55 protein-coding genes (1 of these 55 running past the window's edge) are annotated in these 56,792 nt (G+C 58.8%); 10 read left to right on the plus strand and 45 right to left on the minus strand.

The window, feature by feature from the left end:
• On the plus strand, positions 1–3,646 hold a 3,646-nt coding region (locus tag Q3C01_RS31905), incomplete at its 5' end, for a TIGR02680 family protein (protein WP_458149238.1).
• Entirely contained in the window at positions 3,643–4,860 is a 1,218-nt protein-coding gene (locus tag Q3C01_RS31910; RefSeq protein ID WP_458149239.1) for a TIGR02679 family protein, read from the plus strand. The genes Q3C01_RS31905 and Q3C01_RS31910, both read left to right, overlap by 4 nt.
• 353 nt (positions 4,861–5,213) lie before the next feature.
• On the opposite strand, the gene Q3C01_RS31915 is transcribed toward Q3C01_RS31910, so the two are convergent.
• Positions 5,214–5,699, minus strand: a complete 486-nt coding sequence (locus tag Q3C01_RS31915; RefSeq protein ID WP_458149240.1) for a hypothetical protein — start codon at positions 5,697–5,699, stop codon at positions 5,214–5,216.
• A 196-nt stretch (positions 5,700–5,895) separates the two neighbouring features.
• Between Q3C01_RS31915 and Q3C01_RS31920 the strand changes: the two genes are divergently transcribed.
• Positions 5,896–6,285 carry a hypothetical protein gene (locus Q3C01_RS31920; protein WP_458149241.1) on the plus strand — a complete coding sequence of 130 codons (390 nt, stop codon included), beginning with the start codon at positions 5,896–5,898 and terminating at the stop codon, positions 6,283–6,285.
• A 582-nt stretch (positions 6,286–6,867) separates the two neighbouring features.
• Here the strand turns inward: Q3C01_RS31920 and Q3C01_RS31925 are convergent.
• The 9 genes from Q3C01_RS31925 to Q3C01_RS31965 all read right to left on the minus strand — a co-directional run bounded on the left by Q3C01_RS31925 (position 6,868) and on the right by Q3C01_RS31965 (position 14,241).
• Positions 6,868–7,683, minus strand: coding sequence for a class I SAM-dependent methyltransferase (locus tag Q3C01_RS31925; RefSeq protein WP_458149242.1), 816 nt, complete (start codon positions 7,681–7,683; stop codon positions 6,868–6,870).
• Positions 7,684–7,861: 178 nt separating this feature from the next.
• Complete coding sequence (locus Q3C01_RS31930) at positions 7,862–8,158, minus strand: ferredoxin family protein (RefSeq protein ID WP_458149243.1); 297 nt, start codon at positions 8,156–8,158, stop codon at positions 7,862–7,864.
• A 38-nt stretch (positions 8,159–8,196) separates the two neighbouring features.
• Positions 8,197–9,504, minus strand: coding sequence for an FAD-dependent oxidoreductase (locus Q3C01_RS31935; protein ID WP_458149244.1), 1,308 nt, complete (start codon positions 9,502–9,504; stop codon positions 8,197–8,199).
• On the minus strand, positions 9,501–10,628 hold the full coding sequence (locus Q3C01_RS31940; protein ID WP_458149245.1) for an electron transfer flavoprotein subunit alpha/FixB family protein: 1,128 nt from the start codon (positions 10,626–10,628) through the stop codon (positions 9,501–9,503). Before Q3C01_RS31940 ends, Q3C01_RS31935 begins: the two co-directional genes overlap by 4 nt.
• Positions 10,629–10,649: 21 nt before the next feature.
• The gene (locus Q3C01_RS31945) at positions 10,650–10,910 is read right to left on the minus strand and encodes a hypothetical protein (protein WP_458149246.1); all 261 of its coding nucleotides are present in this window, start codon (positions 10,908–10,910) and stop codon (positions 10,650–10,652) included.
• A 360-nt stretch (positions 10,911–11,270) separates the two neighbouring features.
• Positions 11,271–11,597, minus strand: a complete 327-nt coding sequence (nifW, locus tag Q3C01_RS31950; protein ID WP_458149247.1) for a nitrogenase stabilizing/protective protein NifW — start codon at positions 11,595–11,597, stop codon at positions 11,271–11,273.
• A 136-nt stretch (positions 11,598–11,733) separates the two neighbouring features.
• Complete coding sequence (gene nifV, locus Q3C01_RS31955; RefSeq protein WP_458149248.1) at positions 11,734–12,912, minus strand: homocitrate synthase; 1,179 nt, start codon at positions 12,910–12,912, stop codon at positions 11,734–11,736.
• A 137-nt stretch (positions 12,913–13,049) separates the two neighbouring features.
• Positions 13,050–13,445: a Fur family transcriptional regulator gene (locus Q3C01_RS31960; protein WP_458149249.1), complete on the minus strand. Its 396-nt coding sequence runs from the start codon at positions 13,443–13,445 to the stop codon at positions 13,050–13,052.
• Positions 13,446–13,548: 103 nt separating this feature from the next.
• Entirely contained in the window at positions 13,549–14,241 is a 693-nt protein-coding gene (locus Q3C01_RS31965) for a nitrogen fixation protein NifQ (RefSeq protein ID WP_458149288.1), read from the minus strand.
• Between the two features lie 451 nt (positions 14,242–14,692).
• On the opposite strand from Q3C01_RS31965, the gene Q3C01_RS31970 reads away from it, so the two are divergent.
• On the plus strand, positions 14,693–14,947 hold the full coding sequence (locus Q3C01_RS31970; protein WP_458149250.1) for a hypothetical protein: 255 nt from the start codon (positions 14,693–14,695) through the stop codon (positions 14,945–14,947).
• A gap of 137 nt (positions 14,948–15,084) precedes the next feature.
• A complete protein-coding gene (locus Q3C01_RS31975) occupies positions 15,085–15,504 on the plus strand; it encodes an ArsC/Spx/MgsR family protein (RefSeq protein ID WP_458149251.1) in 420 nt (139 codons plus the stop codon).
• A 428-nt stretch (positions 15,505–15,932) separates the two neighbouring features.
• Here Q3C01_RS31975 and Q3C01_RS31980 read toward each other — a convergent pair whose 3' ends face one another.
• Together Q3C01_RS31980 and Q3C01_RS31985 are read right to left on the minus strand one after the other, a co-directional pair.
• Positions 15,933–16,856: a nucleotidyl transferase AbiEii/AbiGii toxin family protein gene (locus tag Q3C01_RS31980; protein WP_458149252.1), complete on the minus strand. Its 924-nt coding sequence runs from the start codon at positions 16,854–16,856 to the stop codon at positions 15,933–15,935.
• A complete protein-coding gene (locus Q3C01_RS31985) occupies positions 16,853–17,467 on the minus strand; it encodes a type IV toxin-antitoxin system AbiEi family antitoxin domain-containing protein (RefSeq protein ID WP_458149253.1) in 615 nt (204 codons plus the stop codon). Before Q3C01_RS31985 ends, Q3C01_RS31980 begins: the two co-directional genes overlap by 4 nt.
• An 89-nt stretch (positions 17,468–17,556) precedes the next feature.
• Here Q3C01_RS31985 and Q3C01_RS31990 point away from each other — a divergent pair, with 89 nt between their 5' ends.
• Entirely contained in the window at positions 17,557–21,615 is a 4,059-nt protein-coding gene (locus tag Q3C01_RS31990) for a helix-turn-helix domain-containing protein (protein ID WP_458149289.1), read from the plus strand.
• 342 nt (positions 21,616–21,957) lie between these two features.
• On the opposite strand, the gene Q3C01_RS31995 is transcribed toward Q3C01_RS31990, so the two are convergent.
• From Q3C01_RS31995 to Q3C01_RS32070, 16 genes are all read right to left on the minus strand, one after another.
• A complete protein-coding gene (locus Q3C01_RS31995; protein ID WP_458149290.1) occupies positions 21,958–22,308 on the minus strand; it encodes a (2Fe-2S) ferredoxin domain-containing protein in 351 nt (116 codons plus the stop codon).
• A 327-nt stretch (positions 22,309–22,635) separates the two neighbouring features.
• Positions 22,636–22,824: a hypothetical protein gene (locus Q3C01_RS32000; protein WP_458149254.1), complete on the minus strand. Its 189-nt coding sequence runs from the start codon at positions 22,822–22,824 to the stop codon at positions 22,636–22,638.
• Positions 22,825–23,041: 217 nt separating this feature from the next.
• Positions 23,042–24,253 carry a DegT/DnrJ/EryC1/StrS family aminotransferase gene (locus Q3C01_RS32005; RefSeq protein WP_458149255.1) on the minus strand — a complete coding sequence of 404 codons (1,212 nt, stop codon included), beginning with the start codon at positions 24,251–24,253 and terminating at the stop codon, positions 23,042–23,044.
• Positions 24,250–24,519: a hypothetical protein gene (locus tag Q3C01_RS32010; RefSeq protein ID WP_458149256.1), complete on the minus strand. Its 270-nt coding sequence runs from the start codon at positions 24,517–24,519 to the stop codon at positions 24,250–24,252. The genes Q3C01_RS32005 and Q3C01_RS32010 overlap by 4 nt, the downstream gene beginning before the upstream one ends.
• A gap of 11 nt (positions 24,520–24,530) precedes the next feature.
• Entirely contained in the window at positions 24,531–24,884 is a 354-nt protein-coding gene (locus Q3C01_RS32015) for a DUF3024 domain-containing protein (RefSeq protein WP_458149257.1), read from the minus strand.
• Positions 24,885–24,896: 12 nt separating this feature from the next.
• Positions 24,897–25,136 carry a nitrogen fixation protein NifZ gene (locus Q3C01_RS32020; protein WP_458149258.1) on the minus strand — a complete coding sequence of 80 codons (240 nt, stop codon included), beginning with the start codon at positions 25,134–25,136 and terminating at the stop codon, positions 24,897–24,899.
• Positions 25,129–25,449, minus strand: coding sequence for a nitrogen fixation protein NifZ (locus Q3C01_RS32025; RefSeq protein WP_458149259.1), 321 nt, complete (start codon positions 25,447–25,449; stop codon positions 25,129–25,131). Before Q3C01_RS32025 ends, Q3C01_RS32020 begins: the two co-directional genes overlap by 8 nt.
• 26 nt (positions 25,450–25,475) lie before the next feature.
• A complete protein-coding gene (locus Q3C01_RS32030) occupies positions 25,476–26,219 on the minus strand; it encodes a 4Fe4S-binding leucine-rich repeat protein (protein WP_458149291.1) in 744 nt (247 codons plus the stop codon).
• Entirely contained in the window at positions 26,212–26,742 is a 531-nt protein-coding gene (locus Q3C01_RS32035; protein ID WP_458149260.1) for a tetratricopeptide repeat protein, read from the minus strand. The genes Q3C01_RS32030 and Q3C01_RS32035 overlap by 8 nt, the downstream gene beginning before the upstream one ends.
• Before the next feature lie 342 nt (positions 26,743–27,084).
• Positions 27,085–27,309, minus strand: coding sequence for a 4Fe-4S binding protein (locus Q3C01_RS32040; RefSeq protein WP_458149261.1), 225 nt, complete (start codon positions 27,307–27,309; stop codon positions 27,085–27,087).
• Between the two features lie 12 nt (positions 27,310–27,321).
• The gene (nifB, locus tag Q3C01_RS32045) at positions 27,322–28,878 is read right to left on the minus strand and encodes a nitrogenase cofactor biosynthesis protein NifB (RefSeq protein WP_458149262.1); all 1,557 of its coding nucleotides are present in this window, start codon (positions 28,876–28,878) and stop codon (positions 27,322–27,324) included.
• A gap of 310 nt (positions 28,879–29,188) precedes the next feature.
• Positions 29,189–30,055: an SIR2 family NAD-dependent protein deacylase gene (locus Q3C01_RS32050; protein ID WP_458149263.1), complete on the minus strand. Its 867-nt coding sequence runs from the start codon at positions 30,053–30,055 to the stop codon at positions 29,189–29,191.
• Positions 30,052–30,276 carry a putative nitrogen fixation protein NifT gene (gene nifT / locus Q3C01_RS32055; protein ID WP_458149264.1) on the minus strand — a complete coding sequence of 75 codons (225 nt, stop codon included), beginning with the start codon at positions 30,274–30,276 and terminating at the stop codon, positions 30,052–30,054. The genes Q3C01_RS32050 and nifT overlap by 4 nt, the downstream gene beginning before the upstream one ends.
• Entirely contained in the window at positions 30,273–31,469 is a 1,197-nt protein-coding gene (gene nifS / locus Q3C01_RS32060) for a cysteine desulfurase NifS (RefSeq protein ID WP_458149265.1), read from the minus strand. The genes nifT and nifS overlap by 4 nt, the downstream gene beginning before the upstream one ends.
• Positions 31,470–31,481: 12 nt before the next feature.
• Positions 31,482–31,775 (minus strand): NifU family protein, encoded by a 294-nt coding sequence (locus Q3C01_RS32065; protein WP_458149266.1) that lies wholly within the window; start codon positions 31,773–31,775, stop codon positions 31,482–31,484.
• Between the two features lie 41 nt (positions 31,776–31,816).
• Positions 31,817–32,137 carry a HesB/IscA family protein gene (locus Q3C01_RS32070; RefSeq protein ID WP_458149292.1) on the minus strand — a complete coding sequence of 107 codons (321 nt, stop codon included), beginning with the start codon at positions 32,135–32,137 and terminating at the stop codon, positions 31,817–31,819.
• A 333-nt stretch (positions 32,138–32,470) separates the two neighbouring features.
• On the opposite strand from Q3C01_RS32070, the gene Q3C01_RS32075 reads away from it, so the two are divergent.
• Positions 32,471–33,061, plus strand: a complete 591-nt coding sequence (locus Q3C01_RS32075; RefSeq protein ID WP_458149267.1) for a hypothetical protein — start codon at positions 32,471–32,473, stop codon at positions 33,059–33,061.
• Between the two features lie 469 nt (positions 33,062–33,530).
• Complete coding sequence (locus Q3C01_RS32080; protein WP_458149268.1) at positions 33,531–33,845, plus strand: hypothetical protein; 315 nt, start codon at positions 33,531–33,533, stop codon at positions 33,843–33,845.
• 267 nt (positions 33,846–34,112) lie between these two features.
• Here Q3C01_RS32080 and fdxB read toward each other — a convergent pair whose 3' ends face one another.
• From fdxB to nifH, 9 genes are all read right to left on the minus strand, one after another.
• Positions 34,113–34,397: a ferredoxin III, nif-specific gene (gene fdxB, locus Q3C01_RS32085; protein WP_458149269.1), complete on the minus strand. Its 285-nt coding sequence runs from the start codon at positions 34,395–34,397 to the stop codon at positions 34,113–34,115.
• A 2-nt stretch (positions 34,398–34,399) separates the two neighbouring features.
• Entirely contained in the window at positions 34,400–34,609 is a 210-nt protein-coding gene (locus Q3C01_RS32090; protein ID WP_458149270.1) for a CCE_0567 family metalloprotein, read from the minus strand.
• A gap of 8 nt (positions 34,610–34,617) precedes the next feature.
• Complete coding sequence (locus tag Q3C01_RS32095; protein ID WP_458149271.1) at positions 34,618–35,088, minus strand: NifX-associated nitrogen fixation protein; 471 nt, start codon at positions 35,086–35,088, stop codon at positions 34,618–34,620.
• 11 nt (positions 35,089–35,099) lie between these two features.
• On the minus strand, positions 35,100–35,495 hold the full coding sequence (gene nifX / locus Q3C01_RS32100; RefSeq protein WP_458149272.1) for a nitrogen fixation protein NifX: 396 nt from the start codon (positions 35,493–35,495) through the stop codon (positions 35,100–35,102).
• 22 nt (positions 35,496–35,517) lie between these two features.
• Positions 35,518–36,900, minus strand: coding sequence for a nitrogenase iron-molybdenum cofactor biosynthesis protein NifN (nifN, locus tag Q3C01_RS32105; protein ID WP_458149273.1), 1,383 nt, complete (start codon positions 36,898–36,900; stop codon positions 35,518–35,520).
• A 23-nt stretch (positions 36,901–36,923) separates the two neighbouring features.
• Entirely contained in the window at positions 36,924–38,582 is a 1,659-nt protein-coding gene (nifE, locus tag Q3C01_RS32110) for a nitrogenase iron-molybdenum cofactor biosynthesis protein NifE (RefSeq protein ID WP_458149274.1), read from the minus strand.
• Between the two features lie 114 nt (positions 38,583–38,696).
• Complete coding sequence (gene nifK, locus Q3C01_RS32115; protein WP_458149293.1) at positions 38,697–40,256, minus strand: nitrogenase molybdenum-iron protein subunit beta; 1,560 nt, start codon at positions 40,254–40,256, stop codon at positions 38,697–38,699.
• A 47-nt stretch (positions 40,257–40,303) separates the two neighbouring features.
• Positions 40,304–41,806, minus strand: a complete 1,503-nt coding sequence (nifD, locus tag Q3C01_RS32120; RefSeq protein WP_458149275.1) for a nitrogenase molybdenum-iron protein alpha chain — start codon at positions 41,804–41,806, stop codon at positions 40,304–40,306.
• A gap of 72 nt (positions 41,807–41,878) precedes the next feature.
• On the minus strand, positions 41,879–42,769 hold the full coding sequence (gene nifH / locus Q3C01_RS32125; RefSeq protein WP_458149276.1) for a nitrogenase iron protein: 891 nt from the start codon (positions 42,767–42,769) through the stop codon (positions 41,879–41,881).
• A 376-nt stretch (positions 42,770–43,145) separates the two neighbouring features.
• Here nifH and Q3C01_RS32130 point away from each other — a divergent pair, with 376 nt between their 5' ends.
• Complete coding sequence (locus tag Q3C01_RS32130; protein ID WP_458149277.1) at positions 43,146–43,583, plus strand: response regulator; 438 nt, start codon at positions 43,146–43,148, stop codon at positions 43,581–43,583.
• 503 nt (positions 43,584–44,086) lie between these two features.
• Here Q3C01_RS32130 and Q3C01_RS32135 read toward each other — a convergent pair.
• The 4 genes from Q3C01_RS32135 to Q3C01_RS32150 all read right to left on the minus strand — a co-directional run bounded on the left by Q3C01_RS32135 (position 44,087) and on the right by Q3C01_RS32150 (position 49,171).
• Positions 44,087–44,281, minus strand: a complete 195-nt coding sequence (locus Q3C01_RS32135; RefSeq protein WP_458149278.1) for a 4Fe-4S binding protein — start codon at positions 44,279–44,281, stop codon at positions 44,087–44,089.
• Positions 44,282–44,702: 421 nt separating this feature from the next.
• Entirely contained in the window at positions 44,703–45,539 is an 837-nt protein-coding gene (locus tag Q3C01_RS32140) for an SDR family NAD(P)-dependent oxidoreductase (protein WP_458149279.1), read from the minus strand.
• 1,868 nt (positions 45,540–47,407) lie between these two features.
• Complete coding sequence (gene queD / locus Q3C01_RS32145) at positions 47,408–47,764, minus strand: 6-carboxytetrahydropterin synthase QueD (RefSeq protein WP_458149280.1); 357 nt, start codon at positions 47,762–47,764, stop codon at positions 47,408–47,410.
• 93 nt (positions 47,765–47,857) lie between these two features.
• Positions 47,858–49,171 (minus strand): LLM class flavin-dependent oxidoreductase, encoded by a 1,314-nt coding sequence (locus Q3C01_RS32150; protein ID WP_458149281.1) that lies wholly within the window; start codon positions 49,169–49,171, stop codon positions 47,858–47,860.
• Positions 49,172–49,540: 369 nt separating this feature from the next.
• Between Q3C01_RS32150 and Q3C01_RS32155 the strand changes: the two genes are divergently transcribed.
• Complete coding sequence (locus Q3C01_RS32155) at positions 49,541–50,737, plus strand: pectinesterase family protein (RefSeq protein WP_458149282.1); 1,197 nt, start codon at positions 49,541–49,543, stop codon at positions 50,735–50,737.
• A 283-nt stretch (positions 50,738–51,020) separates the two neighbouring features.
• Here the strand turns inward: Q3C01_RS32155 and Q3C01_RS32160 are convergent, their stop codons facing one another.
• The 4 genes from Q3C01_RS32160 to Q3C01_RS32175 form a co-directional block, all read right to left on the minus strand.
• Entirely contained in the window at positions 51,021–52,295 is a 1,275-nt protein-coding gene (locus tag Q3C01_RS32160; protein WP_458149283.1) for a glycoside hydrolase family 28 protein, read from the minus strand.
• A gap of 94 nt (positions 52,296–52,389) precedes the next feature.
• Positions 52,390–52,548, minus strand: coding sequence for a hypothetical protein (locus Q3C01_RS32165; protein ID WP_458149284.1), 159 nt, complete (start codon positions 52,546–52,548; stop codon positions 52,390–52,392).
• A gap of 65 nt (positions 52,549–52,613) precedes the next feature.
• Positions 52,614–54,440 (minus strand): glutamine--fructose-6-phosphate transaminase (isomerizing), encoded by a 1,827-nt coding sequence (glmS, locus tag Q3C01_RS32170; protein ID WP_458149285.1) that lies wholly within the window; start codon positions 54,438–54,440, stop codon positions 52,614–52,616.
• Positions 54,441–56,264: 1,824 nt separating this feature from the next.
• Positions 56,265–56,792 carry the end of a trifunctional serine/threonine-protein kinase/ATP-binding protein/sensor histidine kinase gene (locus Q3C01_RS32175; protein WP_458149286.1) on the minus strand. 5,046 nt of this gene lie beyond the right edge of the window, so 528 of the gene's 5,574 nt are visible here — the last part of the coding sequence; its start codon lies beyond the right edge, outside the window; its stop codon occupies positions 56,265–56,267.

Consider the following 56,792-nt stretch of genomic DNA (forward strand, 5'->3'; position numbering starts at 1 on the left):
GCTTCGGCGAACTCAGCTGAAGGATGAGCTCGCTGACAAAGGCGGACACTTCTTCGACCGCGCCGACGACTACCGCCGTGCCGTGGATCAAAGACTTTTTCAACTCGGCGAGGAACGTTACCGCATCCTGGTCGACACCCTCATTCAGCTTCGCCATCCGCAGCTTACAAAGACCCCCGACGAGACGCGTCTTTCCAACGCCCTGACTGCCGCCCTACCGCCGGTCGCGGCCGAAATGATCGACACCATCGCGGAAGCCATGAGCCGCCTTGAAGAGGATCGCAGCCAGCTCAAATCCTATGAATTGGCCCACGCCGCCATCGGAAAATTTGAACGAACCTATCGCCGCTACGCAGGCGCGCGGGTTCGCACGTTTGCGCGCGAGGTCCGTGCCGCGAGAACCAAGTTCGAAGAAGCAAGCGCGGAGGTAAACATAGCCGCCGCGCAATTGGCCTCTGCCCTTGATGAATCGACAGCGGCTGAAACCGCCAACATCACTGCGAAACGCGAGGCCGAAGCCGCGGACGCGGCATACAAGGGCATCCTTCAGCATCCCGACGGCCTGAAGGCGGCAGATCTTGCGACCAAACGGCACCTGGCGGATGAGGCTGAGGAGCGGCTGACTGCATCCGAGAAACGTTCCGCAACGGCGGCTGCAGATCTGAAGACAGAGTCCGAACGCCAGCAAACGGCAGGGGCCGACCTTGACCGTGCGACGGAGACCCTTGCCGTCAATCGACATAAGGCGCTCGATCTCGCTAGATCCGTCGGCATGGTCGCGCAGTTTGAGCATGCGAAGTCCTACTCCGTTTGGCCGAACGAACTTGTGCGCGATGGGCAAACCTCTCTGCAATCCGAGCGTGGTAATCTGCTGACCGCGATCAGGGGTCGCAGAAGTAGCATTGATGCGGTTGTCGAGTTGCTCCGCGACGTCGACAACAAGATTTCAGCAATGGCGAGCGCGGAGCGCGACGAGAATGTGGCACGTGGTCTCCTTGACGAAGCCCGCAAGACTCTCGCTGCCGCCGAGAATGCGCTGACCGATGAGATCGACGCTCTCGGCGCGGCGTGGCGCCGCCATCTCGGGGGCTGCGGACATCTCATGGCAATAGCGACCGAGGACGTCGTGGATGCCCTCGTCGAATGGGCTCACTCGCTCGAGGGCGAAAACCCGGCCGCGCACGAGCTCATCGCCAAGTGCCGTCATGCATACAAGCGGCTGACGGAGGCGCTGGCCGAGCTGAAACATCAGGAGGCTGCGGTAGGCGCGGAACTGGAATCGGTGACAAAGCAGATCGCGGATCTGCAGACCGGATCATTTGAGCGTCCTCCCATCCCGCACACACGCAAGGCTGATCGCGACAGCCGCCCGGGCCAAGCCTTGTGGCAGGCTGTTGACTTTTTATCAGAAGCTGACGATGGCGTTCGGGCCGGCCTCGAAGCCGCACTTGAGGCATCCGGACTCCTGGACGCGTGGATCCTTCCCGACGGCAGGATGTTCATCGGCGAGACCGAGCACGATGTGTCGCTTGTTTCGAGGCCCTTGGTCACCGGCAGGACCCTCGCCGACTGGCTTGTTCACTGCGGCGATCCGTCGGTCCAGGATGCCGTCGAGACTTTTCTGTGCGCAGTCTCCTGCACCGACACCGACGACGGCGCCGAGATGTGGGTATCGCCGGCCGGCCACTTCCGCCTCGGCGCACTCTCGGGCACATGGGAGAAATCCCGCGCCACGTACATTGGTCATTCCGCCCGGGAGAGAGCCAGACTGAAAAGGATCCAAGAGCTCGAAGCCATCGCGGCTGGTCTCGGCGAGCAACTTGCCGGTCTCGAAACCGCGATTACGAGCAATGCCGCCACGACCGAGGCCATCGAACAGGTCGAGAGGACCTGCCCGCCGGACACCAATCTCCGCAAGTCGCACGACAGCGTGCGCTCAGCGACCAACGATCTGCACCGGGCAACTGAAAACGTCAGAACGAGGGCAAACGATACCGCGGTCGCACGACAGGCTCTGAGCGCGTGCAGGAAGTCCGCCGAGCAAGCGGCGCTCGACACCGATCTTCCGTGCGACAAGCGAGCTCTCGAACATGCCCGCAACACTTGCGATACCCTCAGCGACGCCCATCTCGTCGTCGTCGAACATTGCTCGAATTCCATCCGCGCTGCGCAAAGCCTTCAAGACACCAACGAGCGTGTGGAAACCGCCCGTAGCCGCCATCACGCCTCAGCAGAAGACGTCAAGGCCGCGGCGATATCTGCGACATCCGCGCGCGCCGTATACGACGCTCTCAAGGAAAGCGTGGGAGCGTCTTCCGAACAGTGGGAACGCCGCCTCATTGGTGCGCAAAAGCGGCTCGACGACGCCAAGGCCGACGTGGAGAGCACGGACGATCGCCGGCTCTCGGCGGTGGCCATCCATACCCAGGCCGTCGGTGCACACGAAACTGCGACCCGAGCATTGGCGACGCGTGTAGAGGAACGGCAGCGAGCGGCAAGCAATCTGCAAACGCTCGCAGCAACAGGCCTGATGGCCGCCGGCGCCCCCAACGTACCGTTCCCTGACATCGGCCGCACATGGACGGTCGACGAGACGCGGGGGCTTGCCGCAGACCTGAATCAGGCGCTTAGCGACATCCGCGACAACGAGTGGGACGGCCTGCAGTCCAAGATCTATAGCGAATTCGTCGATCTCCAGAATGCACTCGCTCAACTAGGATACGTCCCCTACAGTAACAATGTCGACGGATTCGGTCTGGTGGTCACCATCGCAGTCCAGAACAAGACCGGACTGTCTCCTGCCGAGGTCCTCGCCCAGATCGACACTGAGATCACGCAGCGCCGGACCCTTCTCACCGAAAGCGAGACGAAGATTCTGGAGGACCACCTCCAGTCGGAGATGTCCGTCCAAATCCGCAATCTCATTCAGGACGCCGAACAGTACGTCGAAAGGGTCAACGCAGAAATCGAGAAACGTCCGACCTCAACGGGCACCTATTTCCGCCTGCGGTGGATCCCGCTTACTGAAGCGCAAGGTGCCCCTGCCGATCTGGAGGACGCCCGCAAGCGTCTCCTCAAGACGAACGCGGATCTTTGGACCGAAAATGACAGGCAGGCGATCGGGGCCATGCTACAGCGACGCATCGAGGAAGAACGGCTGAAGGCCGAAGAGTCTGGCGGCAGCAGTCTGCGCGAGCAGCTTTCCGCTGCCCTCGACTATCGCCAGTGGCACCGCTTCGTTGTTGAGCGCAACGCAATGGGCAAGTGGATTTCTATTTCCCAGCCCGCCTCCGGCGGCGAACGTGCGTTGGGGCTCACGATACCCATGTTCGCTGCAGTCGCAAGCTTCTACGGTGACGAGCACAGCACCCGGCCGCGCCTCGTCCTGTTGGATGAAGCGTTCGCCGGCATCGACGACGGCGTTCGGGCACACTGCATGGGCCTGATCCACGAGTTCGATCTGGATTTCGTTATCACGAGCGAGCGCGAATGGGCCTGCTATAAGACGCTTCCGGGCGTCGCGATCTGCCAAATCCAGAGACACGACAAGTTCGACGCCATTCACGTCTCCCGCTGGCGATGGGACGGAAAGACGCGCTCAAAGATGGAAGAGCCGGCGCGGCTGATGCTAAACCGTAGCGCATGACATCAACTATAGACGAACGCCTGGTCCGGCTTCTCGGCCGTGCCGAGCTTTCCGATTTGCGCGCGCGGCTGCGCCGGCGCTACGAGCTCGGACCGGCCGACGGTAAGCTCGCAACGATCCAGGTGGGCAAGCTGAACGAAACGGAACGCGCCGCACTCGCGTCCATGGTCGGCCGCGGAGGCGGCGTGGCGGCCTCAATCTCCATCGACGTCAGCGCAGTCGACCGAGCGCTATCCGATGCCGGTATCGCACCATCTCTTCGAACTGCGCTCGAACTTCTTGACGGTCCGATCATCCACCGCGAAACCGAATTGAACAGGATTCGCGACAGTTGGGCGGCCGTTCTGGCCGGCTGCTCGCATGCCGATCTGATCGCCTATTTGGCCTCGCCGCTCAACTTTGGCGTCCTGAAACGCTTATCAGGCAATCAACCGGATTCCGCGTCCCTTATCTGCAAACAAACCGAAGACATCCTCAGACGGCTTCCCGCTGCGGGAGTGGCGCGCGCCCAAATCGCGGCGGAGCATCTCGGAGACGCTCACGGACTCGACAGCGCCCGCCCGGTCGCCACTCTCACGCTGGCCGTCCTTCGAAGCCGCTCTTCAACCGACACAGGCGATGACCGCGATACATGGGCAGCGGTAGGTGTCCTGGTAAACGAACTCGCTAGGCCCGCCTTGTTCTTGAACGTGCCGTGCAGCGGATTGGCAGTCTCACCCGGAGAACCACAATACGCGTCGCTTCGGCTTCTGACGCGGCGGCCGCCGGACTGGGCGGTGGCGAGCAGACCCATTTTGGTGTGCGAGAATCCGAATCTCGTCGCTATCCTGGCCGACCAGCTCAGGACCGCTTGCCCTCCGGTCGTTTGCGTCGACGGCCACCTCGGGGCGGCTCAGCGGACCATTCTAAAACAGCTCAAAGAATCCGGGGCAGACCTGCGATACCATGGCGACTACGATTGGCCAGGAATTTCGATCGCCAACTACGTAATTGCGAAATACGGCGCCGTACCGTGGCTTTTCTCAGCGGCAGACTACGTTGCCGCCGCCAAAAGCGCTCCTCACCCCGCAATACCGCTCAACGGACGGCCCGTCATTGCCTCATGGGATGCTGACCTCACCACGGCCATGATGACGACCGGAATCAAGATCGAGGAGGAGGCCATCGCCGAGCGGATCGTCGACCTTTTGGGCAAAGAATCGCGACACGCCTGACTACATCCGAGAACACACTCCTGTCCGGACGATCGACCGCGTTACGTCGACGATGAAGCAGATCTCGTCGGTTCTGCACCGAGTTAAGCCACGACGTAGCCCATCGCATCGTCGCGCGCCGATTGATCGCTGTTTGCAAGAAAGGACCGTTTGAGAAATCAGCTGCTCAAACGGTTTTGCTAGCTAAGCCATTGAAATGGTGGGCGCACCAGGGCTCGAACCTGGGACCAGCTGATTAAGAGTTAGCTGATCCCGAACCTTCAAAGCCGGAACGTTTTAGCTAATATCGGAGACAAGTCAGCGATCTCTTGCTACTTGCAAGTGGACAACGACGACTTCGGTTGACGACCAGTTCAGTCCGTAAACTCTAGCTTGAATCGTCCCAATCCGGTCGGCGTGGCCGTGAATTTGACGGTCTTTTCTGTGAGATCGGCCAAGTTACCCGATGCAAACTTAAACGACGTCTTACCGTACGCTTCGACGCTAACAGCTGTGTCGCCGTCCATGACAATGTAGCCGATGCCATCCAAGAGCTGCTCAGCCGCAAAGCCAACGGGCGAGCGGTGAAGACCAAAAGAGGCCAGGTAGGTTCCCTCCTCGTTATCACACTCAACGACAGATATTGCTGTGACTATGGCGTCCTTGAATAACCCATCTACGCCACGACAAGTATATTGGAAGCTGACGATGTCGTGTTCATTCCGATCGCCCACCGGCTCACGAGCTGTCGCGACCGTGGTGCAGTCGTAGTGCCCGATTGAGTCCGCGAGCGCACCTCCACTCATCCCAATCAAGCCGAATACCGCACATACTGTAGTAACAAAGAAGGATTGTGTCATTCTGGCTATATCTTCTGGAACCGGTTTGGCTCGCTACGTACAACTTGACGCAACGTCCGATTCAAGCCCTCCTCGGACGCGATTTCACCCCATTCGCGGTTCAGCGCACCGTTTGCCAATATCGGCGCGAATTTTACCAAGTTATCGACAGGTGGGCTCGGCGCGTTTCGGGACTAGAGCCCTCAGCCTAGTCTCGATGGCCAATCAGCAAGAAGACAATGTGAATTCGCGTATCCGGGCGACCGCTGCGGCGGTCGCATTGGCTCATAGCCTCCAGCGTCTTGTCATCGGGGTGTACGACTACGAGGCTGACGCCCAAGATATCAGCGCCTTGGTGCGGGAGGACCGAGTTAGCGGATATGATCACATGACCCATTTTGGAGCCAGCGACGAGTTGCCGAACCTATACCACCAGGGAGAGGAGTCTCATTTCAAGCTTATGGCGAACCGCTCAAAGGCGTACAGCGGCTTCGATCACGACACTCGCTTCTCAGTGAAAGTCACGCGTCGTGAAGCCCATATATTCGACTGCAATGAAGAATCCTATTTTGCGTACAGCGGTGATGATGTGCAGACCCTTTGCTGAGCGCATGGCTCGCGGAAGGCGAACCGTCCAGCGAGAGGCACAACGACTTGGCATGCGGCAAATTCGGCCTCTAGCGCAGCGCGTTTGATCCCAAGACAATTGAGTGGCACCGGAATCTAGGCGACCCCAGGCACATGGGGGCGACCTTTGATGTGACGCGAACAGATGGTTTCGAACGGCTTCATGCGGGGATTCTGAAAACCAGGGGAAAACTACTTGCCACTAGTGCGTCGAAAGCACAGCGCTCGTCGGACAAACGTTGCTCGAGATATTTTCGCTCGAGGTCACTCGGCTGACATTGAAGTAAACGGCGATAGCGGTGGATGCGGTTACGATGACTGCGCATGGCAGCAAGATCCTCACTGATCGTCGTCGTCACACTTTTGTCCTGGCCTACATCGTTTCGTGAAGTGGGGTGGTGAGGAAACGCTCAGAAACTTTCGTAACCGTCTGCGTTCGCTGATGGGCGCAGTACGCGCGCTCGGCCCAGGCAAGGACGGGTGCAGGCGCGCCGGCCTCCCACGCGTTGCCGAACGATGCCGGCTGGAGTCTGGTTGGATAGTAAGCGGCAAACTCAAAGCTTCACGGCGGCTTTCGTCCCCAAGCATGAAAGATGCGTGGCAGCCCGACGGTCGTGTCAGGCCTATCGAGGTACGCTTCGAGCTCGGCTGTGATGCCGCCGATCTCCTGGATACTAGCGAGCCCCAACTGAATCAGCGCATCGCGATTAGCCGCGAAAGTCAGCAATGGGACACGTTTGACGTCGCCATTTCGCCCGTATGGCTGGACCATTGAGGAATGAACATTAGAGAAGCCAGCGGTTTCGAGAAGACGGAGAAGCCTGCGGCCGATCAAGGGGTCACCGCCACGTCGCCGCACCGCCTCAACAAAGAGTTGGCCTTTGCGCTGAAATGCCGCCGACGCCGGATCGCAGAACTCACCCTCACAATCGATATCCTGCACCACGATCATGCCCCCAGGACGTAGCGCCTCGTACGCCTGTCCGAGCGCCTGGCCAGGATCGGCGAGATGGGTAAGGACGAACCGCACGCTTACCAGCGACGCGCCGTGCACCGGCCAATGCTGTATGACGTTTGCGCAGCAGAATTCGACATTGGGGATGCCACGCCGCCTCGCCTCTGCTCGCGCGAGGACGATTTTGTCTTCGTCGAGGTCAAGACCTATGACTTGGCCGGCTCGGCCGACCCTTTTTGCCAGTTCGAATGTCACATCACCACCACCACAGCCCGCATCGACGGCCGTGCAGCCCTCGAGCGGTTCGGACCGATCGAGCAGTAAGCGCGTCGGCTCAGCCAGCACACGGGCAATCACTGCAAGACGCGCCCGCCCCTCCTCTTCACCTCTCAGGACGTAGGAGGTGAGATGTTTGGTCGTCATCGAGCCCTCTGCGATGATTGAATTAGATCTGCTCTGACCATGCGCAGACTCCTTGGTGAGCCCTGCCGTTCGGTCGATGACCCGATTATTATCGCGGTCTAGCCAGCGGCCAGTCCAACGGAAGCTGCCTCGAAGTTTGGACGTTGTTTCCGATCGTTGCGAAAGCCGCTGTATTGGCTTAGCCGAACTTGAACAGCACACCGTAGCCGCCTCGGGGATAGCTCCATTCGATGTCGCCGGTCTCCTCGCAAATGATCCGGCAAGTGCCACATTCGACGCAGCCATCGACGGTGGACTCGACTTGGCCCTGTTCGTTGAGTTCGTAGCAGCGCGCTGGGCAGGCATTGAGCATCGACAAAAGCTGCCGCGATGGCTTGGTGTGCGGCCGCACCTTGATGTGTGGACGGCCGGTATCGACGAGGTAGCGGTTGTAGAATAGCTTGTCCTCGACACGCATGGATTGCTCGATCGACATAGTTTGGTCTCCGTCGTTGGTCCCTGCTATTTCGCCATTCACCGCCAAGCGCGCATGAGGCCAAAGGCATCGCCGAACAGACCGCTCCGCGAGCGCGCCTTGGTGAACGATTTAAGTGTGAGCTTCTCCTTTTCGACTTTCGGCGTACCGTCGACACGCAGAAAGTTCTGCATAGCCTTGGAGACGAGTTGCGGATAGGTCAGAAAGAAGTTTTGCGACCGGGTGTGCATCAGCGCCGGCATATCCTTGTACTTCCTTAGATCCTTGATCACGAAGGATTCATCGAGCTTTTTCTTGTACAGCGCCAGGTTCTGCGGGAGCATCGGTTGGTTCTGCGACTTGATCTGAAGGATCGCTTCCGCCGCGATCCTGCCCGATGTCATAGCGAGGTTTGATCCCTCGCGATGAATTGTGTTGTTAAGCTGCGCGGCGTCACCGACCACGACCCAGCCCTTGCCGTAGAGTTGCGGGATCGCCTTGAAGCCGCCCTCGGGGATCAGATGGGCAGAATATTCCTTCACCTCGGAGCCTTCTATCAGAGGCGCGACCGAAGGATGCCGCTTGAAGCGATCGAGCAAGCCATAAGGGGTCTCGCCGGTGCGCTGGAAGTCGGCGACCAAACAGCCGATACCCAGCGAGATGCATTCCTTGTTGGCATAGATAAAGCCCATGCCGGTCATGCCGCGAGAAATCGTGCCTACAGCTTCGATCACCACGCCTTCGTCACCCTTCAGATTGAAGCGCGATTCAATGGTTTCCCGCGGCAGGAAGTGCATTTCCTTGACTGCGAGCGCAACCTTCTCGGGCTTCGGCCGCTCGCGTAAGCCGGCGCGCGTACCGAGCACGCCATTGACCCCCTCTGCCAGCACGACGACGTCAGCCTGGATCTTCCCGTCGCGGCGATCGGTCCGTACGCCGGTCACGTTGCCGTGGGCATCTCGGACCAGGTCGGTGACCGTCGTTTCGCATAATACTGTGGCGCCGGCTTCGCGAACCTTTTGCGAGAACCATTTGTCAAACTGAGCGCGGATGATGGTGTATCGGTTCGGCTTGTCCTCGTTGAAGTCCTCGGAGCGGTAGTGCAAGCCGGTGTGCGAGCGGTCATCCATCATCCAGAAGCGCTGCTCGACCAGATGTCGCTCAAGGGGAGCCTCGTCACGGAAATCAGGAACAAGCTTCTCCAGCATGTCGGCATAGAGGATCGCACCCTGCACGTTCTTTGAGCCGGAATATTCGCCGCGCTCGAGCTGCAATACTTTCATGCCACGCTCGGCCATTGTGAGCGCTGCGGCATTACCGGCCATGCCTGCGCCAACGACGATGGCATCGAACTTTTCCTCGATCATGATCGGACTCCTTCGATCTGCTTCCGGTCGCGGGAATGTGGCAACAGCCGCGCGCGGAACGCGTCGGTGAGCGGCGGCAAGAGATGTATGGCATCGGTAACGATGCCTATATGAGCGAAGTCGAAAATTGGCGCGTTCTTGTCGGTGTTGATGGCCACGATCAGATCAGCCCCTTCGACGCCGACACGGTGCTGGATCGCCCCCGAAATGCCGGCGGCGATGTAGAGTTTTGGTCGGATCGTCTTGCCGGTCTGGCCGATCTGGCGATCAGAGGTGACCCAGCCCTTCTGCACGAGCGGTCGCGAACTGCCGTATTCGGCCCCAAGCACGGACGCGAGCTGGTGTACCAGCTTGAAGTTCTCCGGTGATCCAAGCCCAAGCCCGCCCGCAACGACCGCGTCGGCATAAGCAAGATTTGATTTTGCTGAGTTGCGGTCGGGCAGAAAGGAGAGAACTTTTGTAACGATGTCGTCTTCGACGAGACCGAGTGGATGGGTGATGATGCGGCCGACCGGGCGTACGACGCGCTTTGGCATCGGCATCACGCGGGGGCGGACGGTAGCCATTTGCGGGCGGTAGTTCAGCGTGTAGATCGTGCAGAGTAAAGAGCCGCCGAAGGTCGGTCGCGTCGCAGCCAACGATCCATCAGCGTCGACATCGAGCTCCGTGCAATCCGCAGTAAGTCCCGTCAGCAGCGTAGTGGCGACCGAGCCCGCGAGATCGCGGCCGAGCGTAGTGGCTCCCAATAGCAGGATCTCCGGCTTGTAGGTGTTGACGACATCGGTCAGGGCCTTGGTGTAGGACTCGTTGCGATAGTCAGCCAAGATACTGTGCGCGACCATGTATGCGAGGTTGGCGCCATAGCAGAAGGACTGGGCCGCGGCCTGCTGCGTAGCCTCGCCCTCCGGGCCGATGATGACAGCGGCGAGATCAACTTTGAGCTTATCGGCGAGCTTGCGGCCGGCACCCATGAGTTCCCAGGACACGGGGTGCACAACACCACGTTCCTGCTCGACGAAAACCCAGACGTGCTTGTAAGCCTTAAAGCGATCGGGCAGCTCCTTCTTGGTCGCGGCGCGCCCAGAGGCGACGGCCGGAGCGCGACTTTTGGATGCAGAGCTCATGGTATTGATTTCCTTGCTTTATTAGTCGAGCGCCAAGCCGTGAGATCGGCTTCCGGGTTCGTCTGGCGCTTGACGATCATCTCTCTCAGCACAGCGGCCATCCATCGCGCGGATCTCGGTTACAGCTGCCATTGCCGCGCAGCTCCGGTCCAAAGAAGCGTCAGCGTTGACGGCAAGCCGCAGAAGGCCTTTCCCCCTCTGAAGCATGATGGTCTTGCGCACAGCGTGCACTCGAATCCGCCCGGAAGCCGCGAGATGCTTGTGGTAGACGTCGATATGCATGCGATTCTCCAGGGCTTTGCTGCGAATGCAGACAGCAAGTGTCGTACCAACTGTGGCCGCAATCGAAATCGAATATCAATACAGAGGCTTACGACAACGGCGGCATGACTTTCGTTCAGCCGGAAGCACTAGAGCTGACAAAGATGCGGCGACACGCGTCGGAGACCGAACAGAGGCATTAGGTCCGGTCACTCCACGCCAATACAGTCACCGCAAAGGAGTGTTAGCACGACGTAGCGTTGCGAGGTCTTGCAGACGCAACGGCCTCCGAGCAATCTGAGGCTACGCTGCGTATTCCGGTCCTCACCACTATAAAACGAGCGAGAACTTTTTAGGCCGGGTAAAGACGACGTGCTGTCGCTAAAACGTCTCCAGTTGCACCAAACTTGTCGTTTTCTTCGCCTGTGGCGCGGTCGCTTCTTTGAGGACCTTGAAAACGCGTTGATCGATTGGGGAGGAACCAACGAAATCCGTGTATGCCCGCTCCAGCACGGCCTTACAACGTTCTGCGACCGCTGCATCGGTCGCGCTGGTCAGGTCTTCGTCTGCGAGATACTGCCCCATGCGCTGCAGTATGTGGAGCCGAGCCACGTTGACAACTTTGGGATCGTACTTGACGCCGAGTACGTCAAAAAACTCCTCGGCCGCAGCCGCCTTGCTCAACCGCGAAAGGATTCCGTCAGCCATTCGTCTTCTCCATCGTTTCTTCTACCGTGGCCCAATGACGGGTGGCGACGCATGCTCATCAAACGGGTGGCAAACCGCTGGCGTGGCGGCGAGCTCCTCTATGACAGAGATGGCGACTATTCGGGACACGGCGGCCTCACATTCCGTTGAGCATCGAGCGCTCGCGGACCTCGCGCCAGATCGCCATCACAGTCTCGCGCGCGACCCCGCCCTTATGCTCGACGGCATGCTGCCGAACGCGCGCAAGGATTGCCTTGCCTTCCTCGGCGCTCACGGAAAGCTGCAATTCGTTCAGCAGCGCTGTGATAGCGGCCAGCCCTGAATGTTTGCCGACGACAAAGCGGTTAGAGCGACCGAACAGCTGCGGATCGAGCGCCTGATAACTGCGCTGGTCCTTCAGGAGGCCATCGACATGGATGCCTGATTCGTGGGTGAAGATATGCTCACCGACGATCGCCTTATTGAGCGGAACGCTACGGACCGCAGCGGCCGCGACGACAGCCGCGACATTGTCCAGCTCCGGGAGCACAACGCCCGTGTTGCATCTATAAAGCTGTTCGAGCGCGACAGCGACCTCCTCCAGCGGCGCGTTGCCCGCACGCTCGCCGAGGCCGATCACGGTGACCGAGGCATGCGTTGCGCCGGCCTTGATTGCGGCAAGCGTGTTAGCGGTCGCGAGACCCAGATCGTCGTGGCCGTGGAACTCAAGCTCGAGATCGGTTGTGGCACGCAGCGCCGCCACCAGCGCAAAGGCTGCGTCCGGGTCGAGCACGCTGAGCGTATCGGCGACACGAAAGCGCCGGGCGCCCGCGTCTTTTGCCGCGGTGATCAGCTCGATCAGAAAGTTGACGTCGGCGCGCGAGGAATCCTCGCCTCCGACTGCGACATCGAGCTCGTTGTCGCGAGCGTAACCGACGACCCGCCTTACTTGCTCGAGCGCGGCAGCCCGGTCGGTGCCGAGCTTGGCCGCGATTTGCACGTCGGAGGATGGGATCGAGACATTGACCATTGAGACGCCGGAATCGATTGCCGCATCGACGTCGGAAGACTTCATCCGGCACCAACCAATGATTGTGGCGGCTAGGCCGGCTTCGGCAATAGCGCGGATCGCGCTGACTTCTTCATGGCCCATCGCCGGCGTACCGGCTTCGATCTCGGTGATCCCGGCCTTTGCCAGTGCGCGTGCGATCGATACTTTTTCCGCCGTTGTGAAGGCCACGCCGGGGGCCTGCTCGCCGTCGCGTAACGTGGTGTCGTTCAGGACTATCTGTCGTGTCTGCGAGCTGCCGGACAGAGTCGTTCCACCGAAGGCCATGTGCGGATTCCGTTGTTCCCGTTGAATCGTGAGCAACAGCCGTGCCAGGGCGGTGGTTGACGAACCGCTTGAAATCACTCCACTTCTAACCAGCGCCCCACTTGTCGCAAATGAAACAATGTCGAAAGCCACACATATCAGATATCGGTCGGCGTGCGACGAATGTGGACGATGATCTCCAGCCGCGAGATCTCGTGGTCCGGTAAGGCCTCGGGCGTCCGCGCAAGCTGGAGCTTTTCGGGGATATCGATCAAAATGTCTTCGCCGACGAGATAGAAATGCGGATGCATGCTCGGATCGATGTCAAAGAAGGACTTTGAGCCGTCTGGCGTGATCCGGCGCAACAAGCCAGCTTGCGTGAAATGGTTCAGCGTGTTGTATACGGTCGCAACCGAGAGCTTGACGTTGGCTTCGATCGATTCTCTGAAGAGCATCTCGGCAGTGACGTGGGGATCATCCCTTGCGAAGAGCAACTGAGCCAGCAGCACGCGCCGGCGCGTCGGCTGCAGGCCCGCATCACGCAGCCGCCGCATGCACGCTTTTGCGCAATTTCCGGCAAAGCCAAAGCGCAAGGGTCCGGGCATCACAGCATGCGGGGGTGCTTCGCAGCTTCTGGCGGAGCGCATACTCGATTGCTCACGCCCGCGGATGGCCTGCGGCTCCGGCATGACTTTCGATTCTCTGCAAATGTTCGCGGCGACGCTCCGCCATCCTGCTCTCGCCGCTCTCCTCACCGAAACAGTGATTGAAGTCGCAGCATTGCGTACACACTGGCGTCGTACACATCACCAAACCTTCGTTCTCGCACAAGCTGCGATAGAAGAAGCGCTTCCAGCGCATGTTTTTGGTGTTTTGCGCCGCCAGCGGCGCAAAATGGCGCATCAATAAGCGCGTCAACTCGGCCCGCTCGCGTAATCCGAGTTCTTCCCACAAATGGTTCGGTTCCATCGCACGCCTTGCGACCATCGCTGCGAGCCAGCGACTGATCTCGCTCTCGGCCGATCGCTGCCCGAGCAGGAGGTCGCGCAGCATGATCTCTTCGTCACTGGCTGAACCGGAGTTTTCCATCGAGATGATGGCCGGCACGGGCGCAGATAGGAAACATTGTGCCAGGAGTTCATTGAGTTCCTCCGCGGTCAGGCCCGTGCGCTCCGGAAGCGGCCCTCCATCCATAACAGCGGCACAAAGAACTGAGGCGAACACATGCCGGTCAAACTGGTCATTATCCGTTACGTCAGCGTCTGCCGGATCGCAGCCAATTAGAACTCGGTAGAGTTCAATCCCGACAAGCAGCCTGTCAGCGGGAGTCCCACTCGACGGAGTCGACATCGCAGCGATTAGCCCCTCTTGCGATGCAGTCACGGACAACTCCATTGGTTGGATCCTATCAGCCTTGATGCGTGCCGCCGCGACATTGTTTCTCTCTGAAAAACCTGAGCACACGGGCGTCGGGAAAGAGAACAGCGCTCGCCATACGCGCTGGCGTGGTCTCAGCCCTCACTCGAAGTTGCCGCATCCAAACAGCAACTAGCGTGCCATTCGCCGCGCGTGCTTTAAGCGCCCGACCATGCTCGAAAATGGTCGACAGACGCAATCGACGGGCGCTGCGCCAAACCTTTTTGTTACTCTGTCAGAAACAGGACAAGGATTGCGGCTCTGAAAGTGCGATTTTGATGCAACCGCACAAGCGGAACGGAAATTGCTAACTCTGCATCGTGACACGATTTGAATAGGAGGCGACACGAGGCGTCGCGACAGCCAAGGCCGTCGACGACGGCGCGTGTTCGAGGTCAATCAGGACAAAATCACCCACGCGGCGTTGCAATTCATGCTTCATGACGAAATCGAGGCCCATGTGCTGGCCACGCCTGAAGAGGCCTATGCGCGAGTATCAACTGACTCACCCCGATGCTGCTCGTTTCACTTTGCTGAAGAGCTGCGGACGATTGACGAACTCACCGGAAAGCTCGGAGGTGCCCGCGTTCACATCGTCACCGACACGTCCGATGAGATGGGGGCACCTGAGCGCGTGTGAGGATGGGCGAACCAAGGCACGGTTATCAAACTGTTGACGCTGCTTGAGGGCATGGGGAAGAAGGTCAACACCATCTTGGGCCACGGCAAAGCCGCGCCAGCGATCCGGCTTCGCCTGATGAAAAAGGAATCTTGGACATGACTACTGTTTTGTTTTGGCAGAAGCCTGGCTGCCGCACGAATGCGCGCCAAATTTGCGCGTTGGAGGCAGCGGGTCATCATGTCGTTGCAAAGAGCTTGCTGACCGAACTCTGGACCGCGTCCGATCTACGCACATTCTTCGGTATCACGCCGGTTCGGTCCTGGTTCAACCCAGCCGCGCCGCGCGTGACGTCGGGCGAGGTCGATCCGGAGGCGATCGACGCAGCCAGTGCGATCGCCTTGATGCTCTACGATCCGCTGCTGATCAGGCGTCCGCTGATCGAAGCCAATAACGCAAGATGTGCCGGATTTGACCGCGAGCCGGTACCATCGCTGCTGGGCTCAAGCCCGAGGCGAGAGCTTCAGAACTGCGCGCGAACGCAAACGGCGTCGCGGCCGCGGTGTGCGGAGGTGTGATGTGTTTGCTTCGTAGGTGGTCTACAGCGCTGTGAGGAAATCTACCACGATGTGAATGCGTTTTTTTTCTCAGAAAGTTTTGCCAGTCTGGCGCGTTGGACGGATCAGAATGCCGGAATAAGGCGCAAACTCGTGGCGCGATCCAACGGTTTGCTTTTTGCCCACGATCTCAATCAAGGCATGACCCTTTTGCCACTGCCTGATCTTGATGAGACGCTGCTAGATTGTATTTGGGAGTATCGGCGGGCGGGATAGTTTCGCGCAAGCCCGCTCTGATTATTTGTACACGCCTTACGCGGAGATGTCGCCCGAGCGAACACCAGCCGCGAACGTTTCGAGATGGCGCACCACATCTTCGCCCGCGCGTGGCGGATGATCTGCTTTTGTGGCGCGTCTCGGGCTCACTGTTGAAGTGCTGTGGCTTAACACTAGCGCCATGCTCCGGCGTCCGGATCCCACCGGCCCTTCGCACCCTCCGGCACGCTGAGGCTGTCGATGACGGGGCCGAAGAAGCGCCGCAGATTCTCCTGTAGTTGTGGAAACGGCGGCGGCTCAAAACTCGGCGGAGTCCGGCGGAGGAAGCCGGTCCATAACCCGCGCTCTTCCGCGATGGCGGCAAATGCCTCGGTGAGGCCCACAGGCATGTCGGTCGGGAACGCCGTCTCTCGGCGCCGAAGCGTCCCGCCGACTGCCTCGACCACGCTGGACAGGTCGAAGGGGAAGGTGCGTGTCGTGACCCAGATGTCGTGGAAATCCCTGATCCGGCCGTTGATCTCACCGAAGCGGACCATCGCCTCGAACTTCTCGGCGACCACGGTTTCGGGTGGGTACATTAGGATGTTCGCCTGCGGAAGGCCTGGCAGTAGGCTTGGGAAGTTCTCGCGCTTCGGCGGCGGATAGACGCGGTCTCCGAAGCCGATGTCAACCAGCACAGGGATGACCGCCCCGGCTAGACGCCCTTTCAAACTCAACCGAGTGCCCTGATACTTGTCGGCTTCACGGAGGGGCTCGGTCTTCAGTGTGGCTGGGTCGAAAACGATGCCGTCTTCGGGGACCTCCACTTGGCAGATGCGCGTGAAGAGCTCGGCGAGCGCTGCATGATCGGGATCGCCGTAGCCGAGGAGGTCGAGATCTCCAGTCGGGCGAAAGGCATGCTTGGGCCAGGTGACGAACAGCATCGCGCCTTTGAGCACATAGCGCTCGGCGGCGTCTGTCTGGCTGAGACGGAACAGCAGGCGTTCGATAGCGTAGCGCGTCAGCAAGCGTCCGAAATCGTCACGGTGCTGTTTAGCGTGCGCGAGAAGTTTGGCCCGGATCGACGCGGCTGGATCCTTGACGATCTTGCCCGTCATTGCATGACCTTGATAAGAGGCCCGATCCGGCTTGCGACGCGGTCGATGGCCGCAAACTTCATTAGCTCGCTCGGAGTGGTCTTCCTCTTTTGCAAAGCGTCGCGGAGAGCTTCGATCGCCACGTCCTCGCCGACGTGGCGGCGATGCTTAAAGCAATCGGCGACAGTTTTCGCGACACCGTAGATTGGCACCTGCACACCTTCCACCTCGACGTGTTCGACGCCAGCCGTTAGGGCTTCGCCGGTCGCACGGACAATTTCCAGCCGAAGACCCGGCGCATTCGGCGTGCGGGACTTGTGAGGTATGGTCATCCAGACAGCATGCGGCAGTTGGGTGGTCAGCTCGTGCTGACGAAGGGCGCTGACCAGGCTGACGACGCCGTTTGGTACCAAACGCGCTGCCTCAGCCAGATTGTGCGCGATGTCTTGCCCGACGCGCTCGGGGTCTTGGTAGAGGCCGCGACCGAGGCGGACAAGATCGCCGGCGTCGGTGAGGCGCTTTAGGTAGACGAGTGGGATGCCGGCAGCCTTGAAATCTCGCGCACGCGCAATTCCCCGAGTCCGGGCGATGCTGAGGGCGCGCTCGCGATAATTAAGCTGACGTTCGGCCATATTGTTATCAATTGTCGGCAGAAATCACCAATTGTCAACAAAAAGGAACATTCTGGATTTATTAGCTGATGTCATATATATTCTATGACATGGCCTCTTCGAGTTCTCATTCTGATCTCACACCGAAGCACGTGCGGGCAGCACGTGCTCTCCTTGCATGGTCGCAGCGAGATCTCGCGAAGGCGGCTGGGGTGGCGACCTCGACAATCGCCGACTTCGAGCGCGGCCAGCGGACGCCCGTGGCAAATAATGCCCAAGCTATCCGTGGCGCCCTTGAAGGGGCTGGTATTCGGTTCCTGCCCGCTGGCGCCGTCATAGGGCCGGCCGTGCCAATCATTACCAAGTCGGATCGTCCCGGCGCACCGATCAGATGGGTCACCGCTGAAGATCTTTCGGACTGGGCCAACCGTACCGATGGCGCTGTCAGCCTGCCGACCCTTCTAGCACACCTGATCCACGCTACCCTCGGTCCAGCGGCTCAACTTCGCTTCCCCGCCGACGAGGGCGTCCGGCATCCTGGCTGGGACGGGCTTACCTCGACTGTGGTCGGCAGTGCTTATGTGCCTGTAGGCGAGGCGGGATGGGAGATCGGTGCTCAGCGCCAAAACGTCGTCCAGAAGGCCAGTGACGATTACCGAAAGCGAACGGCCAAACCCGAGCCGCTCGACCCTACCAACGCAACCTATGTATTCGTCACTCCGCGCCACTGGCCGCAAAAGAACGCGTGGGCAAAAACGCGCCAGGATGAAGGTCCCTGGCAAAAGGTTCTCGCCTATGACGCCGACGACCTAGTTCACTGGATCGAGCAAACGCCCGCCGTCGGACTCTGGCTTGCGACCCGTCTGGACAAACGGCCACCCGGGACGCGAGAGCTCGAAGAGGTTTGGGAGGAATGGTCGCTTGCGACCCAATGGCCTCTGACGGAGGACCTGGTTCTCAGGGACCGGGATCAGGACGCCGCCGAAATCCTACGTTGGCTTCGCGGCGAGCCGTCCGTTTTTTCCCTCCAGGCGACCACGACGGAAGAGGTAGTGGCGTTCTTCCACGCCACTCTCAGCGAGCTGCCCCACGACTTGGCGACCGCCTACCGCGCCCGCTGTCTCGTTGCGACTACCGCCGCTGCGGCCCGGGCTCTGGCCAATGCTCCCGCGCCTCTTATCCTGCTACTAACAGAGCCGGAGCCTGGTCTAGCCCGGAGTCTTGCGGAGCGCGGCCACTTTGTCCTGCAGGCCTACGACGAGCGTCCGGTGCCCCGCGGAGAAGTCCGCACGCTTGCCCGACCGTCACGCGAAGGGATCGCCAGCGCGTTGACAGGTGCCGGCATTGCCGAGCCGCGTGCGAAGTCGCTCGCCCGCGACAGTGCTCGCAACCTCGCCGTCCTACGTCGTTTGATTCCTGGGGCTCCTGGGCGACTTCCAAAATGGGCGGAGGAGCCGCCGCCCCAGGCTCTACTCGCGGCGCTCTTGGCTGGAGGCTGGGATGAAAACGCCGGAGCTGATCGGGCTCGGCTCTCGGAGCTCGCCGATCAGCCTTATGACACCGTGATCGCCGCTCTAACGCCATACATTGGCCAATTCGACAGCCTGTTGCAGAAGATCGGTTCGACTTGGCGCGTCGCCTCTCCGTCAGACGCTTGGTTTCTGCTCGCGCACTACCTGACGAGCGCCGACATAAAGCGGTTTGAGGCCGCGGCGTACGCCGTCCTAGGGTCGGCGGACCCGCGCTTCGACATGGATCCCGGCGAGCGCTGGATGGCCGCCGTTCGCGGCATTCACCGGGACTACTCGGGCATGCTGCGTCATGGCATTGGTCAGGTCCTCATCATGCTCGCCCTGTGGGGCGACCGAGTTCGCGCTGCGCCTGACGTCGCTCGGCGGGCCGACGCCATTGTAGGAAAGCTGCTTCAGAACGCGGATCAGCGACGGTGGTGGTCGCTCTCCCGCGACTTTCGTCTATTGGCCGAGGCGTCGCCGGGCGCCTTCCTGAGCGCAGTCGAAAACAGTCTCGACCAGAACGCCCCTCCCATCGGCGCTCTCTTTGGCCACGACGAGGGTGGAGTGTTCGGTGCTGAGCACCTGTCCGACTTGATGTGGGCTCTAGAAGCCCTCGCCTGGTCGCCAGACTGGATGCCGCTGGTGACCCATGTCCTGGCGCGCTTGGACGCCATCGACATCAAACCTCGCCGGTACACAAATGGCCCAGCAAACAGCCTGCGCGTGATCCATCTGCTCTGGTTTCCGCAGACCTATGCCAAGCTCGACGAGCGGCTTCGCGCGCTAGATCTGATCAGAAAGCGGGAGCCAGACGCTGCGTGGAAGCTGATGCTCGGTATCCTGCCCCGGGGGCACGATACCTCGACGCCATCGCCCATGCCGCGTTGGCGCGACTTCACTGTCGACAATGCGGAAACGGTTACCTGGGCCCTGATTGGGCGGGGGACTACCGCGATCAGCGAGCGCCTGCTTGCCGACGTTGGGCTTAGCCCAGCGCGATGGTCGCTTCTGCTCGACCGCCTCGGGGATCTGGCGCCCGACCCCGCCGCCGCGCTGGAGGCGCTTGAGGCGACGGAGCCGCGGATTACGGACAGCAACGATCGGTCGATGTTCTGGGACAAGCTGCGGCGGGTGCTCAACCATCACCGACAATTTCCGGACGCCGAGTGGTCACTGCCAGCGGCAGTGTTGGATCGACTAGAAGCGGTCTACGACCGGTTCGCCCCCACCGATCTTCTCGAACAGGTTGCCTGGCTTTTTCAGCAGTCGATTCAACTGCCGAAGCCTTCAGGTGTGGGCTGGGAAGCGGAACAGCGGGATGTCGAGACCGCGAGGCAGAAAGCCGCGCAGGCGGTCTACGCCAAGGGCGGGATCGCAGCCATGCTGTCACTTGCCAGACTGACTGATACTGCGGGCTATCTTGGCAAGGCGCTCTATGACAGCAGGTTGTCGGCACGCGAGCTCGACGTCCTACTCGAAGCAGCAGTTCGGAGCGACAACGCCCGCGAGCGGGACGTGGCGCACGGCCTGATTATCTCCATTTTCCGAGATCGCAAGGAGCCTTGGGCGGCGGCGCTGATCGGAAAGGCGAGAGCCGAAAGCTGGAGCGACACCACTCTGCAGACGATTCTACGCGCCCTTCCAATCGAGCGCTGGACCTGGGATCAGGTCGCCAGCATCGGCGGTGAAATCGAAACAACATACTGGCGCCGCGCGCCAGTGTCCTGGATGAGCGACGACAGCAAAGATGTCGCGTACGTTATCCGTAAATTGATCGGCGTCGGCCGCGCCCGGCACGCCCTCCCGCTCGCGGGGCGCGGCAACAAGGTTCATCTGCCGACCGACTTGCTGGTCGAGGTACTGCAGGCCGCCCGTCAACCGTTCGAAAATGACGGCGACAGCAACGAGGCGACCACGTTCCAACACTACGTCGCAGAGATCTTGCAACTGCTCGACGAGCGCAATGATGTCGACCGAAACGCTCTCGTCGCCCTAGAATGGAACTACCTTCGGCTGCTGGAGCATTCTCGCCGACCGGCGAAGGCGCTGCTAAGGGCGCTCTCGGAACAGCCGTCGCTGTTCATTGAAATGCTGAGTGCGGTCTACAAGGCGAGCGAGGAAAGTGGGGTTGTCGATCCGGAGCCCGAAAACGCGGAGCATGCGCGAGCGGTCGCCACCCAGGCCTATCGCTTGCTGGAGCTTTGGAATCGGATCCCCGGTACACGCGATGACGGCATGATCGACGGCAATGCATTGGAGGCATGGATCAAAGAGGCCCGAGCCCTGGCCAAGGCGGCAGGACGTGAGGACGTCGCCGATGGTCGTATCGGCAACATGCTGTCGGCTTCGCCGATGGGCTCGGACGGCAATTGGCCGGCTGATCCTGTTCGGGAGGTGATCGATCTATTTCGTAGCAAGCCCATGATCGAAGGCTTCCAGATCGGCAAGGGCAACCGGCGCGGCGTCACCACCCGCATGCCCGGCGATGGCGGTGAACTCGAACGCCAGGAAGCTGCAAAGTACCGGACCTGGGCCAAAGCGATCGCCTATGATCATCCTCATACAGCTAAGGCGCTCGATGCTCTAGCGGAGAGGTACGAAGGGGACGCGCGTCGACACGACGAGGACGCCGAGCGTCTCGACTGGGAGCCATAGGATCACTTAGTCCAGGTGGCTTTCAAGGGCGGACAGCGACGGAGTGAGGCGTCGATTTCGATGGAGTGCAAAGGTCGCGTCTTGGTCCCTTTTCAAGGGTTTCACCACGAAGCGGCGGCCTTCGGCCGCCCTTGACCAGGGGACCAAGGCGCGAAAAACGACATCCATGCGAAACGACGCCGGGCCAGACGGCCCCCTTGGTTGGCAAGACAGCATGGGCCTAGGGGCGATATCTCGGCAGCTCCATAGGGATGCCGACACAGTCGACGCATCGGCTTCCTTCTTGCGTGTGGCCGGAGACAGGCCGTCGGGGCCTTCTCCCGCAACCGGAAAAGTGGGCCGCTAACTCCGCGCGAGCACCATGACGAGGCGGTCGACGCGCCGGCCATTCTTCAGATGAGACTCGACAATCTCGTCAATATCTTCCGGAGTGCTCGGACGATACCAGACACCGTCAGGATAGACGACCATCAGAGGGCCGGAGCCGCAGAAGCCGAGACAGTCGGCTGCGGTGAAGCCGATATCGGTCAACCCACCCGCCTCGATCGCTTTGCCGAGCCGTTCCCATAACGGTCCTCCGCCCGCCGCCCCGCAGCTGCCGTGCGGATGGTCAGGAGGGCGCTGAGTGTGGCAGGCGAAAACGTGATGCCGGTAGAGCTGTGGGAGTTCGAACTCATTCATGTTGCCGCTCATGCTTCTGTTACCGCAATCGATGTCGGAATCGCCTCGAGATACTGCTTTGACATAGAGTGGGTTAGGTCGCTCATTGTGTTTCCTTGCAAGTGATTCATTTCGGCACGGTGGTTTTGAGCACGAGCGCGTCGCAGCATGGATCATCCGATGCTGTTGGATGCGGCTCTTGCCGGCAAAGGCCTGCGAGGCGATTCGTGCGCCACAGTTATGTCCGGTGCCCGCCAGATCGGTCACGACCACATCCGCCTCCGGAAGCGCCTGGCGGATCAAGGCCTCAATTGCCGGCCCGGCCATCACCATGTCGTTTACTCCTGCTCTCGTCCAGTTTCATGCAAGGTCCAAACCAACTGTGAACAGGATCATTTGAAAAGACTTCCCTCGAAAGGGATGCAAATCCGACGTGCGTTGGTCAACAAACCAGCGGGCGGACGTCGCGAAGATAACAAGACTATATTGATGTCCTGTCGTGTTCGAGCCTTGTTCTGTCATGAATTCGCGGCTCGAAAGCTTACCCATGGCGGCCACACCTGAGGAAAGCTCGGACCAGTGTGAAGAAGCGACCCGCCCCGTATGAGGGCAGTGTCCACCTGATCTTCATGCGACCTGATCAAGAGAAGCTTAAATGGTCGACCATAACCGGACGCAGCGATGCGCAACAGCACAAGCGCCCTAGCAGTCCTCCGGGAGGAGGGCTGCGGGATCATTTCTCGTCTTCTCCTATATTTTCGGCTGTTCAGTAGATCGCCGCGCCTGCCCCTACATTGATTGAGGCGTCTTTCATCGTCTCGACAATAAATTCGATCTGGCTATCAGTAAGATGCGTATGAAATGGCAGTGCGACGGCGCGATCGGAGATCTTCTCCGTCACCGGCAGATCGCCACGGCGATAGCCGAGATCGAGATAATGCCGCTGCAGGTGCAGAGGATGGTTGTAGGCTGCAGCCTCAATCTGCTCAACGTGGAGATCCTCGACGATCGCGTCGCGGCTGGAGCGCGTGAAACGTGTCCCGAGATGGACAACATAGAGGAACCAGTTCACTAGGGTCACGTCGGGTCCGACGTAGGGCGGTTTGATGCCTTCGAAGGACTGCATATGCGTCGCATAAAGCTCTTCAGTCAGCCGGCGACGCTCCAGGATCTCGTCGATACGCCTTAGCTGCGTAATCCCCAGTGCAGCGGAGAGATCGCCAATTTCGGCTTGATATGGCACGGCCGAACCGACGGTAACGGAAGAACGCTCGTCCGGCCGATGCGAACGGTGACGACGAAGTGCCACCGCAAGATCGATATCATCGGTAACCACCATGCCCCCTTCGCCGCAGGTCAGAAGCGAGGGCTGCGCGAAGTCGAACACAGAGACATCGCCGAAGGTGCCGACCAATTGGCCCTTATAACGTGAGGCCACGGCCTCAGTAGAATCTTCCAGCAGCAGAAGATTATGCCTTCTCGCAATATTGCGCAGATCCGACCAGGCTGCGGGATGGCCATTCGTGTTGCCGGCGAGGATTGCGCGAGTCTTTGGCGTAATGCGGTCCTCGACTCTCTGCGGCGCGAGCGTCCCAGACCAATAGTCGATGTCCGCAAATACCGGTCGTGCACCGGCGAGGCTGATGCCGTGCGCAGTTTCACGATATGAATAGGATGAAGCGATCACTTCGTCGCCAGCGGCAATGCCGCAAGCTTTCAGAGACAGTAGAAGGCCGATGGTGCCGTTCGGTACCGCAACGGCATAGTTCCGCCCGAGATAGGTGGCAAATGCCGCCTCGAATTGTTCCGTGAGCGGGCCGCTAGAGAGCCGCGGCGAGCGCAACACGCGATCTACTGCCGCAATTTCGGCCGGGGTAATGTCGGGATCCGACAACGGAATCAAGGATTCATGGCCCGTTGGAATCGGCTCTTCGTCCGCCTTCGCAACGCAGCCGTGGGCTAGGGTTGGTCCGGTCACGGCTCGACCGCCCGCTTGGCGAGCACAATGCCGGTCGCCCGCATCGGATCGTCCGTGATCCGGGCACAATGATCAGCGCTATCGAGCAAATGCAGGTCGAATTGTCCGACGCTGTGAAAAGGCGTTTCGGTAAGGTCTGAAGAGTCGCAGCGGATCCAGGCGAGATGCGGATATCTCTGTCGCAACGCCGCATAGGCTTGAGAAGCTTCATCGAATGACGCGAGCGCGCGCTCGATGTCCGCAATTTCGCCTGCTCCTAAAGCCATCAAACGGATCCTTATTGCCAGAACACGCGTTCCGGATCGGCATTCAATAGATCGGTAACTGCTGCCAAGCGCTGGTGCGTAGAGTGCAGTCTCCAGATGCCCTGCTCGTGATCTTTTCGGAATACCTGCCAGTTGGCGCTTGCTCCATCGTGGCGCAACATAGCCACGTCAATGGAGCCACCGTTGACGTCGATATTGCGCGAGCAGCATGGACTTTCGATCAAGTAGCCGTCGGCAACGCCGGTGATGTTCGGTGAGACATAACGGTAGCGTTCTCTCGACTTCAGCGCGCGCTCGATACGCCTGAGATCGATGTCGTTAGGGTGCGGGGGTAGGCCCGGATTTATGTCTAAGGCCGCGTTCATCGCGTCTACTTCCTAGATCAGGCCGATTTCTCTCTCGAGGCAACCGACGACCAACCGCTCACCGAACTTGACGAGATAGATCGGCAGGTTCGCTTCCGTGTGCCGGCGAACTTGGACGATCTTACCGATGTCGCCGAGCCTGACCAGGACCCCTTCCGTTGGGGCATCGGGGAAGGATCCGTCATTGATCAGGTCGAACATCGCCTTGACGCGCTGGCCCCGCTGAAACTTTGGCAGCCTGGCTTCAATCATCGTTGGCTCCCGGCGAGCGCAGGTCATCGACTTCGTCGCGTGGTATGACCGGATCGAGTTCCTTGCGCTTCAAGCCGACCCGGCGACCGCTTTCGATGAATTCGACACCGTAAATGTAAAACTGCTGCAAGAAAGTGCCGATCGATATGACGTAGCCGACCTCGCCTTTCTTGGCCAGGATGTCGCCGATCTCTTTGCCGGCGTAGGTGCCGTCATTGCGGATAGTGCGGTTGGCCCGCACCTTCTCGCCAAAATCGAAGAAAGGTGGTGCAGTCAGCTCGACGATGTCACTGTCAGCAACAATATTGTTCATGCCGGAGTCCGCTGTTCTTGTCTCGGCTACAGGGCAAGTCGCGAGCGCGCGACCTCGCGCACCAGGCTATATGGGTCATCGACAAGGCCTATGAGCTCGGAGGGCAAAATCCGGCTTGCGACCTCATGCCGGATACGCCAATCCGGGTCGTGGCGCAGTAGCGACAATAACTGCGCCGACAGGCGTCGAGCGACCTCCAACCGCACCAATGCGTCACGGTCATCGACCATGCTGAGCAACCATTCCTGTGGGAGACGTCGCGCCACGGCGCGACGGACCTCGGCTTCCCCGTCCTTGGTCATTCCGCGGAGTAGCAAGGGCGTAATCCGCCGCGCCACCACAAGGCGCACGTAGTAATATTCATCCGCGGCCATCGGCAGCAGTTCGTCACCTTCAAGCAGTGTCGCGACCCACATCCTGACTTCGTGATGAGGGTCGTTGCGAAGGTGCAGGGCGAAGCGCTTGGGCAGACGACGGACTGCGCTCCAACGCACGGTTTCGTCGTGATCGTGGAGCAACGGCGGCAGCAGAAAGACGCTGGCGAATCTCGCCGCGATCGCGCGCACCTCAAAATGCGGGTGAGCGAGGTAGGTGTCGGCGAGGCTCGGATTCCAGTCGAAGAAACGGTCAATACGTCGGGCATAGCGGTCGTTGACGCAAGCGTGCTTGAGTTGACAGCGGCCAGTGCGATTTAGAGCAATGTGCGCGCAGCAGGCGCAATTGATCTGATTGCCCTGCCAATTTCTGGCCTCGTCAATGTCGTCACTCATCCTCCTGCCCCATGCGTTCGAGGACACGTAGGAGAACCTTGGCGCCGATCTTATCGGTGGGATCGATCTCAAGAAGTTTTTGGACGGCTAATCGCCCTTCCTCTGTTTGACCGAGGCGCATCTGCAAATAAGCGTATCCTTTCAGCGAGAACAGAAAGAACCGCGGCAGAATATCTTCATATCGACCGAACGCCGCATCATGGGAACGGACAAGACGCCAGTCCGACGGGAGATTGTTCATCTCGGATGCCTTGCTTATGCAAAGCTTGGCCACCTGAAGCGCCTCGGCCAGCCGCGCTTTATAGAAATAGAAGCGAAATAGGCCGATCAGCACTGCCGCGTGCCCTGGTGCTAGGCCAACGGCCTTGCGTAGGTGGCTTTCGGCGACCTCATCAAGGTGATAGGACAAGCTAGCCTGCCACAGGTGATGCTCGGCCTCGCTGGGCAGCCCATCTCCAAGCAAGGTCCTGGCGAAGAGCGCCTCGTTAATCTCGGATTGCGGGCTGAACAGAGCATCTGGCATCGCGGGTGGCCTCTTGCACTCAATGGTCCCCGCAAGAGACTTGCATGCGATCTTGCAATACGAATCCAGTCCACTTCGGCTTATCAACGAAACCGGCCGTCGCAACGTCGTGCCGTGGCAGCCTCTCCCGACGAACAAACGGCCTGCCGTCATCGCGCTCGACCCCAGTAACCGTGACCTGGGGCTTTTCGAGCAGGCTGATTCCACAGGCGAGCCCGGAACATCCGCTTGGGCTAGTCGCAAGACAAAGGTCGCAGCCGGCGCGCCCACCGGCTTGGAGCATCATTCGGATGGCTCGTTGCACCAATCGTATGTTCCAGAAGTTCATGTCATTTCTTTCGCTCAAGTACGCGCCTGGTAGCGGGCAAGCGAGGTGTCGAGGACACAGGTATTGTCGACCGGGCAGACCGCCACGCATTGCGGCTCATCGAAATGGCCGATGCATTCGGTGCACTTTTGAGGATCAATCATGAATGTTCCGCCCTTCTCCGCGATCGCGACATTGGGGCATTCCGGCTCGCATGCCGAACAGCCCGTGCACTGAGAGGCGATGATCTTGAATGGCATGTTTTTCCTCTCTCATGCCGCGGAAATCAACGCACCCTGGCGAATCGCAGCATCGCCACGTTCTACATGTTGGATCGCACCACTGGTGACCCTTTCGAGATAGGCCTTGAACCAGGCGATCGTCGACTTATCGATCGGCTCATAAGCGTATTGATCGACTGGCTCGACGCCCGCCTTGATCAATTCGGCCCTGGGGCAACCGCCAATCTTGGCGATGAATACCGCGTGGCAATCGTTAATGGCACGGATGATGGTCTCGAGTTTCCCCTCTTCGGCATAGCCACCCTGGCAATACAGATCCACGCGGCGATGGCCGATAAACTTGGCGCCGCCGACAGAGAGCTCATAGACTTGAAATTCCTTGGCGTGACCAAAGTGCTCGTTTATCAGGCCCGAGCCCTTGGTCGCGACCGCCGCCAGGACCTTCATATCACCGAGGTTAGCTGCGAGTTCCACAAGATCAGCGAGCTCGGCCGCGGCCGTGGCGGCGCGGTCAATCTCGACTTTGGCCTGGTAAGCATTGCGGCTTTCGACATCGTATTTTACGTCGATGGTCGCGAGCTTTTCGGTGGTGAACTCCGCACTGCGGTCTTCGCCTAACAGCCCGATCGCATCGGCCCGGCACTGCCGGCAGTGGCGCATCATGTGCAGCTCACCCTCGCAGCTGTCCTGCAGCGACTTCAGTTCCAGTGCCGTCGGGCTGCGCTGGTTCTTCAGACCGAAAGCGGTTCCATATTTGGGAGAAGAGATCAACGGCATGATGTTGTGCAGGAAGGCGCCGCGCGACGTCACTGCCTTACTCACTTCGACGAGGTGTTGATCATTTAGTCCGGGGATCATAACCGAGTTGATCTTGCAGAGAATGCCTCGCCTAGTGAGCATCTCGAGGCCCTCGAGCTGGCGATCGGTGAGGATCTTTGCGGCTTGGACGCCCACGTAGCGTTTGTGGTTGTAGAAAATCCAGGGATAGATCTTTGCCCCGATCTCGGGGTTGATCATATTGATCGTGATCGTGACGTGCTCGACGTTGAGCTTAGCAATGGTGTCGATGTGATCGGGTAGCGCGAGACCATTGGTTGACAGGCACAGCTTGAGATCCGGTGCAACCTTGTGGACGAGCTCGAAGGTCTTAAAAGTCTTTTCGGGGTTGGCGAGCGGGTCGCCAGGACCGGCGATACCGAGCACGGTCATCTGCGGAATGGTAGAGGCAACGGCCATCACTTTCCTGGCAGCCTGCTCAGGCGTGAGCCTCTCGCTGACCACGCCCGGGCGCGATTCATTGGCACAGTCGTACTTGCGGTTGCAGTAGTTGCACTGGATGTTGCAGGCGGGCGCGACCGCGACATGCATGCGCGCATAGTGATGATGCGCCTCTTCGCTGTAGCAGGGGTGCTTTTTCACCTTTTCCCATGTCTCAGCTGGCAGGTCACTGCGGCCTGCCGCCGAGCCGCATTTGGCTCCGCCGCTGCGGCCACCCGTGCCACAGCCTTTGTGCTCGGCAATCGACTGCGTGATGTCGCCATCCTCGATGGCGTCGCTCGATGATCCCCGATGCGTTGCAGTCCCCATTTACCCAGTTCTCCCGTCAGGCCTAGAAATTTCGCGCATCAGCGTCTCAGCAATCGGCGTGCCACGGCCCGTGGCGCAACTTTCACGATCTTGTTCAATGAGTTAGGAAACGCTTTGGTGCCTCTCTTTGCCGGGCGATGTTGGAAAGCCGACATGCGTTGTGACCGAAGCGGCACATGAGGCGCGCGAAGATGTTGACTGAAGGTATCGCCGCTCAGTTCTTTTTTGCTGGAAATATGGCTGGTCAGTTGGCGGCCGTGTGCGAGCTGCCCCGCGAACCGCAGGTCAAATGCCGATGCGAGAAGCGTCTCTAATCTGCCAAAAGGATCTCGATGGCACGTGCGAGCGGAATTGCAAGTGGCGTTAGGTTTTGGTCGACCAGAAAGCGGCGCTCATTCTTGGTGAGCATGTCGGGATCGACCACGGCATAGTGAACGTCGGACGAGCGCTTTAACACCTGTCGCGCATAAGTGCGCAGGAGCTGGTCGTTGAAGCGACAACCCAGAAACAGGAAGCTGCGGCCGGTGCGACGAGCCTTCACCTCGCCGGGAATCGGCGTCTGTATGTCGATTTCCGTGAGCACCTCAACATAGTCTGCATCGGAGACCAGGAAATTCCTGGCCGGGGCGACGCTGCCGTGAGGCTTGTAGAGGATTGTTGTCCACCTTTTTGCAAGAGAGCAATCGGCTTCAGTGCCTGCGGAATCGTAGAAGCGAAACCAGCGATCCTCAATGAGACCAGCGCGAGTAATGCCCTGGATCTCGCCCCAATTGCTGTGTCCCGCCAGCGCATTTCGCATCGCGCTATCATACCAGCTATCAACGATCAGCGGCAGCCGCAGCCTTGCAAGATGCCGCTGCATTTGCCCCGGCTCGGCCGGGCCGCTAAAGGCATCCGCCATCATCGCCGTTACGGTGGTGCGATACCTCGTGCTTTCGATGTACTGTGCGGAAGCCCAGGCGTTCCCTCTCGCGCGCCTTGGCAACGTCACCTTGGTGCCGAAGAATGCCGCCAGGTCCTCCGGATTCATCGGCACGCTCGGCTTCGACAATTCCGCTAAGCCGGGGCCGAGATAAGGAACGACATTGCCGTTACCAAGCCCCTCCGCGACCTTCCGGAGCATGGCTTCGGCAACTGGCCGACCAACGAACGCGATGTGCGGAGCCGGCACGTTCATGTCTCTTCTCTGTCGCCGCCACGCCTCCTAGCATTGATCGTAATCGGCAAGGTGGTGTCACTCGTCATCGGCGGCAGGTCGAGCACCCAGCCATTGGCTATTCTGATCCAGCCGCCCCACAGCGTCTCGTGCTCGGATTCGACGATCCGCTCCTCAAGGTCCTTCTTGGGGACGTAGATCGAAAGACCGGTTTCAGGTGAACGACGAATTATGACTTTCATCTGATACACTCACTGGATCGAGAGGTCGTTCTTGCACGCTCTGGCCACTCAGGTCGGCTCCCTCTCAGTTTCGTGATAATATTTCGCAGCACAACGAGGACGTGATCGATCTCCTCGCTGGTGGTCTCGCGAGATAACGAAAAGCGGATCGCGCCGTGCAACAAGGCAGATGGTACGTTCATCGCTCGAAGCACATGAGACGGCTCCATGGCGCCGGACGCACAGGCTGATCCGAGGGACGCGGCAATGCCGGCGCGACTCAAATGATGAATAATTGCTTCACCGTCGAGATGCTCGAAGGCGATATTTGACGTGTTTGGCAGGCGGCTCTCCTTGTCGCCGAGCACCACAGACTTGCCGAAGTCTAGGACGCCATACTCCAGCCGGTCGCGAAACGCGGCTATTTTCCTCCGCTCCCGCCCGAGCTCTACGGCGGCAAGCTCCGCAGCCTTACCCAGCCCAATGATACCGGGGACGTTCTCGGTGCCGGAACGCCGGCGGCGTTCCTGTGGTCCGCCGAAGATCAGTCGTCTGAACTTGGTGTCCTTGCGCACATAGAGCGCACCAACGCCTTTTGGACCATGCAGCTTGTGGCCAGAAAGCGACAGCATGTCGATCTCGGTCGTCTTCACGTCGATCGGAACTCGCCCCACGGCCTGCACCGCATCAGTGTGGAAGAGTGCGCCGATGGACCGCGCCATCTTGGCCAGAACCTCCACTGGAAAGATCGTGCCAGTCTCGTTATTGGCCCACATGACGGAGACGATCGCGGTACGCGAGGACAACGCGCGGCGATAAGCATCAATGTCGAGCCGGCCGTAGCAGTCAACAGGAATGAGATGGCACTTGTTGCCGCGACGGCCGAGCTCGTCTGCGAGTGAGAGCACAGCCGGATGTTCCACGGTGGTGGTGACCAGTTCGTCGCGTCGCTCCTGCACGGCAAGCGCCGAAAGGATTGCCGTGTTATCCGATTCCGTACCGCCCGAGGTAAAGACAATCTCGTGATCAAAAGCAGCGCCGATCAGCGCCTGCACACTCCTGCGAGCCTGTCTTATGCTTTCCGCAACTTGCCTGCCTGCCGCATGCGCGGATGAGGCATTGCCGAACTGCTCGGAAAAAAATGGCAGCATCGCAGCGACGACGGACGGATCCGTGCGAGTTGTCGCGTTGTTGTCGAGGTATACCGACTGCACCTTACGCCTTTTTTAGTGTCGGGCTTTGGCCGGTCCTGCGACCGGGATCAGGCGGACGAACTTGCCAAGCCGTTCGATCAGGCGCGCCTGGATGCCTTCTAGTGTTGTACTCGCGAGCTTGCAGAAGACGCAGGCGCCCGTGAGCTTGATCATGATCTTGTTGCCATCGATCCCGATAAGCTCGCAGTCTCCGCCGTCACGCTTCAGATTTGGCCGAATTTCATCGAGTACGGCGCGGACGACTCGCTCGGATTCGGTAAGTTTAGCGGCCACCAGTTGTCTCGTTTGTTCAGTCTCAACAAGCATGTCCTTATGCCTCTCCGTGGCGACCTGTCAGGAATGCGGCTCTAGCTAAAAGACTTGCCGCATGAGCAGCTCGACTTTGCGTTGGGATTGTCAAAGGTGAAACCAGAGCCCTCCAGAGCCACCACAAAATCGATCGTCGTTCCGGCAAGATGCGAGTGACAGTTCTTGTCGACAAACACCTTGATGCCGCCCCGCTCGATCACGGTCTCATTCGGCTTCGGCTCATCGGCAAGCCCCATCGTGTACTTGAACCCGGCGCAGCCGCCCTCTTCGACCATTATCCGCAAGCCCCTCGTCGGCTGCGCGGCTGCAGAGATCGCGCTCTTGACCGCATTCTCTGCGCTCTTCGTCAGATTGATCATCGCTTTTTCCTCAATATCTGCGGCAGTTCGGGATGAGGTTGGCAAGTCCTGTGCCAGCAATCACACTCCTGACAATACTTGGCCTTTGCCAATGTCGGTCATTTGCGTTGCAGGGCGTGTCGGGCTTGCGACACGACACTTTGCAGCTTGGGAGCCATCTGGCGCGGCGCCGTAGCGCTGCCGGCAGGGCATACCTGCCTAAGCCGCACAGACGAGGTGCTGCTTTTGGCGTTCGCCGCATCCAGGGGCCGACGGCAAACAATTTGCATGGGGAGCAACGCCGGCTCACGCGGTTCGACATCTGCGCCAGCCGCATCAAACGAGGAGGATTTCATGACGTCGATCGACAACACCGCTCTTGGCCGGCTTGATAAAGAAGGCCGCTTGCTTAATGCGGTGCTGAAAGGTGACACCACGAAGACGGGCCGCTTCGGATTCCGCGGCGATATCGCGCTAAGGTTCCAGGCTCAGGTGGCCGACGAGAAGCGTCCGCCGGACTATTCGATCGAGCAGGTATTGACAGTCACAGACGAGGGAGAGACCACAATCCCCGTACTGGCTGGCTACCTGCATTCTCTTGCCTATCTTGCCGATGTCGCAAAGGTCCTGGATGGCGCCTTGAGCCCGAACGGCACCTACTTCATGTTCTGCAACAACATCGATCTTCTGGCGAAATACCGCATCAAGATCGGTGACGTCACATTTCGCATACTGCCATGTGACGAGTCGACGGTTTGGAAGGAGATGATGGATCTCACTGGGGTCGACAAGAACGACATCAAGAAGCTCGATACTGCCGGCAAGCTTGATTATTTGCTCGATGCTGCCAAGAGCATCAATACCTCTTTTGCCGAACTCTCCTACGAAGAAGGCCTTGCCAATATGCAACCGGTGAGGAATCGCAACGAGAACCGCCCTGTCTGATGCCTGGCGTCAGATCTCTTCTTATCCCATATTGCCAGGGCTGGTGGCGTGGAGCTGGACTGGTCCGTCAGACCAGACAATTGGACGATCGACAGTGCGGACTTGCATGCAAGTCCGCTCGGTACAGATTGCGGCAGTTCAAGTTCAAACGGTTGGCTGGACAGGCTCGACGACTACAATGCCCATCCTACGTTCAGGCTTTGCTAAGGTAACGAGAGTGAAGATGGATGGAGCTCTCGTTTTGATTGACGGGACTAGATTCCAGCTTGCGCCGCGGCTGAACCGCCCGTCCTGCGGCCCAAGGCGACTTTCCATGTCGCGGATATCAGCAGTGCCGACACGTCTAGCCTGGACGCGGATGATCGTGTGATCTGGCAGAAGTCACCGTACTTGAAAGCTCGACAAGCCCTGCCGCAGCTTTGAATCGTGAAGCTATATGGGGGGGGACCGCGCAGGAGGCAGAATAGAAATGGCCACGCTGGTCAAGATCACTCAGGACGGCCGCAAGCTCGAGGTGCTGGGGCGGGCGATCCTGCTTGGCGGAAGGCTCGAAGCTGGCGAACTCATCGAGGTCAGGGATCATCCGTACCGCCGAGCAATCCTGGCCGCAGTACCTGACGCTACGCATATGGCCGGCCGCGTCCCGCTGACGCGCGAGGAAGCGGAGATCGCTCTCGCCGCCTTCAAAAAGGCCGAGGCCGATATGCTCGCCAACCCAATCTCCATCCACGAGCGATTTCGGATGGCTGCGATGATGAAGGCACGTGAACAGGGGATTGAGTAGCAAGAGTTGTGGCGGCTCTAGCTGCGATTTGACCGTCATATATCGACAAGTGTTTCCAAGTGCAGATGCCCCGCGAGATATCGAAATCTCGCAGACGAGCGCGGAGATGACGACGAGAGCTGCCGGAACCAGCTAGCTTTGTTCGACTTTCAGCGGCATAGGCGGAGCACTCACGCGAACCCTTGTTAATGGCTTCTGGCACTGACGAGCTTGTCCCTCTGCAGAAGATCTCTAAGGACATCGTTTCCCTGTTCCGGATGGCTGAACTCAAGCAGCTGGAACGTGGTTCTGGCAGTTGGTCGGGCACACTCGAGCGCAGGCGCCGCAGCCGATGCAGGCTCCTTCATCGTTCAGCACCATGATCTTTTTCTCGATCTCATCATCATCATCTTCGAGATCGACCATCTCGCCGTCCTCGTTGATACCCTTCAGCATCATGACCTGGCGGCCACACACCTTGTAACAGCGGCCGCAACCGATGCACTTCTTAGGGTCGACGGAAGCCAGATACTCCGGCTTCCAGTTGCGGCCGTCGCGTGTTGCGAATGACATGGTTACGATCCGTTTGCTTGTTCCTGCGCTTTGAGATCCTCGCGCTTGCGCTCGAGCTCGTCGAAGGTGTCGTGGACCTTCTGGGCCACACTCAGGACCGAGGTCCAGTTGACCGGCAGTTCTTCGGCGAAATCGTGGAGGTCCATCTTTGCCTGAGTCGCCTTGGCGGAGAGCTTCTTGATCTCGGCTTTCAGTGCTTCAAGATCCCTCATTCGTCACCTCAGTAGTTCGCAACTTCCGGGAACCTGCGGATCATCTCGATTCCGCGGTCGACATACATGTCACCTTCCGTGACAAGTTTTGAGAGGTTGTCGAAACCGAAACGGTGTACGTCGCGCAGCTGTTTGTTCACGACAATGAGCCGGCCGCCGATCAGCACTATGCGGCCAAAGCCTTCATGGTGCATTTTCAGCATCGGCGACACCATGACGCCAGTCGCCCTCTCAATGGACACTGCGACAGCGTTGAAGAACAATTCCAGCCGCCAGATCGTGTCCGGATCGGGGTCGCCCACGATCGGCAAGGCACGGCGCTTTTCCCTGTCGAGAATATAGGGCTCGAGCAACTCTAGATCCTTCCTGCCTTCCCAAGCGCCATGCCCGTCCTCGGCGCGCCAGATCTTGACGAGCTCCTTCACAAAGGGCGCCTCTCCCGCAGAGCTGGGTTGGATCAATTCAGCCGCCTCAGTCATAGTCGGTTACCTTAATCCTCGAAATCAAACGAGCGTTCCTGGCCCTTGGCAAGCACTTTGCGCAACCAGGGTGGAGGTAAGCCTTTTAGTACGGCCTCAAGCTTGATACAGAGATCGTCGATCGCTTCAGGCTGGTTCACCTTCATAGGATGGATGTTATTTGCGACGACGCGCGCGGCGCCTGAGCCGCCGATCGCCGCAACATAGAGGATGGAGCAGTCTTTGATAGCTTCGATCTTCGGCGCGAGCTTGTCCTCATTGCCGTCGTCCTTAAGGTCGCCCTCAAACTGGATGGCTTCGACAAAGCTATGCCCCTCGGGCCTGACGTCATAGATGGCGATATTTTTGGCCCAACCAAAATGGGCATCTACTCGCTTCAGATCCTGGGTGGCGAATGCGACTTTCATCGGCGTAAATCCTCTCTTCGCGTCAATTCAGCCGCGGAGGAACGACACGTAGGCCGCTGTCGGTGATGCGCCAGGTGTCCGGCGTCGGCTGGCGGTTGTCCTCGCGGTCGGCAATGATGAGATTGGCGAGCTCAAAGATCAGCTCGCGCGTGCCGCGATAGCCGACCGTCATTTGGTGACCTGCGCCAAGGCGATCGAACATCGGAAAGCCGGCACGGTAGAATGGAATGTTCAGCCGTGCTGCCGCCTGGCGGCCGTGGGAATGGGAGATCAGGAGATCGCACTCGCGCGTTTTGGCAAGCTCCTCCAGATCTTCAAGATCGCCGATGATGACCTCACGCATCCTGACGCGTTCGAGCACCGGAGAGGCCGTTGTCGTCACTGCCGCGGTCAGCTGCGCGCCCATCTCGTAGAGCATGCTGGAAATGTCGAACAAGAGGTCCGGCTCGGCCCCAATGGCGAGCTTTCGACCGCCGATATGGAAATGCGCATCCAGCATGGCGTCCGCGAGCTGGCCACGCTGCCGGCAGTATTTTGGCGGAACCGGCTTGCCGCTGATCTCGCTCACAGATGCGATGAATACATCGCTTGGGACGAGGCCACAGAGCCGCTCGAACAGCCGGAACGGCACGCCCGTCCTTGCTTGCATGGCCTCGGCCGCGCGCCTCATCTGAGCACCGATCGCGATCGTCCAAGCCGCCTGTCCCATAGTCGCGATCTCGTCGACCCCGATCCCACCGATCGTGGTAGGCGTGAACTCATCGGGAATGTGACCGTCGAGCGAACCGGCGATATCCGGCAGGAAGGACGGCCTCAGCCCAAAATCCTCAAAAATCGTCCGTAGCTCCTCAAGGTCGCCGGGGGTCAGGTGGCAGCCAGGCAGGACGTTAACGCGTGAGAGGTCGCGTGGCGCGGCCGCATCGACGGGATCGACAAGCACCTCGACTACGCGCGCCACGGTCTTTTCCCAGCCATCCTGAAAGGCGTCCTTGAAATCCGGCGTCGAAACGTAGACGAGCGGCAATTTCTCGAGCTGCGGATGCTTCTGCCGCACAAGGCGGATGAACGCTTCGACATCGTCACCCTTGGTCTCAGTGACTCCGGTCGAATTGATGCCGATAATTTCGGGCTTGGTACGATTGTAGATATTGAGGATCGCCTGCTCGACATTCTCGTAGCCACCAAGCACCGTGGCAACCTCACTCATCGCGGTGGTCTGCAGCGGCACTGCCTCCTTGAAATGGCGGACAAATAGGGTCAAGCCGAAGGACGTGCAGCCCTGGGAACCGTGTAGGAGCGGCATTGCTCCCCGAAGCCCCAAGAAGGCAAAGGAGCCGCCGATCGGCTGGCTCATCTTGAGCGGATTGCTCGAGCAGGCCTTATTGGAATTGGTAACGATAGCCATGGCTCGGAACCTGCTTTACCGTCTTACTCTGCTGCCTGCTGCGTGGAAGTAGGCTCGGCCGCAGTAAAGTCCGCGATCCCTCGCTCACTAGCGCCGCAGGCGTCGGGAGCCTCACCGTGCTGCGCGAGGACCATAGTCGAGCCGAAAGCGACAACGCTACCCTTGATGACACCAAGATCAAGAGTTCGGCAAGGGAAGGCTCCTTTAGCGCGGCGCGACGTTTCGACACAATCTAGATTCGGGCCATCGGCAGTCGCCACATCTACCTGCGCAAGCGACTTGGCTTTCCAGGTGACGTCGGCATCGGCCCACGGCGCGGGTTTACGGAGCTGATCCCATATTGGGTTGTAGAGCGCCTTATCGATCTCTTCCATCAGCTTTACGATGCCGAGATAGCCCATATAGGCGTGGCAGCGCTCCTGATTGATATCGAGCCACGGCGTCGCTGTTTTCAAGGCAACAAATTGCGACTTGCCGCCTGAGAGCATGATGTCGGCCTTTGCTTCTTTGAGCATCTTGTACATTTCACGCGGCGTCAGATCATCGATCATGTGAGCATCATGGCCCATCAATTTTTGGATGCGCTCCTTGTCCTCCCTGGTTGATTTTTTAACAGAAGTGCCGACGATCTCGAGCCCCGCCTCCTGCAAAGCTGCGACGACCGACCACGATTTCACGCCACCGGTGACGAGCAGCACCTTTTTGCCCGCAAAACGCGGCTTGAAGAACTCGATCGCGGCCCTCGCCTTTGCTTCCTCGCGTGCGATTGTGAGCTCGGTGCGTTCCATCAACTCGGCCGGCGCGCCGCGCTCGATCAGCATGCGCGCAATCTCGCGCAGAGACTCGCTGGAGTCTTGGATACCGTAGAATGATCCTTCGAAGAATGGGATGCCGTACCGCTCCTTCATCTTGCCCGCGACATTGATCAGGGACTTCGAGCACACCATCATTGCCGCGCGCGCCCGATGTGAGCAGGCGACGTCGCGATATTTGCCATCACCGGAGATGCAGGACAGGATGCGAATTCCGAGTTCGTCCAACAGCGGCTTGACCTGCCAGAACTCACCGGACAGGTTGTATTCGCCGATAAGATTGATGTCGTAGGGCGTCGTGTACTCTGGTTCCCGCGTACCGATCACGTGTCTCAGCAGCGCTTCGCCGGCGAGCTTATTGCCGAGGTTCTTCGAGCCGACAAATCCTGGGGCATTGACGGGAATGACGGGCCTGCCGCATTTCGCTGTGGCGATCTTGCAGACCGCATCAATGTCGTCGCCGATCATCGCCGGAACGCAGGTTTGATAGACGAAGATCGCCGAGGGATCGTACTTCCGGATGATTTCCTTTATGGCTTTGTATAGCCGCTTCTCGCCGCCGAACACGACGTCGATTTCTTGCATATCGGTCGTGAAGCTCCTACGCCAGAGATCGGAGCCTGAGGAAACAGAACCGCGATTGTCCCAGGAGTTTCCTTCGCACGCGATCGGGCCATGAACCAGATGAGCGACATCGGTAAACGGTTGCAGCGCAATCTTGGCGCCATCAAAAGCGCAACCTCCGGCGGCCCCGCCAGGCTGCAGTTGCTTGGTGCAGCCTTTCTTGCGGGCAGCCGCCGATTTGTTGGCGTTTTCGACGCAATTCGCCTCGTTGAAGACGTCTTGGATGGTCGCCGATAGCGAAGTCACGGTTGTCTCCTTCCGCAGACGTTTTCTGGTTCGGACACGGTCGATAGGCGGGCTGGTGCGAATATCCCACCTCACGGCGGCGACAAGCCGCAATGAGGCGGAGACACGCCCTCATCAGCGGATGATGTCGAAGCTATAGTCCGTTTTTCCGACCACGTTGGTGCTCTTGTCGATCTCCTCAAAAATCTTATCAAGTATCTTCACCAGTACATTCATCCCACCCTGATAACCCCAAACCGGATAGCGGTGATGATGGTGCCGATCGAAAACCGGGAAGCCGATGCGGATCAGCGGCGTGCCGGTATCGCGCTCCAGGTACTTGCCATAAGTGTTGCCGATTAGAAAATCGACCGGCTCGGTGAACAGCAGCGAACGCATGTGCCAGAGGTCCTTACCCGGATAGGCATGGCAGTCTTTGCCGAACTGCGAACCGGCGAACAGCGCCTTCATCTTCTCTTCCCAGGCCTTGTTGCCGTTGGTCGACAGGACGTGCGTCGGTTCGGCCCCTAGCTCGAGCAGGAAGTTGGCCAAGCCATAGCAAAGGTCGGGATCGCCGTAGATTGCGAACTTCTTACCGTGAATGTGTGCGCTTGAGTCCGCCATGGCGTCGACCAGACGACCGCGCTCTTGTTCCAAGATTTTTGGGATTACTTTGCCCGTAATGCGCGATAGCGTCATCAGGAAGTCGTCGGTCGCGCTGACGCCGACCGGATGGTTGAACGCAACGACTTGCTGGCCATGGCTCGCGATGAACGGTAGCGTTTTCTCCGTACAGTATTGCTGCATGGAGATGGTCGCCTTGGCGTGGATCGCATCTGCGGCGTCTTTCAGCGTGGTGCCGCCACCATACATGCGAAACTCACCGTCAGTGGGTGTGTCGAACACGTCACTGTTATCCGCCAGGATCGTGTATCCGATCCCCATCAATTCGAAAATACGCTTCATCTCGCGGATGTTGCCTACGGTGTAGCCGTCGAAGCCGCCGATGAAGTTGATCTTATCGCTCGGCTCGCGCTCAAGCTTGGGCTCGGACCCAGCTTTTCCGTCCCAGAAATGCTCGATGATGCCTTTCAGGGCGTTGTCATATCCGGTGACGTGGCTACCGACGAAGGCAGGCGTATGAGCGAAGGGAACATCGAACTCGGCCGGCACCGACCCCTTTTCCTTCGAGGTCTTGATGAAGGCGTTGAGATCGTCGCCGATCACTTCCGCCATGCAGGTGGTCGAGACCGAAATCATCTTCGGTTTGTACATGTTATAGCTGTTGGCGAGCCCGTCGATCATGTTGTTGAGACCGCCGAATACGGCTGCGTCTTCGGTCATCGACGAGGAAACACAGGAGGTCGGCTCCTTGAAGTGTCGTGATAGGTGGCTTCGGTAGTAGGCGACGCAGCCCTGTGAGCCGTGCACGAAGGGCAAGGTGCCCTCGAAGCCGACCGAAGCAAACACCGCACCTAACGGCTGGCAGGCCTTGGCCGGATTGATGGTCAGTTCCTCGCGCGCGAAGTTCTTCTCGCGATATTCGGGTGTTTTGGTCCATTCGCGGATACGCGCAACCTCCGCGGGGTCATGCGCATTCTCGAAGAGCGCTCTTTTATTGGCCAGCATCTGCTGGTATTCCGGACCTCGGAACAGCTCGAAATGATCGAGCACGTTTTCGGCATTCTGGGTCATCGTGGCGTCCTTTTTGGATTCGTGTTCGATCGTCTGGCCCGGCTCGCCTATTCCGCCGCCATCAGACTTGGACGCGGGGCGTCCTTCCACGGCGCCTTGGTTTTCTTCCAGATCGGGGAATTGACTGCCATGTCCATGTCTCGGGCGAAGATCGCGAACCCATCGTAGCCGTGATAAGGACCCGAATAGTCCCAGGAATGCATTTGCCGGAACGGCACTCCCATCTTCTGGAACACGTACTTCTCCTTGATGCCAGAACCAACGAGGTCAGGCTGCATCTTCTCGACGAAGCGCTCGAACTCGTAGCCGGTGACGTCGTCATAAATCAATGTGCCGTCCTTGACATAGTGCTGGGCGGTGCGCTGATAATCGTCGTTGTGACCGAACTCGTAGCCGGTCCCGATGACCTCCATACCAAGGTCTTCATAAGCGCCAATCACGTGCCGAGGGCGCAGGCCACCCACGAAAAGCATCACGGACTTGCCCTCTAGACGCGGTCGGTACTTGGCGATGACGGCGTCCGTCAGCGGCTGGTATTTCACGATGACGCGCTCGGCCCCCTCCTTGATCTTGTCGTCGAAGAAGCTCGCGATCTTCCGCAGGGACTCTACGATTTTGGATGGGCCGAAGAAGTTGTACTCGCACCACGGAATGCCGTACTTCTCTTCCATGTGGCGAGAGATGTAGTTCATCGAGCGGTAGCAGTGCAGGATGTTCAGCTTCGCCTTCGGCGTCGCCTCAAGCTCGGCAAGACTGCCGTCGCCCGACCATTGCGCAATCACGCGAAGGCCCATCTCCTCCAGGAGAATGCGAGAAGACCAGGCGTCGCCGCCGATGTTGTAGTCGCCGATGATGGCAACGTCATAGGCCGTTGGTTCGAATCGCCGTTCTGCCTCCGGGGTGATCTTGTCGAACACCCAGTCGCGTATGGCGTCGTTTGCGATATGGTGACCAAGCGACTGCGATACGCCGCGGAAGCCTTCGCAGCGCACCGGAACGATTGTCTTGCCGTCATATTCCTTCGATTTGACCCTCGAGACCGCCTCTATGTCATCGCCGATCAGGCCGATCGGGCATTCCGACTGGATGCTTATTCCGCGGTTAAGCGGAAACAGGTCCTGGATCTCGTCGATCACCTTGACGAGCTTCTTGTCGCCGCCGAAGACAATGTCCTTTTCCTGGAAGTCGGAGGTGAACTGCATGGTTCCGAAGGTATCGATGCCGGTGGTACCGACATAATAATTGCGCCGCGATCCCCAGGAATACTGCCCGCAACCGACCGGGCCGTGGCTGATGTGGATCATGTCCTTGATCGGACCCCACACCACCCCTTTGGATCCGGCATAGGCGCAACCGCGAATAGTCATTACTCCCGGGATCGATTTGAGATTCGATTTGACGCCGCAGTCGGACTTGCCAGCCTCGTGCACGTTAAGATGCTTTGCGCGGCGCTTGGCGGTCTTCTCCGGGTAGACCTTCAACACTTCGTCAATCAGCTCCTTATTGCGGGCCTTGATCTCTGCGACGCTCTGGGTAGATGCCAGGCTCATACGAATATCCTTCCAATTATCCTGCGCGTTTTCGGCATCGACGCTTTCTCGATGCCAAGTATGCGGTTCGGGCTACGCTGACACGGCGGCAAGCTCGGAAGCAGTCTTACCGACCTCGCTTTCATCGATCGCCTTCATGATGCCGTGCTCCATCAGCATGTCCTCAAGTTCGTCCATGCTGATCGGGGTCGGGATGATGCCCTTGCCTCCATTGTTGTGAATTTTGTTCGCAAGGTTGCGATAGTGCTCTGCTTGCTTGGAGTCCGGCGCATATTCCAGCACCGTCATGCGGCGCAGCTCGGCGTGCTGGACGACGTTGTCGCGGGGTACGAAGTGGATCAACTGGGTGCCGAGCTTCTTGGCGAGCGCTTCCGCCAGCTCCAGCTCCTTGTCGGTCTGCCTCTCGTTGCAGATCAAGCCGCCGAGCCGCACGCCGCCGGAATTGGCATACTTTAGAATGCCCTTGGAGATGTTGTTGGCGGCATACATCGCCATCATCTCGCCGGACATAACGATATAGATTTCTTGCGCCTTGTTCTCACGTATCGGCATTGCAAATCCGCCGCAGACGACATCGCCGAGCACGTCATATGACACGTAATCGATGTCCTCGTAGGCCCCGTTCTCTTCCAGGAAGTTGATCGAGGTGATGACGCCACGGCCGGCGCAGCCGACGCCCGGCTCCGGACCTCCGGATTCGACGCAGCGAATATCCTGGTAGCCGACCTTCAAGACGTCCTCGATCTCGAGGTCCTCGACGCTGCCGGCGCTTGCCGCGAGACTCAGGATCGTGTCCTGCGCCTTGGCGTGCAGAATCAGGCGCGTCGAGTCCGCCTTCGGGTCGCAGCCGACGATCAGGATCTTGTGACCCATTTCGGCGAGTGCTGCGAGCGTGTTCTGCGAGGTCGTCGATTTGCCGATACCACCTTTGCCATAAAACGCGATTTGTCTCAGTGAAGACATGTTGCTCTCCATCAACCGATTGACGATCTGCCTACTGCGCTCTGTCCTGATCCAATCGTCCAGCTCGCCGCATCAAAGCGAAGCCGAGTACGATGGTCGACAGCCTCGCGCTCGGGTAACGACTTTTGCAACGAGCGTGCCAGCGCCTGTTCGGGACGAAAACCGATGTAAGTGGAGACGGATACCGGCTCAGATGGGCTTTGTTGCAAGTCCGACATAGGCAAGGCTCGACGTTTCGTCGCACCCGCCTGTCCGAAATACGGCAACGCTTGTCTTACCGACTAGCCAAATCGGCAGTTATCCTACCGCACGCCGCTGACCGCATTTTCGGTCCGGAGCTTGCTTGACACACAGCAAACAACGCACCGAGGGTATCATGCAGTTGGAAGCCGAGGTTTCTGCGACTGAAGACCGTCCGACCATCTTCCTGATCGAACCCGAGCAGGTGGTGCGTTCCGCGCTCGACTACATCCTGCGCGAGCAGTATCAGACACGTGCTTTTGCCGCTGTGGATGAGGCTATTTCATCACCTATGAAGACTCCCGCCGTGGTACTGATCGGCATCGCCATCCTGCGAGATCGAGGCCAGGCAGTACTGGAAGAAGTCAACAGGGTGTTCACGAACGCCAAGATCCTGCTCGTAGCTGAACGGGAATCCGATCCTGTCGTGCAGGCCGGGCTTGAACGTGGCGCACACGGGGTTATCAGCAATCCTATCTCTTTCGATTCTGTCTGCGGTGCCGTCAGAGAAGCGTTGGGCGTACCGGACGTTCCCCGCGGACCATCCCATGTCATTTCTGTCGCGTTCGATTAGGCGCTTCTTACGCGACTTCGGATAGCCGAATTGCTGTCGATCTGCGCCAGCTCGCGAATGGCCTCCGCGATCGGCATGAAATTTATACCTGCTTTTCAGCACCACCTTAGCGGTTTGGCCGCGGGCACCGGATTGAAGCCGCTCCGATCGCGAGCTCTTGCGCCGCGACTATCGACAATCGCCACCTCGAGCCGGATGCTATGAGGAAACCATCTCTTTCGGCCTCCGAGCGCATAATGTCCTGAAACTCGGGAGTTCTTCCTTCTCCGGTTGATGCGATTTTCGGACAGAAGCCTCGGGTATCAAAGCCCCAAAAGTGACTGCGATTGGTCGAGGTGGATGCCGCGTGCACGGTTCTAAGCTGCCAACCATCCACCAATCGCTGGCCACGACGATACCACCCGCAAGTTAGCGCGAAGCTCGCCGCGCCGCTCGACAATTCAGCGCCCATGCACCGATGATCTCTCATCGACGCTATCTAGCCAACATCCTCCTCGACATCGTCAGGCGGGGATGCATGTGCCCTCCACTGGACAGACGACCGCGCATTGCGGAGTATCGCAACTCCCCTCGCACTCCGTACACTTTTTGGCATCAATCACATATGTGTCGCGCTTTAGACTGATCGCGCCGTTCGGACACTCGAACTCACATGCACCGCAAACCGAGCATTGCGAGGCGACGATCTTGTAAGCCATGAATTGTGACTCCTGCGCGTAAACGATGCCATTCGACGTCGATATCTTCCCTTCAAGCATCGTGCCACACGCGCGAGATTGGAAAGCCCGACATTATCGGTGAGACGTGCGTCGTCGCGAGCCATATGGCATCTCGCATTTGTGATGCCCGCCAGACTTATCAAACACGAACGACTTGAGCGTGTAGCCGATCTGCAGCGATCTCAAGAGATGCGACTTGGGCTTTAGCGTGTTCGGTTGCACAACGACGACCAGCAGGTAGCGCCGTCACCATGAACAGCGCCTTGTCCGCTCCGCCTCACACCTGCTCGACTTCAAGTTTTGCACAATTGTAAGTCACCTGAGACGTTCTAGTTGCGCCGTCGGACTAGCGACAGCGATTTTGTCGTCTATGCGGGCATTTTTGTCCCGTTTGCCACAGTCACACGTGCTGTCCGCCATTGATGGGCACTTCCGCACCTGTGACATAGCTCGCCGCGTTTGAACAGAGGAAGAAGATAACCTTCGCAACCTCGTCCGGCGTACCGACACGGTGTAGCGGTATGATCGGCGCTAGCTTCGCTTCGGTCTCCGGCGAGAGGATGTCGGTCTTGATCTCGCCTGGCGCGATCGCATTGACCCGAATCCCGAACGGCGCGTAGTCATGTGCCATCTCGCGCGTGAGACAGGCAAGCGCTGCCTTGGAGGTCGCGTAGGCCGTACCGGCGAAAGGATGCACACGAGTGCCAACGATTGAGGTGACGTTGACGATTGAGCCAGATGCTACTTTCAATTCTTCGAACAGACCTTGGGCGAGCAGAATCGGCGCGACCAAATTGACGTGAAACACGCTCATCCAAGTTCCGATGGATGTTGTTAGCGAATTCAGTCGGCCTCCATCCGGGGCCTTGGGGGAGATGGCCGCATTGTTGATCAGCGCGTGAAGCGGCTCTCCATTGAGCCGCTTCCTGATTTCGTTAATCGCGCCAGGCAACGCGCGATGATCGCTCAACTCAACCTGCACATGGTTATTGTTTCCCGACTCCCAGGGGCACCGGCTATCGAAGGGGTGTCGAGAACAGGAGATGATGCGCCAACCAGCTTGCGAAAACAACTTTCCCGTCGCGTGGCCGATGCCGCGCGAAGCGCCGGTTAATACAAGCGTCTTCCTTCCGCCAGCCTGCGCGTGTGAGTTATCGTCATGAAACGGACAGAGCGCTAGAGCCGACGCAGAGGTCGGATCAGCAACGCAGTCTCCTTTTGATTCAACAAGCGGCAAGCGAGCTCCTTTAGGACTTGATTAGATGAGCAATCTCGGCATCTACGACAAGGAATTAGCAATAATTGGACCAGGGCCGGAAACTGCAAGACGAGATGCACATGGCCAAATGTCAGTTTACCGACATGTTCGTCGGCTCGGTCCAAAAGCTCGCTGCCTCTCGAACAAGATGCGGCGTTGAGGTCGGATCACGTGGCGTGCGGGATGACCAGGCATGCTCGAGCAGGAGCCCCACTGGCTTTCCAGCCTGAGACACCGACCGTCCTCCGACAACACACTTCGTCGCAATCGACTAGGATTTCCGCGCATTTCGGCACGCGATCAACCGAGGCGCCCGGCGCACTTTGCCGCCCGCAAAATGCGCCGGGTCCCGCCTCTGCACCACCAGTACGTCCGTGATGATGCTGCTCTGACTGAAGCGACTAGCGTGGCAAAACTTAGGCGCATAGCCCTGCTCCACGGCAGCAAAACATATTTCACGTGAGTACTTCGATAGAGCTTGAATCGCACGTAGCGTCAGTTGGTAAAGTCTGAGAATTTGCGTTTGCATCCAAGACGACTGACTACAAGAAACCTGCTCGCGCCATTGACGCTTTCGCTTTTGCGAGCGCCCTTCCGGTGGCGCCGCTCAACGATCGATAGATACTTGGCAAGTGGTCCCACCTTAGGACATTGGAGCCAGGACCGTGTATGACCGTCTTGGAACGCTTCTGTTTAACAGCGCGACGGTTTCGCGCGACACGTCGTGTGTGCCCATCGCTTTATAAGCTTCAAGCACAGTGATTTACCTGGAGCGGCTAGTTGTGCAGCTGTTCAACATGGCCGTGGGCGCTGGTTCAATTGGTATGCTGCCTAGTTCGTGCAACGTGGCGTTATCGGCTCGTAGGTGTGATGTAGCGGCCTCGTGCGTTAGCCAACCCGGAGGATCGTGATTCGCGCGCCTCGGAATGACCCGCGAGCGAGCTCGTAAATCCGTGTGCAGGACACTCACGATCAACTGCGGACTTGATGTATGCTTCCCGCTCTCCCCTGTATGAGCCATTTGACGTTAAGGGAACCGCACGCTAGGCGGAGATCCATCTGTGCGCTTATTGGTCCTCGCTATCCCGGTCGCAGGCGCCTGGAGAGCCGACACTGGGGGGCGCATCAAGCACGTTCAGTCTGTAGTGGTTACCTCGCCGAAACCGCGATTCGATCGCGGCATAGGCGAACCCAAAGCTAGCAAAGAAGATGGAAAGTAAAATGAAAAGGAGAGCAACGCCGTCCTTTCCGGACATGCAGTGTGAGAACGTCATATATTGTGCCCTTGCTAGGTCGGTATCACCTATGGCGCGATCTACAACGTGACGTAACGTGCGACTCAAGCTCTGTCGGGCTCTGAGTCAGAATATCGTGGAGGCGATTGCTTTGACTGACTGGGCCCGCCTCAAATTTGCCACGCGGCTTGATTCATTGGCGGACACATTGTCAGAATATACTGGCGATGTCTGGCGGACCCGGCGCACTCTATTCCTGACAAGGTGCCCCGGGACGCTTCAGCCATCCCTTCTCTAGCGCCGTCTCTAGCGTCCCAGGCTGTCAGGGCTGACCCGCGTCGTGTAGCTCCGTGTACCGGCAAATGTCATGATCGATACGTTGATTCGGCCAGCTCGCTGGACGTTGGGGGTCACGCAGTGCGACCATTCCTCTCTCGCGCGTCACTAGATCTGCCTTCAGCGAGATGCTTAGCATCCGTTCTGCCGTACAAGGCCATCTCAAGAGCTCGTTCAGGCGGGATTTCCATTTCGCGAGCTTTGTGTGCAGCCGCGAATTCAGCATTCGAGCCGCTCTAGCTAACCCCAGCGGCCGACCATAGGCTGATTATCATGTCATCGTCCGTCATATTCGGCCCAAGCATCGGATGTTTCATAGACGCGAACGCACGACAATCCTTGAAGTTTGCGACACAGTCTTTCCCAGATCCAAATGGCAATATTTTCCGCCGTAGGATTTCCCAATCCTTCGACCTCGTTAAGACATCGATGATCGAGTGCATTCATCACTTCGACGAAATGATCTTCGAGGTCAGAAAAATCTATGACAAATCCTGTGACCGGATCCACCGGTCCATCGAGCTGCACTTCAATGCGATAGGAATGCCCGTGCATGCGGCTGCACCTATGTGCAGCCGGCACGTTCGGGAGACGGTGAGCCGCCTCGAATTTGAACGAGTGTGCTATCTTCATTGGGGCCTAGATGCTGGCAGGTTTGGGGCTCCGCCGTAGCCGATGCGAGCGACACCGAAAGAACTCCGGCGAGTTCCGCGGTGAACTTCGCCATCAGTCGACCTTGGCTGCCTTGGCAAAAACTTCGCGTGAAGCCATCGGAATGGCGCCTCCGCGGGTCGGATCGGCGAAGGTGCCGCCCGCCGAAGCGTAGTCCTTACCGGTGCGACGCTCGAGTATGATGCCCATAGCCTCGATGTTGGGGATGTCCGTTTCGCGCAGCTCCGGCATTAAGTGCTTGCGGGCCAGCGCCGCCTCGACGTAGGGTGCCAGTTCCTCTTCTTTATGTCGGACGCGCTCGTCTTCCCGTTCTTTCAACGTGGGCATAACCTCTTTGGCAAACAGCTCGAGTGCCTCGCAGATGTGCTCGTGCTTATTCAGCCCGCATTGCTGGATGAAGATCATCTGGTCGATACCGACCTCCGCGTAGCTCATGAGATGGTCACGAACGCTCTGAGGCCGACCGATACTACCTGAGCCCGGGGTTTCCTTCACGTCGTCCTTGATCGCTTGGAAGCGCCGCCACAAATTCGTGTGTCCAGGACGATGTTCACCATATATCGCATAGTGTGCGATCGAATATCCGAAAAACTTGAAGCCATCGATTCCGCGACGCATCGCTTCTTCGGCACTCTCATGAACCATCATACCGTTGAGCGTTGCAATATTGGCGTTCACCGAATGACCGATGGGAACACATTCGTCTGACTTGATTGTCTCATAGTATTCGTCCCGCCAGAGTTTTGCCTGAGACGCTTCGACAAACCCAAATACCAGCGCGCCTACTCCATGACGCGCGGCGCGCAAGATGCTGTCGCGCCGCGAACACGCCATCCAGAGCGGTGGGTGCGGTTTCTGTATCGGCTTTGGCACGATGTTGCGGGGTGGCATTTTGAAGAACCGCCCCTCGTATCCCGGATACGGCCGCATCGTCATCATATTGGCGGTCTGTTCGACGGCTTCCCGCCACATGGCATGCTTCTGCCCAGGTTCTATCCCAAACCCATGCATCTCAATGAGCGAGGCCGATTCTCCAGTTCCCCACTCGACGCGTCCTCCAGAGATGAGATCGAGCGTGGCGAGGCGCTCAGCTACCCTCGCTGGATGATTGTAGAGCGGTGGCGAAAGACAAACGCCATGGCCGATACGGATATTCTTCGTACGCTGCGAAACAGCACCCAGAAAGACTTCGGGTGCGGACGAGTGTGAGTATTCCTCCAGGAAATGATGCTCGACCTGCCACATGTAATCGAATCCGAGCTGATCGGCGAGCTCGATCTGCTCCAGCGCGTTGTCGAATAATTTTCGCTCGCCGCCATTTTCCCAAGGCTGCGGTAATTGGTGTTCATAGAACACTCCAAGCTTCATCTGTTTTCCTCTGGGGCGGAACATTCATAGAGCGCTTTGTGATTCTCGGATGCGACGGGCATGTCACGCCATCGGTCGCTGGCTAGAGGCACCATCCGATCTGCGTTCTTGCTCCGCATTTGTTGGCACAGCCTTCACCCCGACTTGCACGCCTGCACTGCCGCTCTTTGGAAGCCAACGTCAGCGACTGCACTATCGTCGTGACGGCGCCCTTTGACCACCGAGCAATCGGCGTGCCAGGGTCGGTAAGCCGCGATGAAGAAGGAAATGCAACGACTTGCATCGCGCCGACATAGCGTTCTCGACCGAATGTCGTGTTTCTGACATGTGCCTCTCCGAAGCAAGCCAGAGCGAGACAAGACAGACCAAGTGTCGAGTTTCGACAATATTCGCGCCGAAGAGAAGGGGCGCGATCGTCATTCACGATTGAAGTTGCCCCGTGCATCTAGGCGTGCGACGGGTAGGAAGCTGCCCTATAAGCACATGTTGGACGCAGCTGGTTTGGGCGAGCATTGCAGCCGGCTGGATTCTAACCGCTATATCAAGCGTGCAACTGGCCCGACAAGGAATGGGGATCTTATGCGATATATCCTGATTTCCACTGCCATTCTGACCAGCTGCTTTCAGCTCCCCAAAGCCTATGCTGAGCAACTTCAGGTCTCGCAATTCGGCGACAAAGCATATCGCTCCATCCAGGAGGCTATAGACGCATTGCCAGCTCGAGGCGGCGACATTCTGATTGCGCCGGGCATCTATCGCGAGAAGGTGAAGGTCGGCAAATCCGGCGTTCATATCACAGGCACCGGGAAGAAGTCGGAAGACACGATTGTCGTCTACGGCGACGGCGCGATCAAAGTGGGTGGAACCGTTCGTTCCGCCACAATGGACGCATCCGGCGATGACTTCCGTCTCGACAATCTAACGATACAAAACGACTATGCCCTAAATCCGGTCAATCCGCCGTCGCAGGCGGTGGCGCTGGCTATTACTGGGGACAAGGATGTTATTACCCGCACTCGCCTACTTGGCGCACAAGACACGCTATTCGCCAACAAGGGGCCGAATGGCCGAAGAGCACGACAATACTTTTCGGACTGCTACATCGAGGGACATGTCGACTATATATTCGGCAACGCCAAGGCGTATTTCCAGCGCTGTGAGCTGCACGGCGTCGCCAATCAGGCTGTGGTGTACACCGCACAAAGCAAAGACTCTCCGGAGGACGACAGCGCCTATGTTTTTGACCATTGCACTCTCACAGCTGATCCAGCCGCACGCGGCATCGCCCTCGGCCGCCCTTGGCGCTCTTATGCTACGGTGATCTTCTTATCCACTAAGATGAATGCGCCGGTGATAGCGGAAGGCTGGAGCGAGTGGGATCGCGGCAAGACCAACAGACTGACCACAGCCTACTATGCCGAATACCAATCCACCGGAATCGGCGCCAATCTCAGGGGACGGGAGCCTTACTCCCATCAACTGACCGACAACGAAGCCAAGCAATGGTCGCTCAAATCATTTTTTGCTGATGACACGAACTGGCTGCCGAGCTCATCGTCAAAATAGGAACTATGGGCCGGTCCGCAGAATTTCTGATCCATCTGCCGTCGCGCCGTTCTCTCGCGCGCACACGGGTGCACTGTCTTATTATCCACCCCATTAAGGTTTTCGAGCCGCCTCGCGAACCTCGTCAGATTCTCGGACAGCCAAAGCTTATCCCGCAATTAGGTTCCGAGTAACAACACCAGCCAGCTTCAAAGCGCCTACCATTCTTGTTTGGTCAAGTGCTGCTACAGCGAAGTCATGAGTACTAGCGGGGCGCGGGGCCGTTCAGGGCTTTGCTAGGTGGTTAGCGGAATGCCTTTGCACAGCCTTCCCATGCACTGGACGATAGTGGGGCTTGCCCACTCCGCAACGGCGGCCATACGTCGGAAACCACCACATCTGCATTTTCCACCTGCCAAGTCGCAGAATCGGAAAATTGCACATCGTCGAGCGCAATCTCAAGGGCATGGCCTCCATCAAGTCCGTGCATCACCAGTGCACCATCACCGCCACGCACGTGGCGTAGAGCGATCTTTCGGTAGACCGGAATTCGGTTACCGTATGCATGGACGTCATAGTGAGTATCGAAAGAGATAGGCCATCGGTTGCCGCGCAGGCACACATTCTCATAGGTCACCCTCTCCACCAGACCGCCCCGGCTGACATCGCTCTTAATGCGCAGGCCAGACGTCGTGCCGTCCAGGGTCAGGCCGTGCACCAGTATGTCGCTGACACCTGAGCTCACCTCACTGCCGATCGACATGCCGTGCCCCCAGCCGAAGTAGTTGTCGATAATGGAAATATGGCGTGTTGGACCATTGTTGCCTGCTTTGATAGCCACATTGTCGTCTCCAGTGCGGATCTGGCAGTGAGTAATCGTCACATCCTGGCTGGCGCCTGGATCTATGCCATCTGTATTGCGGGCGTCGGCCGGTGTATCGATCGTGACGCCCCAAAAGGTGGCACCTTCGACGCGGTTCATAGCCACGTGGAAATTGGGCGCATTGCGCAGTGTGATGCCGTGTAGGGTAATGTCATGGGCATGATCAATCTGGATCAGGCGTGGGACGTTCTGGTAGCCGCCCTCGACTTGCGCGCGCCGAGCCAGCTGCCACCAGCTCTCGGTAGTGCCGACCATGTGCGCGCCGCCCTGGCCGTCGATGGTGCCCTCACCGTAGATGCCGCCTCCACGTGTTTTGGAGAAGCTGATGAATGGTCGGCAGCCATCACCCTTGCCTTCGATGTGACCACAATTTCCCAACCCTTTGTCATAGGCCTCCCGCTGGGCAACAGCGACAAGCGTGGCGTCGCGCTCGATCCATAGCGTCACTCCGGACTTCATCTCGAGGGGGCCCGACAGAAACGTCCCGCCGGCCAAATAAACTGCTGAGCCAGAGGGGCAGTGAGCAATGGCGTCTTGCAGTCTGGCCGTGTCGTTTTCTCTCGACGGCGACAGGCGGACGCACACATCACTAGGTGCGACAGGTTCGGCAACCGTGCGGCGATCTTTGGCTTGTGCGCCGGCGCCTGCGGCGGCGAGCATGGCCAGCACTGCCCAATAACGCAAAGAGACTAACATGAACAACCTCTTAATTTTGCGGCCCACCTACGCTTGCCGTTGTAATCCGAAAGCCGAATGCCAAGTTGCGTCTAGCTCTCGTTAGACGGAGTTGTCAGACAAGCGGCCAAGCCAGCAGAGGCTTGACGAAAAAACCTTGCAAAAGTTTGGTAAGTCCATGCCAGACAAAAACAAACGATGCTCGCCAGGTTTTGATCACAGGCGAGGCGGCGCCTGCCAGCAAATCTGAATTGCTGGAGCGCTTGTCGATCATGAACTGCTCAATCATGATGTTCCAGCCGAGTTTGAGGACTGAAGCGATTGACCGGTATGTCGCGCTTATTCCACGGTCACCGACTTGGCGAGATTGCGCGGCTGGTCGACGTCGGTGCCCATCACAACCGCCGTGTGGTAGGCCAAAAGTTGCACGGGGATGGCATAGACCATGGGCGTGAAGGCTGCCGCCATGTCAGGCATGACGATGGTGACGAGGGACTCGACCGTCGCCTCGGCTGCGCCCTTGGTGTCCGTCACTAGGATGATGTTGCCGCCGCGGGCGGCGACCTCCTGCATGTTGGAGACGGTCTTCTCGAACACGCGATCGTGGGGCGCGATCACCACGACCGGCACGGTCTCGTCGATCAGCGCGATCGGTCCGTGCTTGAGCTCGCCGGCGGCGTAGCCCTCGGCGTGGATGTAGGAGATCTCCTTGAGCTTCAGGGCACCTTCAAGCGCGAGCGGGAAGCTGGTGCCGCGGCCGAGATAGAGCACGTCGCGCGACTTGGCGATCCGGTGCGCGAGCTTCTCGATCTGAAGCTCGGTGGTGAGCGCGTCCGCCATCAGGCGCGGGACCTCGACCAGGCCGTGCACGAGCCCGGTCTCCTCCTCCTCGGACAATTCGCCGCGCGCCTTGCCGGCCGCGACCGCGAGCGAGGCGAGCACCATGAGCTGGCAGGTGAAGGCTTTTGTGGACGCGACGCCGATCTCGGGACCGGCGAGCGTCTGGAGCACCGTCTCACTCTCGCGCGCGATCGTCGAGGTCGGCACGTTGACCACGGCGAGCGTGTGCGCGCCTTCGGCCTTGGCATAGCGCAGCGCAGCCAGCGTATCGGCGGTCTCGCCCGATTGAGAAATGAAGATCGCCAGATCGCCCTTGCGCAAGGGCGCCTCGCGGTAGCGGAACTCGGAGGCGACGTCGACCTCGACCGGCAGACGCGCCATGCGCTCGAACCAGTATTTTGCGACGTAGCCGGCGTAGTTCGCCGTGCCGCAGGCTGTGATCGTGACACGCTGGATGTCGCGGAAGTCGAACGGCAGCTTCACCGGCAGCGACACGCGCTCGGATGCCATGTCGATATAGCGGGCCAGCGTGTGGCCGACGACCTCGGGCTGCTCGTGTATTTCCTTCGCCATGAAATGGCGGTAGTTGGCCTTGTCGACAAGCGAGGTCGAGGCCGCATGCTTGATCTTGTCGCGCTGGACGGCATGGCCATCCTTGTCGAAGACAGCAACGCTGCTGCGGGTCAGCACGACCCAGTCGCCGTCCTCGAGATAGCTGATCGTATCGGTGAACGGGCCGAGCGCGATCGCGTCCGAGCCCAGGAACATCTCGCCATCGCCATAGCCGAGCGCGAGCGGCGGACCGTTGCGAGCGCCGATCATCAGGTCGCCCTCGCCTGCGAAAATGAAGCCGAGCGCGAACGCGCCGCGCAGGCGGCTCAAGGCGAGCTTCACCGCCTCGATCGGCTTGTTGCCGCTCGTGAGCAGATGGTCGACCAGATGCAGCACGATCTCGGTGTCAGTCTCGGTGCGGAACACCGTACCCTTCGCTTCGAGTTCCTCGCGGAGCTCGCGGAAATTCTCGATGATGCCATTATGGACCACCGCGACGCGCTCGGTGGCGTGCGGATGGGCATTGTGCTCGGTCGGCTTGCCATGGGTGGCCCAGCGGGTGTGGCCGATCCCGGTCGTCCCGTTCAGCGGCTTGTCACGCAGCCGGGCCTCGAGGTTCTTCAGCTTGCCCTCGGCGCGCCGCCGCTGCAGGTGATCGCCTTCGAGCGTGGCAACACCCGCGGAGTCGTAGCCCCGATATTCAAGCCGCTTGAGCGAATCCACCAGTTGCTCCGCAACCGGTTCGCGCCCGAGAATGCCGACAATCCCGCACATGCGGATCAATATCCCCCGACTTCAGAAAACTTGATTTTCAAAGTCTTTTTACTTTCTTGCGACACTCGATTGCCAAAGATGTCCAAACAAGTGTTGCGAGGTCAGATGGTTGTGGTCCTATGCCGTCGGACCGGTTAACCACATGCATTCTTACGTGTGAGGTCGCTTCAACAGCCCCATTTCACCAAGCCGCAATGCGGCGGCGGTAAGTGCGATCGAATACCAGCATGTAACGGCAGCAAAGGAAACGACAGTTTCGATGTGAGCAAAATAATCACGCGCGAGCCGACGGGCGCCGACTCTAATCGCGAACCAGGGCACGCATAGCCTTTTCTCCCGATAACAAAGATAACAATCGTAGCTGCAATAGGGTTGCCGCGTGGACATATCTCGTAAGTAGCCGATCCCTAGAGGTCGATGACACTCGATGCAGATCGACGAGCTGCTTGGCGTCCTGTGATTTACCAATATGAACTGCATGATCGCCGGTTGTGTTGAGAACCATTCATGATGCACCGGTCCTACCATGCGGAAACGCGCCGCTGCCAGAATGAAGCGAAACTGAATTGCGGACCGCTTCCAGGTGTCGCTCGTCCGCGCCACACAAAAGACGCCCGGCCACTTTCGGTGGCCGGGCAGAAGTCAGTCTCGGGGGAACGACGCTTCTACACATCGCACCAGCTTCCGTCGGCAGAGGGAGGGCTGCCGCCGACGGTCCATTTGCGGCGAGGGCATTCGCCGCTAACCTTGGCCACAGAAGGCCGATGCCCGTCCCGAACGAATTCGGTATTGCTTTCTTCTGCTCGATTGAACCAGAGTTCAAGGCACTCGGCCTGATAGTCGCCGATACGAAGATTTGGCGAACAACGCCGAGCCCTTTGGCTGCCGACGGCTGCTTCGAGTCGGCGTGGTGTCAGGTGAGAGGACACCGAAGAATGTGGTCGGACTGCACGAACGCTTAGCCTGATGCCCGATGGACATCGAGACTGCTTTTCCGCAATTAGGTAAAGACCGACAACCATTCTGATGGACCGAAGGCTTTTTCTCCAAACCGATGTTTTTCTTATGCGATATCCTACAAGATAGGTAAAATCGATTGTGTTGATGGGCCGCATCTACAGCATGGATAATGGAGACATGCGCGTTCGATTTCGCGATCGCCCGCCTTCATCATCTGTACGAGTGGTCAGGTCAGCGATCGATCCGGCATACAATCAGGCCTAAGCTAGACTTATGTGGCCGGCCTTGGCGCGGCGTAGGGAGACCGCGCCGCATTGTTTCTGGACGGGTCGACCTGTCGAAGCCACCTCCAGGATCGGAGGCATGGGATCCTTGATGGCGACGGAGATTTCGTGGAATTAAGCAAAGTCGACGTCGCCGGTCTGCATCGCGACGGCTGGAAACGAAACGGCGACATCCTTTCAGATCGACCTATAGATGCTTGAACGCCTCAACCTTCTTGGTGATTTCGACATCCTCCACGGGACCGTGGCCTCGGGCTTGGGCACACCGAAGGACCAATATTTTTTGTCCTCGACCTCAACGGCCACGAACCGCACTGAGGAGAATTCGGAGGTGAAGCTTGCCTCGAGGCTGAGCTGGACCAATTCGAATAGAGGGCTTGGTATGTAATATCGAGATGTTGGCCCGGTGCCATGGCAGGCCCCATTATACTGTTTTCGCGAAAATAGTATAACCCATCGGAACCCAATTTATCCGGGCAGCAAAGTCAACGGAGACGGCAACCGACCTACTGTCTAAAACCCATACTGATCGCTACGCGGACCAACCTTTGCCGAGAGTCTTCCTGCGACTCATCGTATCTCACACCGCTGGTATTCTATCGGTTTGTACAGCGGGGTCGGTATCATCCGGCTCGACAGGCAACGTGAACTGAAAGACCGCGCCTCTTGTCTCTTGCGCACTCGCCCACATGCGTCCGCCGTGGGCCTCGATGATTGAACGGCAGATGGCCAGTCCCATGCCCATACCCTGGGCCTTGGTGGTGTAGAAGGCCTCGAACAGGCGCTCCACACTGTTCGAATCCAATCCTGGACCGGAATCTCGCAAGCTAACCAATATATCGGTCGAGCCAGATCTGGCAGTGCTGATTAGCAGCTCCCGCGCTCCCTCCTTTGCTCCGCTCATCGCCTCGACGGCGTTGATGATCAAATTGATAATCACCTGTTGGAGTTGAACTCGATCTGCCCGAATGAGCGGCAAGGCGCCCGCAAGTTGCGTTTGCACCGAGACACCATTATTCATCACTTCCGCGCGAGTCAGGGCTACAACTTCAAGTACCACATCATTGATCGCCAAGGGGGCCTTTTGTGGAGGCGCGTTCCTGATTAG

The organism is Bradyrhizobium sp. UFLA05-109 (assembly GCF_054185165.1).

Bases quoted from the DNA above. Each gene is read 5' to 3' on its own strand.
- Q3C01_RS32160 (WP_458149283.1), bottom strand. From the start codon at position 52,295: ATGTTAGTCTCTTTGCGTTATTGGGCAGTGCTGGCCATGCTCGCCGCC.
- Q3C01_RS32040 (WP_458149261.1), bottom strand. From the start codon at position 27,309: ATGCCATTCAAGATCATCGCCTCTCAGTGCACGGGCTGTTCGGCATGC.
- Q3C01_RS32095 (WP_458149271.1), bottom strand. From the start codon at position 35,088: ATGACTGAGGCGGCTGAATTGATCCAACCCAGCTCTGCGGGAGAGGCG.
- Q3C01_RS32150 (WP_458149281.1), bottom strand. From the start codon at position 49,171: ATGAAGCTTGGAGTGTTCTATGAACACCAATTACCGCAGCCTTGGGAA.
- Q3C01_RS32065 (WP_458149266.1), bottom strand. From the start codon at position 31,775: ATGCTTGTTGAGACTGAACAAACGAGACAACTGGTGGCCGCTAAACTT.
- Q3C01_RS32080 (WP_458149268.1), top strand. From the start codon at position 33,531: ATGGCCACGCTGGTCAAGATCACTCAGGACGGCCGCAAGCTCGAGGTG.
- Q3C01_RS32000 (WP_458149254.1), bottom strand. From the start codon at position 22,824: ATGGGTAAGCTTTCGAGCCGCGAATTCATGACAGAACAAGGCTCGAAC.
- Q3C01_RS31925 (WP_458149242.1), bottom strand. From the start codon at position 7,683: ATGACGACCAAACATCTCACCTCCTACGTCCTGAGAGGTGAAGAGGAG.
- Q3C01_RS32025 (WP_458149259.1), bottom strand. From the start codon at position 25,449: ATGAACAATATTGTTGCTGACAGTGACATCGTCGAGCTGACTGCACCA.
- Q3C01_RS31920 (WP_458149241.1), top strand. From the start codon at position 5,896: ATGGCCAATCAGCAAGAAGACAATGTGAATTCGCGTATCCGGGCGACC.
- Q3C01_RS32020 (WP_458149258.1), bottom strand. From the start codon at position 25,136: ATGATTGAAGCCAGGCTGCCAAAGTTTCAGCGGGGCCAGCGCGTCAAG.
- nifW (WP_458149247.1), bottom strand. From the start codon at position 11,597: ATGGCTGACGGAATCCTTTCGCGGTTGAGCAAGGCGGCTGCGGCCGAG.
- Q3C01_RS31940 (WP_458149245.1), bottom strand. From the start codon at position 10,628: ATGAGCTCTGCATCCAAAAGTCGCGCTCCGGCCGTCGCCTCTGGGCGC.
- Q3C01_RS31980 (WP_458149252.1), bottom strand. From the start codon at position 16,856: ATGACGGGCAAGATCGTCAAGGATCCAGCCGCGTCGATCCGGGCCAAA.
- Q3C01_RS31935 (WP_458149244.1), bottom strand. From the start codon at position 9,504: ATGATCGAGGAAAAGTTCGATGCCATCGTCGTTGGCGCAGGCATGGCC.
- Q3C01_RS31910 (WP_458149239.1), top strand. From the start codon at position 3,643: ATGACATCAACTATAGACGAACGCCTGGTCCGGCTTCTCGGCCGTGCC.
- glmS (WP_458149285.1), bottom strand. From the start codon at position 54,440: ATGTGCGGGATTGTCGGCATTCTCGGGCGCGAACCGGTTGCGGAGCAA.
- Q3C01_RS32130 (WP_458149277.1), top strand. From the start codon at position 43,146: ATGCAGTTGGAAGCCGAGGTTTCTGCGACTGAAGACCGTCCGACCATC.
- Q3C01_RS32010 (WP_458149256.1), bottom strand. From the start codon at position 24,519: ATGGCTTTAGGAGCAGGCGAAATTGCGGACATCGAGCGCGCGCTCGCG.
- nifX (WP_458149272.1), bottom strand. From the start codon at position 35,495: ATGAAAGTCGCATTCGCCACCCAGGATCTGAAGCGAGTAGATGCCCAT.
- Q3C01_RS31975 (WP_458149251.1), top strand. From the start codon at position 15,085: ATGACTACTGTTTTGTTTTGGCAGAAGCCTGGCTGCCGCACGAATGCG.
- Q3C01_RS32050 (WP_458149263.1), bottom strand. From the start codon at position 30,055: ATGAACGTGCCGGCTCCGCACATCGCGTTCGTTGGTCGGCCAGTTGCC.
- Q3C01_RS31995 (WP_458149290.1), bottom strand. From the start codon at position 22,308: ATGAGCGGCAACATGAATGAGTTCGAACTCCCACAGCTCTACCGGCAT.
- nifD (WP_458149275.1), bottom strand. From the start codon at position 41,806: ATGAGCCTGGCATCTACCCAGAGCGTCGCAGAGATCAAGGCCCGCAAT.
- Q3C01_RS31960 (WP_458149249.1), bottom strand. From the start codon at position 13,445: ATGCGGCGGCTGCGTGATGCGGGCCTGCAGCCGACGCGCCGGCGCGTG.
- nifH (WP_458149276.1), bottom strand. From the start codon at position 42,769: ATGTCTTCACTGAGACAAATCGCGTTTTATGGCAAAGGTGGTATCGGC.
- nifV (WP_458149248.1), bottom strand. From the start codon at position 12,912: ATGGCCTTCGGTGGAACGACTCTGTCCGGCAGCTCGCAGACACGACAG.
- nifK (WP_458149293.1), bottom strand. From the start codon at position 40,256: ATGACCCAGAATGCCGAAAACGTGCTCGATCATTTCGAGCTGTTCCGA.
- Q3C01_RS31990 (WP_458149289.1), top strand. From the start codon at position 17,557: ATGGCCTCTTCGAGTTCTCATTCTGATCTCACACCGAAGCACGTGCGG.
- Q3C01_RS31985 (WP_458149253.1), bottom strand. From the start codon at position 17,467: ATGGCCGAACGTCAGCTTAATTATCGCGAGCGCGCCCTCAGCATCGCC.
- nifN (WP_458149273.1), bottom strand. From the start codon at position 36,900: ATGGCTATCGTTACCAATTCCAATAAGGCCTGCTCGAGCAATCCGCTC.
- Q3C01_RS32165 (WP_458149284.1), bottom strand. From the start codon at position 52,548: ATGATCGACAAGCGCTCCAGCAATTCAGATTTGCTGGCAGGCGCCGCC.
- Q3C01_RS32135 (WP_458149278.1), bottom strand. From the start codon at position 44,281: ATGGCTTACAAGATCGTCGCCTCGCAATGCTCGGTTTGCGGTGCATGT.
- nifB (WP_458149262.1), bottom strand. From the start codon at position 28,878: ATGGGGACTGCAACGCATCGGGGATCATCGAGCGACGCCATCGAGGAT.
- Q3C01_RS32030 (WP_458149291.1), bottom strand. From the start codon at position 26,219: ATGAGTGACGACATTGACGAGGCCAGAAATTGGCAGGGCAATCAGATC.
- Q3C01_RS32075 (WP_458149267.1), top strand. From the start codon at position 32,471: ATGACGTCGATCGACAACACCGCTCTTGGCCGGCTTGATAAAGAAGGC.
- Q3C01_RS31930 (WP_458149243.1), bottom strand. From the start codon at position 8,158: ATGTCGATCGAGCAATCCATGCGTGTCGAGGACAAGCTATTCTACAAC.
- nifT (WP_458149264.1), bottom strand. From the start codon at position 30,276: ATGAAAGTCATAATTCGTCGTTCACCTGAAACCGGTCTTTCGATCTAC.
- Q3C01_RS32015 (WP_458149257.1), bottom strand. From the start codon at position 24,884: ATGAACGCGGCCTTAGACATAAATCCGGGCCTACCCCCGCACCCTAAC.
- Q3C01_RS31945 (WP_458149246.1), bottom strand. From the start codon at position 10,910: ATGCATATCGACGTCTACCACAAGCATCTCGCGGCTTCCGGGCGGATT.
- fdxB (WP_458149269.1), bottom strand. From the start codon at position 34,397: ATGTCATTCGCAACACGCGACGGCCGCAACTGGAAGCCGGAGTATCTG.
- Q3C01_RS31915 (WP_458149240.1), bottom strand. From the start codon at position 5,699: ATGACACAATCCTTCTTTGTTACTACAGTATGTGCGGTATTCGGCTTG.
- Q3C01_RS32070 (WP_458149292.1), bottom strand. From the start codon at position 32,137: ATGATCAATCTGACGAAGAGCGCAGAGAATGCGGTCAAGAGCGCGATC.
- Q3C01_RS31965 (WP_458149288.1), bottom strand. From the start codon at position 14,241: ATGTCGACTCCGTCGAGTGGGACTCCCGCTGACAGGCTGCTTGTCGGG.
- Q3C01_RS32090 (WP_458149270.1), bottom strand. From the start codon at position 34,609: ATGAGGGATCTTGAAGCACTGAAAGCCGAGATCAAGAAGCTCTCCGCC.
- queD (WP_458149280.1), bottom strand. From the start codon at position 47,764: ATGAAGATAGCACACTCGTTCAAATTCGAGGCGGCTCACCGTCTCCCG.
- Q3C01_RS32035 (WP_458149260.1), bottom strand. From the start codon at position 26,742: ATGCCAGATGCTCTGTTCAGCCCGCAATCCGAGATTAACGAGGCGCTC.